This window comes from Hydrogenophaga palleronii NBRC 102513 (assembly GCF_001571225.1).
In the GTDB taxonomy this organism is placed as follows: domain Bacteria; phylum Pseudomonadota; class Gammaproteobacteria; order Burkholderiales; family Burkholderiaceae_C; genus Hydrogenophaga; species Hydrogenophaga palleronii.
The window spans coordinates 1-52,271 of sequence record NZ_BCTJ01000028.1 but is presented as its reverse complement, the minus strand read 5'-3'; the positions used below and the strand labels follow the sequence as shown (position 1 = coordinate 52,271).

Annotated in this window: 53 protein-coding genes and 1 tRNA gene; 32 read left to right on the top strand and 22 right to left on the bottom strand. The window is 67.9% G+C overall.

The features are described from left to right. Positions 1-132: 132 nt before the first annotated feature. Positions 133-1,113, bottom strand: a complete 981-nt coding sequence (locus tag HPA01S_RS17280) for a Bug family tripartite tricarboxylate transporter substrate binding protein (protein WP_169801549.1) — start codon at positions 1,111-1,113, stop codon at positions 133-135. A 59-nt stretch (positions 1,114-1,172) separates the two neighbouring features. After that, complete coding sequence (locus tag HPA01S_RS17275) at positions 1,173-3,185, bottom strand: acetoacetate--CoA ligase (protein ID WP_066272006.1); 2,013 nt, start codon at positions 3,183-3,185, stop codon at positions 1,173-1,175. A gap of 120 nt (positions 3,186-3,305) precedes the next feature. Here HPA01S_RS17275 and HPA01S_RS17270 point away from each other — a divergent pair, with 120 nt between their 5' ends. After that, positions 3,306-4,223 (top strand): LysR family transcriptional regulator, encoded by a 918-nt coding sequence (locus HPA01S_RS17270; RefSeq protein ID WP_066272019.1) that lies wholly within the window; start codon positions 3,306-3,308, stop codon positions 4,221-4,223. A gap of 86 nt (positions 4,224-4,309) precedes the next feature. Further along, positions 4,310-4,819 (top strand): hypothetical protein, encoded by a 510-nt coding sequence (locus HPA01S_RS17265; protein WP_245638686.1) that lies wholly within the window; start codon positions 4,310-4,312, stop codon positions 4,817-4,819. A gap of 53 nt (positions 4,820-4,872) precedes the next feature. Here HPA01S_RS17265 and HPA01S_RS17260 read toward each other — a convergent pair whose 3' ends face one another. Continuing rightward, complete coding sequence (locus HPA01S_RS17260) at positions 4,873-5,307, bottom strand: VOC family protein (protein ID WP_066272005.1); 435 nt, start codon at positions 5,305-5,307, stop codon at positions 4,873-4,875. Between the two features lie 189 nt (positions 5,308-5,496). On the opposite strand from HPA01S_RS17260, the gene HPA01S_RS17255 reads away from it, so the two are divergent. After that, entirely contained in the window at positions 5,497-6,750 is a 1,254-nt protein-coding gene (locus tag HPA01S_RS17255) for a spore maturation protein (RefSeq protein ID WP_066272017.1), read from the top strand. Positions 6,751-6,760: 10 nt separating this feature from the next. Here HPA01S_RS17255 and HPA01S_RS17250 read toward each other — a convergent pair whose 3' ends face one another. Genes HPA01S_RS17250 through HPA01S_RS17230 form a run of 5 tightly spaced genes read right to left on the bottom strand, consistent with a single transcriptional unit; the run spans position 6,761 to position 11,487 of the window. Continuing rightward, positions 6,761-7,444 carry an EthD family reductase gene (locus HPA01S_RS17250; RefSeq protein ID WP_066272004.1) on the bottom strand — a complete coding sequence of 228 codons (684 nt, stop codon included), beginning with the start codon at positions 7,442-7,444 and terminating at the stop codon, positions 6,761-6,763. 22 nt (positions 7,445-7,466) lie between these two features. After that, positions 7,467-8,477 carry a Bug family tripartite tricarboxylate transporter substrate binding protein gene (locus HPA01S_RS17245; protein WP_066272003.1) on the bottom strand — a complete coding sequence of 337 codons (1,011 nt, stop codon included), beginning with the start codon at positions 8,475-8,477 and terminating at the stop codon, positions 7,467-7,469. A gap of 30 nt (positions 8,478-8,507) precedes the next feature. Beyond that, entirely contained in the window at positions 8,508-8,843 is a 336-nt protein-coding gene (locus HPA01S_RS17240) for an NIPSNAP family protein (RefSeq protein WP_066272002.1), read from the bottom strand. After that, positions 8,833-10,614, bottom strand: coding sequence for an FAD-dependent oxidoreductase (locus HPA01S_RS17235; RefSeq protein WP_066272001.1), 1,782 nt, complete (start codon positions 10,612-10,614; stop codon positions 8,833-8,835). Before HPA01S_RS17235 ends, HPA01S_RS17240 begins: the two co-directional genes overlap by 11 nt. A 30-nt stretch (positions 10,615-10,644) precedes the next feature. After that, positions 10,645-11,487, bottom strand: coding sequence for an SDR family NAD(P)-dependent oxidoreductase (locus tag HPA01S_RS17230; RefSeq protein ID WP_245638685.1), 843 nt, complete (start codon positions 11,485-11,487; stop codon positions 10,645-10,647). Positions 11,488-11,624: 137 nt separating this feature from the next. On the opposite strand from HPA01S_RS17230, the gene HPA01S_RS17225 reads away from it, so the two are divergent. Beyond that, entirely contained in the window at positions 11,625-12,536 is a 912-nt protein-coding gene (locus HPA01S_RS17225) for a helix-turn-helix domain-containing protein (protein WP_066272000.1), read from the top strand. A 34-nt stretch (positions 12,537-12,570) separates the two neighbouring features. On the opposite strand, the gene HPA01S_RS17220 is transcribed toward HPA01S_RS17225, so the two are convergent. After that, positions 12,571-12,645 (bottom strand) — tRNA-Arg (locus HPA01S_RS17220). 194 nt (positions 12,646-12,839) lie between these two features. Here HPA01S_RS17220 and HPA01S_RS17215 point away from each other — a divergent pair. Continuing rightward, positions 12,840-14,819 (top strand): acyltransferase family protein, encoded by a 1,980-nt coding sequence (locus HPA01S_RS17215; RefSeq protein ID WP_169801548.1) that lies wholly within the window; start codon positions 12,840-12,842, stop codon positions 14,817-14,819. 4 nt (positions 14,820-14,823) lie between these two features. On the opposite strand, the gene HPA01S_RS17210 is transcribed toward HPA01S_RS17215, so the two are convergent. Then, positions 14,824-15,783, bottom strand: a complete 960-nt coding sequence (locus HPA01S_RS17210) for a LysR substrate-binding domain-containing protein (protein WP_066271998.1) — start codon at positions 15,781-15,783, stop codon at positions 14,824-14,826. A gap of 132 nt (positions 15,784-15,915) precedes the next feature. Between HPA01S_RS17210 and HPA01S_RS17205 the strand changes: the two genes are divergently transcribed. Continuing rightward, positions 15,916-16,560 (top strand): FMN-dependent NADH-azoreductase, encoded by a 645-nt coding sequence (locus tag HPA01S_RS17205; protein ID WP_066271997.1) that lies wholly within the window; start codon positions 15,916-15,918, stop codon positions 16,558-16,560. A gap of 213 nt (positions 16,561-16,773) precedes the next feature. Here HPA01S_RS17205 and HPA01S_RS17200 read toward each other — a convergent pair whose 3' ends face one another. The 6 genes from HPA01S_RS17200 to HPA01S_RS17175 are packed head-to-tail and all read right to left on the bottom strand — an operon-like array spanning position 16,774 to position 25,881. Then, positions 16,774-20,937, bottom strand: coding sequence for a translocation/assembly module TamB domain-containing protein (locus tag HPA01S_RS17200; RefSeq protein WP_066271996.1), 4,164 nt, complete (start codon positions 20,935-20,937; stop codon positions 16,774-16,776). 7 nt (positions 20,938-20,944) lie between these two features. Then, positions 20,945-22,984 (bottom strand): autotransporter assembly complex protein TamA, encoded by a 2,040-nt coding sequence (locus HPA01S_RS17195; protein WP_084360772.1) that lies wholly within the window; start codon positions 22,982-22,984, stop codon positions 20,945-20,947. Positions 22,985-22,991: 7 nt separating this feature from the next. Then, complete coding sequence (locus tag HPA01S_RS17190; RefSeq protein WP_066271994.1) at positions 22,992-24,179, bottom strand: vWA domain-containing protein; 1,188 nt, start codon at positions 24,177-24,179, stop codon at positions 22,992-22,994. 15 nt (positions 24,180-24,194) lie between these two features. Next, a complete protein-coding gene (locus HPA01S_RS17185) occupies positions 24,195-24,794 on the bottom strand; it encodes a GNAT family N-acetyltransferase (protein ID WP_066271993.1) in 600 nt (199 codons plus the stop codon). Between the two features lie 9 nt (positions 24,795-24,803). Next, a complete protein-coding gene (locus tag HPA01S_RS17180) occupies positions 24,804-25,034 on the bottom strand; it encodes a hypothetical protein (protein WP_066271992.1) in 231 nt (76 codons plus the stop codon). Between the two features lie 4 nt (positions 25,035-25,038). Beyond that, positions 25,039-25,881 carry an AAA family ATPase gene (locus HPA01S_RS17175; RefSeq protein ID WP_066271991.1) on the bottom strand — a complete coding sequence of 281 codons (843 nt, stop codon included), beginning with the start codon at positions 25,879-25,881 and terminating at the stop codon, positions 25,039-25,041. Between the two features lie 169 nt (positions 25,882-26,050). Here HPA01S_RS17175 and HPA01S_RS17170 point away from each other — a divergent pair, with 169 nt between their 5' ends. Continuing rightward, positions 26,051-26,707 (top strand): c-type cytochrome, encoded by a 657-nt coding sequence (locus HPA01S_RS17170; RefSeq protein WP_066272015.1) that lies wholly within the window; start codon positions 26,051-26,053, stop codon positions 26,705-26,707. A 98-nt stretch (positions 26,708-26,805) separates the two neighbouring features. Here HPA01S_RS17170 and HPA01S_RS17165 read toward each other — a convergent pair whose 3' ends face one another. Next, positions 26,806-27,240, bottom strand: coding sequence for a DUF1841 family protein (locus HPA01S_RS17165; RefSeq protein ID WP_066271990.1), 435 nt, complete (start codon positions 27,238-27,240; stop codon positions 26,806-26,808). 88 nt (positions 27,241-27,328) lie between these two features. Here HPA01S_RS17165 and pcaF point away from each other — a divergent pair, with 88 nt between their 5' ends. Further along, entirely contained in the window at positions 27,329-28,531 is a 1,203-nt protein-coding gene (gene pcaF, locus HPA01S_RS17160; RefSeq protein ID WP_066271989.1) for a 3-oxoadipyl-CoA thiolase, read from the top strand. 29 nt (positions 28,532-28,560) lie between these two features. Here pcaF and HPA01S_RS17155 read toward each other — a convergent pair whose 3' ends face one another. Continuing rightward, on the bottom strand, positions 28,561-29,199 hold the full coding sequence (locus HPA01S_RS17155) for a trimeric intracellular cation channel family protein (protein ID WP_066271988.1): 639 nt from the start codon (positions 29,197-29,199) through the stop codon (positions 28,561-28,563). A gap of 40 nt (positions 29,200-29,239) precedes the next feature. Between HPA01S_RS17155 and HPA01S_RS17150 the strand changes: the two genes are divergently transcribed. From HPA01S_RS17150 to HPA01S_RS17140, 3 genes are all read left to right on the top strand, one after another. Beyond that, positions 29,240-30,001 (top strand): sulfite exporter TauE/SafE family protein, encoded by a 762-nt coding sequence (locus tag HPA01S_RS17150; RefSeq protein WP_066271987.1) that lies wholly within the window; start codon positions 29,240-29,242, stop codon positions 29,999-30,001. An 80-nt stretch (positions 30,002-30,081) separates the two neighbouring features. Beyond that, a complete protein-coding gene (locus tag HPA01S_RS17145; protein ID WP_066271986.1) occupies positions 30,082-30,699 on the top strand; it encodes a ParA family protein in 618 nt (205 codons plus the stop codon). A gap of 63 nt (positions 30,700-30,762) precedes the next feature. Further along, positions 30,763-31,218: a MaoC family dehydratase gene (locus HPA01S_RS17140; RefSeq protein WP_066272014.1), complete on the top strand. Its 456-nt coding sequence runs from the start codon at positions 30,763-30,765 to the stop codon at positions 31,216-31,218. An 18-nt stretch (positions 31,219-31,236) separates the two neighbouring features. On the opposite strand, the gene HPA01S_RS17135 is transcribed toward HPA01S_RS17140, so the two are convergent. The 3 genes from HPA01S_RS17135 to HPA01S_RS17125 all read right to left on the bottom strand — a co-directional run bounded on the left by HPA01S_RS17135 (position 31,237) and on the right by HPA01S_RS17125 (position 32,935). Further along, a complete protein-coding gene (locus HPA01S_RS17135) occupies positions 31,237-31,557 on the bottom strand; it encodes a hypothetical protein (protein WP_066271985.1) in 321 nt (106 codons plus the stop codon). 144 nt (positions 31,558-31,701) lie between these two features. Continuing rightward, a complete protein-coding gene (gene trmL / locus HPA01S_RS17130; protein WP_066271984.1) occupies positions 31,702-32,175 on the bottom strand; it encodes a tRNA (uridine(34)/cytosine(34)/5-carboxymethylaminomethyluridine(34)-2'-O)-methyltransferase TrmL in 474 nt (157 codons plus the stop codon). 37 nt (positions 32,176-32,212) lie between these two features. Beyond that, the gene (locus HPA01S_RS17125; RefSeq protein WP_066271983.1) at positions 32,213-32,935 is read right to left on the bottom strand and encodes a ComF family protein; all 723 of its coding nucleotides are present in this window, start codon (positions 32,933-32,935) and stop codon (positions 32,213-32,215) included. A 125-nt stretch (positions 32,936-33,060) separates the two neighbouring features. Here HPA01S_RS17125 and HPA01S_RS17120 point away from each other — a divergent pair, with 125 nt between their 5' ends. The 8 genes from HPA01S_RS17120 to HPA01S_RS17090 all read left to right on the top strand — a co-directional run bounded on the left by HPA01S_RS17120 (position 33,061) and on the right by HPA01S_RS17090 (position 39,502). Further along, positions 33,061-33,930: a methyltransferase domain-containing protein gene (locus tag HPA01S_RS17120; protein ID WP_066271982.1), complete on the top strand. Its 870-nt coding sequence runs from the start codon at positions 33,061-33,063 to the stop codon at positions 33,928-33,930. A 238-nt stretch (positions 33,931-34,168) separates the two neighbouring features. After that, on the top strand, positions 34,169-34,600 hold the full coding sequence (locus HPA01S_RS17115; RefSeq protein ID WP_066272013.1) for a DUF2244 domain-containing protein: 432 nt from the start codon (positions 34,169-34,171) through the stop codon (positions 34,598-34,600). Between the two features lie 131 nt (positions 34,601-34,731). Beyond that, positions 34,732-35,886 (top strand): cytochrome c oxidase subunit II, encoded by a 1,155-nt coding sequence (coxB, locus tag HPA01S_RS17110; protein ID WP_066272012.1) that lies wholly within the window; start codon positions 34,732-34,734, stop codon positions 35,884-35,886. 41 nt (positions 35,887-35,927) lie between these two features. Next, positions 35,928-37,547: a cytochrome c oxidase subunit I gene (gene ctaD, locus HPA01S_RS17105; RefSeq protein WP_066271981.1), complete on the top strand. Its 1,620-nt coding sequence runs from the start codon at positions 35,928-35,930 to the stop codon at positions 37,545-37,547. Between the two features lie 28 nt (positions 37,548-37,575). Beyond that, the gene (locus tag HPA01S_RS23470; RefSeq protein ID WP_218005357.1) at positions 37,576-37,686 is read left to right on the top strand and encodes a cytochrome oxidase small assembly protein; all 111 of its coding nucleotides are present in this window, start codon (positions 37,576-37,578) and stop codon (positions 37,684-37,686) included. Between the two features lie 39 nt (positions 37,687-37,725). Further along, complete coding sequence (locus HPA01S_RS17100) at positions 37,726-38,337, top strand: cytochrome c oxidase assembly protein (protein WP_157085078.1); 612 nt, start codon at positions 37,726-37,728, stop codon at positions 38,335-38,337. Beyond that, complete coding sequence (locus HPA01S_RS17095; protein WP_306307129.1) at positions 38,334-38,546, top strand: DUF2970 domain-containing protein; 213 nt, start codon at positions 38,334-38,336, stop codon at positions 38,544-38,546. Before HPA01S_RS17100 ends, HPA01S_RS17095 begins: the two co-directional genes overlap by 4 nt. 74 nt (positions 38,547-38,620) lie before the next feature. Next, positions 38,621-39,502, top strand: a complete 882-nt coding sequence (locus HPA01S_RS17090; protein ID WP_066271980.1) for a cytochrome c oxidase subunit 3 — start codon at positions 38,621-38,623, stop codon at positions 39,500-39,502. 79 nt (positions 39,503-39,581) lie between these two features. Here the strand turns inward: HPA01S_RS17090 and HPA01S_RS17085 are convergent, their stop codons facing one another. Further along, entirely contained in the window at positions 39,582-39,815 is a 234-nt protein-coding gene (locus tag HPA01S_RS17085; RefSeq protein ID WP_066271979.1) for a twin transmembrane helix small protein, read from the bottom strand. Between the two features lie 81 nt (positions 39,816-39,896). Between HPA01S_RS17085 and HPA01S_RS17080 the strand changes: the two genes are divergently transcribed. The 13 genes from HPA01S_RS17080 to HPA01S_RS17020 all read left to right on the top strand — a co-directional run bounded on the left by HPA01S_RS17080 (position 39,897) and on the right by HPA01S_RS17020 (position 52,168). Then, entirely contained in the window at positions 39,897-40,640 is a 744-nt protein-coding gene (locus HPA01S_RS17080) for an SURF1 family protein (protein ID WP_174525303.1), read from the top strand. After that, positions 40,618-41,298, top strand: a complete 681-nt coding sequence (locus tag HPA01S_RS17075) for an SCO family protein (protein ID WP_066271977.1) — start codon at positions 40,618-40,620, stop codon at positions 41,296-41,298. Before HPA01S_RS17080 ends, HPA01S_RS17075 begins: the two co-directional genes overlap by 23 nt. Before the next feature lies 1 nt (position 41,299). Continuing rightward, positions 41,300-42,466: a COX15/CtaA family protein gene (locus HPA01S_RS17070; protein ID WP_066271976.1), complete on the top strand. Its 1,167-nt coding sequence runs from the start codon at positions 41,300-41,302 to the stop codon at positions 42,464-42,466. After that, entirely contained in the window at positions 42,463-43,368 is a 906-nt protein-coding gene (cyoE, locus tag HPA01S_RS17065) for a heme o synthase (RefSeq protein ID WP_066271975.1), read from the top strand. The genes HPA01S_RS17070 and cyoE overlap by 4 nt, the downstream gene beginning before the upstream one ends. Positions 43,369-43,381: 13 nt before the next feature. Next, positions 43,382-44,005 carry an SCO family protein gene (locus tag HPA01S_RS17060; RefSeq protein ID WP_066271974.1) on the top strand — a complete coding sequence of 208 codons (624 nt, stop codon included), beginning with the start codon at positions 43,382-43,384 and terminating at the stop codon, positions 44,003-44,005. A gap of 113 nt (positions 44,006-44,118) precedes the next feature. Further along, complete coding sequence (locus HPA01S_RS17055) at positions 44,119-44,778, top strand: response regulator transcription factor (protein WP_066271973.1); 660 nt, start codon at positions 44,119-44,121, stop codon at positions 44,776-44,778. A 138-nt stretch (positions 44,779-44,916) separates the two neighbouring features. Further along, positions 44,917-46,236, top strand: coding sequence for an ATP-binding protein (locus HPA01S_RS17050; RefSeq protein ID WP_066272009.1), 1,320 nt, complete (start codon positions 44,917-44,919; stop codon positions 46,234-46,236). 81 nt (positions 46,237-46,317) lie between these two features. Further along, on the top strand, positions 46,318-47,808 hold the full coding sequence (locus HPA01S_RS17045; protein ID WP_066271972.1) for a Do family serine endopeptidase: 1,491 nt from the start codon (positions 46,318-46,320) through the stop codon (positions 47,806-47,808). Positions 47,809-47,993: 185 nt separating this feature from the next. Further along, positions 47,994-48,542 carry a TRAP transporter small permease gene (locus HPA01S_RS17040; RefSeq protein WP_066272008.1) on the top strand — a complete coding sequence of 183 codons (549 nt, stop codon included), beginning with the start codon at positions 47,994-47,996 and terminating at the stop codon, positions 48,540-48,542. Next, positions 48,539-49,837, top strand: a complete 1,299-nt coding sequence (locus tag HPA01S_RS17035; RefSeq protein ID WP_066271971.1) for a TRAP transporter large permease — start codon at positions 48,539-48,541, stop codon at positions 49,835-49,837. Before HPA01S_RS17040 ends, HPA01S_RS17035 begins: the two co-directional genes overlap by 4 nt. 30 nt (positions 49,838-49,867) lie before the next feature. Continuing rightward, entirely contained in the window at positions 49,868-50,902 is a 1,035-nt protein-coding gene (locus HPA01S_RS17030) for a DctP family TRAP transporter solute-binding subunit (RefSeq protein ID WP_066271970.1), read from the top strand. Positions 50,903-51,065: 163 nt separating this feature from the next. After that, positions 51,066-51,545 carry a DUF3617 domain-containing protein gene (locus HPA01S_RS17025; protein ID WP_066271969.1) on the top strand — a complete coding sequence of 160 codons (480 nt, stop codon included), beginning with the start codon at positions 51,066-51,068 and terminating at the stop codon, positions 51,543-51,545. A gap of 158 nt (positions 51,546-51,703) precedes the next feature. Beyond that, positions 51,704-52,168 (top strand): VOC family protein, encoded by a 465-nt coding sequence (locus HPA01S_RS17020; RefSeq protein ID WP_066271968.1) that lies wholly within the window; start codon positions 51,704-51,706, stop codon positions 52,166-52,168. Positions 52,169-52,271: the final 103 nt, after the last annotated feature.

Genomic DNA, 52,271 nt, shown 5'->3' with positions numbered 1-52,271 from the left:
GGCGAAGCCGGACCCTGGATGCCCCTCGTGGGCGTAGCCTCTCTCGTTGCGGGTCTTGCTGTGTCGCTGAACCCCTGAAATGAAAACAGCCCGCGCGGCGGGCTGTTGGTTGGTTGGCTGGGTGTGTGCTGCTCAGTCGAGGCGCACGCCCGAGGCTTTGACGATCTGGCCCCACTTCACGCGGTCTTGTTGTGCCAGCGTGGCGAGGGCGGCGGGGGTGCTGCCCATGGGGCGGATGGAGAGGCGGTCGAAGCGTGCTTTCACCTCGTCGGTCTTGAGCGCGGCCACGGTTTCCTGGTTGAGCTTGTTGATGATGGCGGCCGGTGTGCCGGCCGGGGCGACCAGGCCGAACCAGCTCACGATCTGCAGGCCGGGCAGGCCAGCTTCGGTGGTGGTGGGCACGTCGGGCAGGCTGTCCAGGCGCTCCGGGCCGGCGATGGCGAGCGCGCGCATCTTGCCGGCGCGGATGTGCGGCAGCACGGCCGGTGGCGACTCGATGCCGCCGGTGACCTGGTTGGACAGGATGGCGGTGGCCGACTCGGCACCGCCCTTGTAGGGCACGTGCACCAGGGTCACACCAGCTTCGCGCTTGAGCAGTTCGGTGGCCAGGTGCGGCGTGGTGCCGTTGCCGGGCGAGCTCAGCAGCAGGCTGTCGGGTTTGGCTTTCGCCTGCGCCACCAGCTCGGCCACGCTCTTCGCCGGCACCGAGGTGTTGACGGTGAAGATCAGCGGCATGTCGCCCACCAGCGAGACCGGCGCGAAGTCCTTGGCGGGGTTGAAGGCCAGCTTGGGGTAGAGCGCTTCGTTGATGCTCAGGATGCTGCCGGTGGCCATCAGCAGGGTGTAGCCGTCGGCCGGTGCGCGCACCACGTACTGGCTGCCGACGTTGCCGCCTGCGCCGGCGCGGTTGTCCACCACCACCGCCACGTTGAGCGACTTGGACAGCGCATCACCCAGGGTGCGCGCCATCACGTCCACCGGGCCGCCGGGCACGAAGGGCACGACGATGGTGATGGGCTTGGCCGGGTAGGCCGGTTGCGCGAGCGCGGGGGCGGTGCCCAGCAGGGCGGCGCCCAGGGCGAGGACCAGGCGGGTGAGTTGGCGGCGTTGCATCATGCGGTTTGTCTCTGTTGTGGGTGTCGTGAAAGAGCGGACGGGGAAAACGAAACGGCTCAGGCCGGGGTGTTGAGGTCCACCGCGAGGCGGACGAAAAAGTCCAGGCTCTGCGGGTTGACCATGGCGTCGGGGCTGGCGACCTTGTCCACCGGCATGCCGAGCAGCAGCTTGCGCACCGGCACTTCCATCTTCTTGCCGGTGAGCGTTCGCGGGATCTCGTCCACCGCGTACACCGCGTTGGGCACGTGGCGCGCCGAGGCCTTGGTGCGGATCTGGTCGGCGATGGCGGCCTTGAGCGCGTCGTCCAGCACGTCGCCGGGCTGCAGCACCACGAACAGCGGCAGGAAGGACGGCCGGCCCAGGTACTCCAGGTCCACCACCAGGCTGTCGCGCACCTGCGGCATCTCTTCCACCACGCGGTAGATCTCGGCCGTGCCCATGCGGATGCCGAAGCGGTTGATGGTGCTGTCCGAACGGCCGTAGATCACCGCGCTGCCGCTGGGCGTGAAGCGGACCCAGTCGCCGTGGCGCCAGACGCCGGGGAAGGTGTCGAAGTAACTCTCGTGGTACCGCTGGCCGTTGGCGTCGTTCCAGAAGTACAGCGGCATCGAGGGCATGGGCTGGGTGATGACCAGCTCGCCCACTTCGTCCTGCACCGGCTGGCCGGCGTCGTTGTAGGCGTAGGCCGCCACGCCGAGTTCGGGGCACTGGATCTCGCCGGCCACCACCGGCAGCGTGGGCGCGCAGGCGACGAAGCCGGAGGCGATGTCGGTGCCGCCGCTGATGGAGGCCAGCCAGAGGTCGCTCTTCACCGCTTCGTAGACCCAGTGGTAGGCGTCGATGGACAGTGGCGAGCCGGTGGAGTTGATGGCGCGCAGCGCGGGCATGGCGGCGAAGTCGCGCGGGCGCAGGCCGCGCTTCATGCAGTTCATGAGGAAGGCCGCGCCGCAGCCGAACAGCGTGATCTTCTGTTCGTCCAGGAAGCGCCACAGCGCCTCGTCGTCGGGCCAGGCCGGGTTGCCGTCGTAGAGCACGGTGGTGGCGCCGGTCAGCAGGGCGCCGATCTGCAGGTTCCAGACGATCCAGCCGGTGCCGCCCAGGAACAGCATGCGGTCGCCCACGCGCAGGTCGTGCTGCAGGCCCAGCGTCTTAAGGTGGGTCAGCACCACACCACCGTGGCCGTGCACCATGGCCTTGGGCAGGCCGGTGGTGCCGGACGAATACACGATCCACAACGGGTGGTCGAACGGCAGGCGCTCGAAGCGCAGCGCGGCGTCTTCCTGCGTGGCGGCCTGCCAGGTGATGCGGTTGCGCCAGCCGAGCGCTTGTTCGTCGGCCAGCGGCCCGGGCACGTGCACCACGGTGGCCACGCTGGGCAGACGGTCGAGCAGCTGCTGCACCGTGTCGCGCCGGTCGTGCACCTTGCCGTTGTAGCGGTAGCTGTCGGTGACCAGCAGCAGCTTGGGTTCGATCTGGCTCAGGCGGTCGAACACCACCGAGGGGCCCATGTCGGGCGCGCAGCTCGACCAGATGGCACCGATGCTGGCGCAGGCCAGGAAGGCGGCCACGGTTTCGGGCTGGTTCGGCAGGTAGGAGGCCACGCGGTCACCCGCCTGCACGCCATGCGCGCGCAGTGTGGCGGCAAACGCGCCGGTGAGCCGTTGCAGCTCGGCCCAGGGCACCTCGCGCACGGCAGTGCCTTCGGTGCGCACGATGAGTGCCGGCCGCTCGCTGCTGGCATGGCGGAACACGTGCTCGGCGTAGTTGAGGCGGGTCTCGGGGAACCAGCGTGCGCCGGGCATGGCGCGGCTGGCCAGCACCGGCTCGGGCGTGCCGTCGGCCTGCACCTCGAAGTAGTCCCAGATGCCGCGCCAGAACAGATCGAGGTTGTCCACCGACCACTGCCACAGGGCCTGGTAATCGTCGAAACGCTGGCCGTGGCGCTGTTCGAGCCACTGCTGGTAGTGCGCGATGCGGCTGGCCGCCTGATCGGCCACGCTGGGCGACCAGAGCGTGGCGGGCGCGCTGGATGTGTCGGCGGTGTTGGCGTCGTGGGGGGCGGTGCTCAAGCGCGGTCTCCTGGTGCGGTGTGAATCCGGTGCGTGCCGGTCGGGGAAAAGCGCCACGGTACGCAAACTCGCCATGGCTTGCTAGACGCATAGGCGATGGAGGTGATATACACCGTGCGCATGAAGACCACTTACGACCGGCTGGAACTGCTCGACACTTTCCTGCGCATCAGCGAAGCGCGCTCGCTCAGCAAGGCTGCGCGCCAGATGGGCAGCACGCAGCCCACCGTGAGCCGGCGCCTGGTGGAACTCGAATCGCTGCTGGGCAGCAAGCTGGTGAACCGCACCACCTCCACCTTCTCGCTCACCGACGAAGGCCAGACCCTGCTGGTGGAAGCGCGTGAACTGGGTGAACGCTGGGCCGGCCTGTCCGACCGGCTCAAGGGCCGCCAGAGCCGGCCCGAGGGCACGCTGCGCGTGATCGGCCCGGTGGGCTACGGCGCCAGTTTCCTCACCGATGCGCTCACCAAGCTGATGGCCGAGCACCCGCGGCTGCGCGTGGAGCTGGAACTGGCCGAGGGTTATGCCGACCTGGCCGCCTCGGGCGCGGAGTGCTGCGTGTTCGTCGGCCGGGTGCCCGACCAGGACATCGTCTGCCGCACCCTGGGCACGGTGGCGCGTGTGCTGGTGGCCACGCCCGAGCTGCTCGAACGCATCGGCCCGGTGACGCTGGCGCGCCTGCCCAGGCTGCCCTTCGTGGGGCTGGACGCGCATGTGGTGGGCACGGTGCAACTGGTGCGGCGCGACGGCACCACGCGGCTGGTGACGCTGAACACGCCGTTTCGCACGCCCAGCCTGCCGGCCAGTTACCGCGCCACGCTCAACGGCGCGGGCATCGGGTCGGCCGCGCCCTGGATGTGCCGCGACGACCTCGCCTCGGGCCGGCTGGTGCGGGTGCTGCCGCAATGGTCACTGGCGCCGGTGGGCATTCACGTGGCGCTGCTGCCGGGCCGCCACCGCCCGGCGCGCGTGACGGCCTTCATCGAGGCCATGCGCGAGCAGCTGACCCTGCACCACGGTTTCGTGCCGAGCGCCTGAGGGCGATCCTGAGCCCTGGCTGCCACAGCGGTAAGCGGGTGTTGCGGCGGCTTGTGCCGGCCCGGGCGGGCTGTTGTAATGCCCCGATGTCTGTACACCTCCATGCCCCTCACACCGATTCCCCCGCGCTGAATGCCCCTGGCGCCGCGCTCTCCCACACCGCATTCGAACAGCGCCGCCGGCTGCTGGCCTGGGCCGCCGCCGCGGGTGCCGGCGTGCTGGCCGCCGGTTGCGGCAGCCGCCCCTTGCCGGGCCGCGCACCCGCCAGCGCGGCCTACCGGCGCGAAGCCGCCACGCACATCTACCGCAAGTACCCGGACCGCATCTTCAAGGGCCAACTGCCGCCCATGCTGTACGCCATCGGCGTGCTGGAGGTGGAGGTGCGCGTTGGTGGGCGCGTGGGTTCCACGCGCTGGTTGCGTGGCCCCAGCCACGCGCCCGAGGTGATGGCCGAGATCGAGCGCCTGGTGCGCCAGGCATCGCCGTTCCCGTCGCCGCCCGGCTTCGGCACGGTGCAGTACGTGGACACCTGGCTGTGGGACCGCAGCGGCCGCTTCCAGCTCGACACGCTGACCGAAGGCCAGATACAGGGCTGAGCGAGGGCTGAGCGCGGCCGCGCGCCGCGCGCCTGGCCGACGCTCTGGCTTTCTTACTTCTTCTCCATTTCCTTGGCGCCGCCGTTGATGCTCCAGGCGGTGCCGTAGCGGTCGGTCACCATGCCGAAGGTCTCGGCCCAGAAGGTCTCGCCCAGCGGCATGGTCACCTTGCCGTCCTTGGCCAGCGCCTTGAAAACCCGCTCGGCCTCGGCCACGGTGGGGAAGGTGATGGCCAGCATCACGCCCTGCATGCCGCTGAAGGGCTGGCCGGGCGGTGTGTCGCCCGCCATCAGCACGAAGTCGGGGTGCACCAGGTAGGCGTGCATGATGCGGCCGGCGTGTGCGGCTGGCACCGGTTCGTCGCAGGCCGGCATCTCGCCGTAGGTGATGAGCACCTCCAGTTTGGCGTTGAGCAGCCTGGCGTAGAACTGCATGGCCTCGGCACAGGTGCCGTCGAAAGACAGGTAGGCGGCGAGCTGGATCGACATGGTGGGTTCTCCTGAGAACAGTGGAGGAGGGCGCGAGCGCCACGCCGGGTGGATGCACCCGGTGGCTGGCTTGCCTCTCCACGACGAACATGATGGGCCGGTATCGACACGGCCGCGCCGCGCACGACGAACGGCACGATGCCCGCCACCGCGTTGGTGGCGCCGCGCCACCCGCTACCATCGCTCTCCATGGCACTCAACTGGGTCTGGGTCGGCTTCTTCACCGTGGCGTTCGCCACCGCCGTGGTGCGTTGGCTGCTTGGCGAACACGCCATCCTGCAGGCGTTGATGACCGCCATGTTCGACGGCGCGCGCACCGGCTTCGAGATCTCGCTCGGCCTGGCCGGCGTGATGGCGCTGTGGCTCGGGCTGATGCGCGTGGGCGAACGCGCCGGCATGATCGAGCTGCTCGCGCGCCTGGCCGGGCCGCTGCTGCGGCGCCTGTTCCCGGCCGTGCCGCAGGGCCACCCTGCGCAGGGCGCGATGACCATGAACATCTCGGCCAACCTGCTCGGCCTGGACAACGCCGCCACGCCGCTGGGCCTGAAGGCCATGCGCGAGCTGCAGACGCTCAACACCGAAGCGCCCGGCACGGCGAGCAACGCGCAGATCATGTTCGTGGTGATGAACACGGCAGGGCTCACGCTGATCCCGACCTCGGTGATCGCCATTCGCCAGAGCATGGCGATCAAGCAGGGCCTGGGGGCCGGCTTCAACGCCGCCGACATCTTTCTGCCGGTGCTGCTGGTCACCTTCATCTCGTTGCTGGCCGGCGTGCTGGCGGTGGCGGTGTGCCAGCGCCTGCCGCTGTGGCGCGCGCGTTTCCTGCTGCCGGTGCTGGCGGTGGGTGGGCTGCTGGCGGCGGCGGTGACGGCGCTGGCCCGCCTGCCGGCGGAAGAGGCCGCGCGCGTGGCCGGCGCCACCGGGGCGGGCGTGATCCTGAGCGTGGTGATGCTGTTCGTGCTGGCCGGCGCGTTCAAGCGTGTGAACGTTTACGACGCCTTCATCGACGGCGCCAAGGAAGGCTTTGGCGTGGCGATCCAGATCGTGCCGTACCTCATCGCCATCCTGATCGCCATCGGCGTGTTCCGCGCCGCCGGCTGCATGGACTACCTGATGTCGGGCATCGGCCTGGCGGTGGCGGCGCTGGGCTTCAACACCGACTTCCTGCCGGCGCTGCCGGTGGGGCTGATGAAGGTGCTGTCGGGCGCGGGTGCGCGCGGGCTGATGATCGACGTGATGCAGGTGCACGGCGTGGATTCGTTCGCCGCCCGCCTGGCGGCCATCGTGCAGGGTTCGACCGAAACCACCTTTTACGTGCTGGCGGTGTACTTCGGCAGCGTCGGCGTGCAGCACGCGCGCCACGCGCTGGCCTGTGCCCTGTTTGCCGACGCGGTGGGCCTGGTGGCGGCCATCGGCGTGGGTTACGCCATGCTGCGCTGAGCCGGCCCCATCAGACGATGGTGATGTCTTCCACCGCGTAAACGCCGAGGGTGTCCAGCAGCGCCGGGCCGTGCAGGAAGGCCTGCCCGCTGCGCGACGTGGCCCAGGCGCGCAGGGCGGCGCGGTCCGCAAACCACATCTCGGCCATGGCGTCCACCGGCACCTGGCCTTGCGGCACGCCGGCGGCCACGGGGTGGGCGCGGTCGATCACCAGGTTCTGCACATAACGCAGCGGTGCCGGACCGTCCGCACGCAACGCGGCAACGCGCAGTTGCGGCAGGAGGATGCTGTCGTCCGGCGTGGTGGCCTGGCGGCGCGCCAGCACCAGCAGCTTCGCCGCATGGGCTGCGTGTGTCGCAGGCGACGGGGCCAGCAACTCGGTGGCCTGCAGCACGAGGATGGTGATCGCGCCCTGGAAGTTCGGAATGTCGCGCTTGACCGCCGCGTAGGCGTCGGAGCGCTCGCAGCGCTCCATGGCCGCCACGTCGTCGAACCACTGCTGCGAGATGCCGCCCACCTCATGGCAGGGGAAGGGCTGCAGCTCGTACAGGCGCTCGACGATGTGGTTCTGCCGGTAGCGGTGCACGCCCGGCATGTGGCGCGCCAGCTCGCCGTGGACCGTCAGCCAGTGGTGGCCGAACCCGGCCTCGCTGAGGCCCGGGCGGCGGCTGAAGATGGCCGAGCGGAAGATCATGCCGGCACCGCTGTTGCTGGCCTCACTCCACGGTGAGGTTGCGTTCCTTGATGAGCCTGGACAGCAGCTTGGTTTCGGCGTCGATGATGGCGCGGAAGGCGGTGGCGTTCTGGCCATCGGGCTCGGTGCCGAGCTCGGCGTAGCGGCGCTTGGTTTCGGGCAGGGCCAGGGCCTTGCCGATTTCGCGCGACATGCGCTCCACGATTTCCTGCGGCACGCCGGCCGGGGCGAACACGCCAAACCAGTTGCCCAGCTCGACGCCCTTGATGCCGAGTTCGGTCAGGGTGGGCGTCTCGGGGAAGAACTGCGAACGTTTGGCGCCGGTCACGGCGAGCAGCTTGGCGCGGCCTTCGCGCACCACGCCGAAGGCGATGGCGGGGTCGAAGTAGTAGGCCACCTGGCCGCCCAGCACGTCCTGCATGGCGGGCGCGGCGCCGCGGTAGGGCACGTGCACGGTGTCGATGCCGGCCTGCTGTTTGAAGAGCTCACCGACCAGGTGCATCTGCGTGCCGGCGCCGCCGGAGGCGTAGCTCAGCTGGCCCGGCTGTGCCTTGGCCAGTTGCACCAGATCGGCTGCGGTCTTCACCGGCAGGTCTTTGTTGGTCACCAGGTAGAGCTGCGAGAAGCCCAGGCTGATCACCGGCTGCAGGTCACGCTGCGGGTTCAGCGCGGGCTTGAACAGGTACGGGTTGGCGGTCTGCATGGAGATGGGCGCGACCATGAAGGTGTAGCCGTCGGCCGCGGCGCGCGCGGTTTCGTTCACCGCGATGTTGCTGCTGGCGCCGGGCTTGTTGTCGACCACGATGGGCTGGCCCAGGGCCTGGCCCAGGGGCTGCGCAATGACGCGGGCCATGATGTCGGTGGTGCCGCCGGCGGCGAAGCCCACCACGAAGCGGACCGGCTTGGAGGGCCAGGCGGCCTGTGCCGCCGCGGGCGCGGCGGCGCCCAGTGCGAGGGCGGCCACTGCGGCACCGATCAGGTGCCGGCGCGAGGACGCCGCAAAGGACGAGAGGGACGAGAGGGATGTGCGCATGAATTGTCTCCTTGGGATGGTTGTTGGCCTTCAGGCCTTTGGTTTCAGAACGGCGAGATCGACGGCACGGATCAGCCGGGTTTCCTGCGACAGGATCAGGTGCTCGGACGCAGCGAGGTACGCCGGGAAGGCGGGGTGCGCGTCGCGTGCTTGGGAACGCCGCTCGTAGTCGGCGAGGTCGTCGTACCCCCAGAGGTGCACGAACTGGTTTTGCGGTCCGACCCAGGAGGTCCAGAAGCCGATGGGGTGGCCGAGCGTCTCTTGCAGCACCGGCATGGCGAGGCGGTTGAAGACCTCAAGGAACTCGCCCATCTTGCGCAGGCGGATCGTGTAGATGCGGTGGTCGACCAGGGCCTTATGCGACATGGGCCACCTCCTGCGTGTTCTGTGCCGCGGGCGCCGGGGCGGCCTGCGATGCCAGCGGAATGCCCGCAAGGAAACGGCCCGTGATGTAGCCGAAGGTCATGTTGGGGCCGAGGGTGATGCCCGCGCCCGGGTAGTTGCCACCCATGATGCTGGCCCGGTCGTTGCCGACCGCGAACAGGCCCGGGACCACCGCGTCCTGGGCGTCGAGCACCTGGCCTTCCAGGGTGGTGCGGATGCCGTCGAAGGTGCCGAGGTCGCCCATGAAGACCTTGACCGCGTAGTACGGGCCGTCACCCACCGGCGCCACGCAGGGGTTGGGTTTGTGCGCCGGGTCGGCCAGGTAGCGGTTGAAGGCCGTGGTGCCGCGGCCGAACTGCCGGTCCGCACCGTGCTCGGCGCCCTGGTTGTATTCGCGCACGGTGGCCACCAGGCCCTGCGGGTCGATGCCGGCGCGGGTCGCCAGCTCTTCCAGCGTCTTGCCCTTGATGAGGTAACCGCTGCGGATCAGGCCGCCCAGCGGCAGCGGTGCCGGCTTGGCGTAGCCCAGGCCGTACTTGCGGATGGTGGCGGTATCGCACACCAGCCACATCGCGGTTTCCTTCAGCCCTTCGCAGGCGGTGATCATGGCGGCGCCAACGTCGTGGTACGAGTTCGATTCGTTGGTGAAGCGCCGGCCGGTGCTGAGCACGCCGATGATGCCGGGCTTGTAGCGGTCCAGCAGGTGCGGGAAGATGCCGAAGCGGCCGTTGCCCACGGGCACGCGGGACACCGGCATCCATGCCGCGGCACCCACGCCGGGGAAGCGCATGTCGATGCGGGCGCCGGTGGTGGCGGCCAGCTTCAGGCCGTCGCCGGTGTTGGCCTCGGGGGTCGGGGAGTGGTGCTCACCGCCGCGCTGCAGGTGGGGGTAACTCTGGCGGGTGCGTTCAAGGTCGTGCGGGTAACCGCCGCAGGCCAGCACCACGCCACGGCGCGCGGTGATGCGCATGGAGGTGCCTCGCTCGCCCTGCACCAGCGCACCGGTCACGCCGGCGTCGTCGCGCAGCAGCTTGCGTGCGGCCGTGCCGGTGTGGATCGGAATGCCCAGGTCAAAGCAGCTCTTGGCCAGCCGTGCGGCCAGCGCGTTGCCGCTGGTGATCTGCACGCCGCGGCGGTACAGCGCCAGGTCCTTCAGGTGGCTCAGCAACCGCTTGCCCACGTACCAGGCCGACGACACGGACTTGGTGACGTTGAAGAAGTGCTTCAGGTCGGCGTTGGACGAGTTGAACATCATGCCGATGAAGGTGATGGTCTTGAGCGGTGCGCGCAGGCGCCGCATCTCCTTGCCCAGCCCGCGCGCGTCGTAGGCAGCGGCCAGGATGGAGCGCCCCACCGGCACGGCGCCGGGCGCGTCGGAGTGGTAGTCGGGGTACAGCGTGGGCACGAACTTGACTTCGGTTTCGCGCTCGAACCACTCGACCATTTCCGGGCCGGTGTCGAGGAACGCCTGGATGGCGGCCTCGTCGTAGAAGCCACCGGTCTGGTCGCGCATGAAGGTCACCGCCGCATCGCGGCTGTCCTTCGGGGTGCCGGCCGGGTTCTTGGCGTGGCCGGGAATCCAGAGCACGCCGCCGGAGAACGCGGTGGTGCCGCCGAAGTGCTCGTGTTTCTCGACCACCACCACGTTCAGGCCGTGCTTGGCCGCGGTGATGGCGGTCGAGAGGCCGCCTGCGCCTGAGCCGATCACCAGCACATCGCATTCGATGGCCTGGGTCAATGGTGTGTTGCTCATCAAAGTCTCCTGGAGGTGCGGGGGGAAGGCTCAGTCGTTGAAGCCGGGCCGGGGAACCATGTCCATCAACATGCAGTCGAGGCCGCCATCGACCACGATCTCCGCGCCGTTGAGGTAGCTGGAGCGCCCGCTGGCGAGGAAGATGGCCGGGTTGGCGATGTCCTCCGGCTCGCCCACGCGGCGGCTGGCGGTGACCGCGGCGCGGCGCGCTTCAAAACCGGGCTCGGCGTAGAAGCTGGCCGACAGCGCGGTGCGGATCATTCCGGGGCACACCGCGTTGCTGCGCACGCCGCGTGGCCCCCATTCCGCCGCCATCTGCCTGGACATCAGCAGCACGCCGGCCTTGCTGGCGCTGTACGCGCCACTCTGGGTTTGCGGGTGCAGCGCGGCGATGGACGCCACGTGCACGATGCTGCCGCGCTGGCGCTCCAGCATGTCGCGGCCGAATTCGCGCGAGCAGAGCAGGTAGCCCGTGAGGTTCACGGCCAGCACCTCGTTCCACTGCGCGACCGTCACGGTTTCGAGGCTGGCCGCGCGCAACATGCCGGCGTTGTTCATCAACACGTCGCAGGCGCCGAGTTCGGCCCGCACGGTCTTCGCCGCGTCCGCCACGGCGGCCTCGTCGGCGATGTCGCATTCGACGGCCAGGGCCACGGCGCCCTTGCCGGTCAGTTGTGCCGCCACGCGCCGCGCGGCGGCGACATCCCGGTCGAGCAGTGCGACCCGGGCGCCGACGGCGGCCAGGCCTTGCGCCATTGCCGCGCCGATGCCGCTGCCCGCGCCGCTGACGACGCAGACCTGGCCGGCCAGGCCAAGCCAGTCGGCCGAGCCGGACATTTTCTCCGTCCCGTCGATCGAGATGTTTGTGTTCATTGAGTCGGTCTCCTCTGTGGGGCTCGAATCTTCGGTTCTGGAGGGGCTGCCAACAATAGACAATCTCGGCAGAGAACCGGACAATTCGTGCATTCTTCGACCGCCCATCCGACACACACCGGCGCCGCCGCCAGCCCATGAAAACCATTCCCCGCTTCGAGCTCTACGGCGCCGACAGCCTGGCCCCGGCGTGGGCGGGCCTGGTGCACCACGAGGTGATTCCGGAGCGCTCCAGCCTGTTTGGTTGGGAAATCGAGCCCCATGTGCACGAGGCCCTGATCCAGGTGCTGTACCTCACCCACGGCGGTGGCACCGCGGTCATGGACGGCGCGCGGTGGGTGCTGCGGCCGCCCTGCGTGGTGCTGTCGCCGGCGCAGTCGGTGCACGGCTTCAGCTTCCATCCCGATGCCGACGGCCCGGTGGTCACCGCCGCGCAGACGCCGCTGGAGTCCATCGCGGCCGTGGCCGCACCCGAGCTGCTGCGCTACATCCGCACGCCCGCCGTGCTGGAAGTCGACCCCCGCAGCCGCCACGCCGAGGCCCTGGCATCGCTGTACGCATCGATCGGGCGCGAGGCCAAGATGCACACCGCCGGCGAGTCGGGTTCGGGCATGCCGCTGTTGCTGGCGCTGATGGTGCAGCTGGCGCGCATCAGCGAAAACGGCGGCTCCCAACGCGAGCACGAGCGCTCGCGCAAAGCGGCGCAGATCGAACGCTTCCGCATGCTGCTGGACGAGCGCTTCAAGCAGCGCTGGCCGGTGGCGAACTACGCGGACGAACTCGGTGTGACACCCGGCCAGCTGGGCCGCCTGTGCCGCGATGTGCTGGGCATGTCACCGCTGGATGTGATCAACGCCCGCGTGGTGCATGAGGCGCAGCGGCAGCTGGTGTACTCGACCCTGAGCATCAAGCAGATCGCCGCCGAACTGGGCTTTGCCGACGAGGCTTACTTCGGCCGCCTGTTCAAGAAGCAGACCGGACACCAACCCACGCTGTTTCGCACGCAGGCCCAGCGCGAGCTGGCGCGCGGGTCGGGCTTGAAGGGTTGAGCCAGGCCACCGTGCTGATGGCGGGCTTTCAAGATGGTGCGGCCAAAGGGAATCGAACCCCTATCTGGCCCTTAGGAGGGGCCCGTTCTATCCATTGAACTATGGCCGCGGCAGCGAGCCCGCATTGTACGGGCCGGTTGAGCACTGTCCGCCTGCTGTCGCCTCGCGCCTTGTGCACTTCATCAACGCGTTTGGACTCGGATGGCCTGGCGGCCGCTGCGGGATGATATGTTCGCGGGCGCAGATCGAAACTCCACTGCCATCCGGCCCGCGCCAGCCGGGCGTTTGTCGGTCCCAATACCAATGACATTGCCGCACCACAACCGCCAGAGCTTGTACTACCGACCGGATGTTGACGGTTTGCGCGCTGTCGCTGTGCTTGCTGTCGTGTGGTTTCATGCCTTTCCAGGCACGCTGGTGGGCGGATTCGTTGGCGTCGATGTGTTCTTCGTCATCTCCGGGTACTTGATCTCGCGCATCGTTTTCAGCGAGCTGGCGCATGGAACGTTCAGCTTCCGGCGCTTCTATGCCAATCGCATCCGGCGGATTTTCCCGGCACTGGCGTTGGTGTTGCTGACCTCCCTGGTGGTCGGCTGGATTGCACTCCTGCCGTTGGAGTTTGAGCAACTTGGCAAGCACGCAGCCGCAAGTGCGGCATTCGTTCAGAACCTGGTGTTGCTGCAAGAGGATGGCTACTTTGATGTGGCCTCAGAGCTCAAGCCGTTGTTGCATCTGTGGTCACTGGCCATTGAAGAGCAGTTCTATCTCGTCTATCCGCTGTTGATCTGGGGGGCATGGCGACTCCGTTTGAATCTCCTGGCCGTGGTTGCCGTCTTGGGATTGGGCTCCTTTGTCGCGAATGTGTTGACCATTCGCACCGACGCGCCACTGGCTTTCTTCTCCCCCCACACCAGGGTTTGGGAATTGCTGGCAGGGGCCGCACTGGCTTATCTTGAGTTGAGCGGGCGATGGCTGCGGTGGTGGCCGTCCGCGGTGGACGGGGACACTCAAGGCAACAACTTGCGTGCCGGGTTCGTGAACCTTCTGGGTTTCGCGGGCGCGCTTCTGATTCTTGTGCCGGTTGCCATGATGGAAAAGTCTGCGGCGTTTCCCGGCTGGCGCGCACTTGCGCCGGTGCTGGGGGCGTGTTTCATCATTGCCGCAGGGCCCCATGCATGGATGAACCGCAGGATTCTGGCGAATCGATGGATGGTGGGTGTTGGGTTGATCAGCTACCCCCTCTATCTCTGGCATTGGCCCATTCTTTCGTTCGCCAGAATCCTGAATCTGTATGGACTGTCCACCGGCATGCGTGTCTTGGCAGTTGCGCTGGCTTTTGTTTTGGCTGCGTTGACCTATCGCCTGGTCGAGCGGCCGCTGCGGTTTGGCCTTCGCAGCAACAAGAAGGTCGCCGGGCTGATGGCGGTTGTCGGCTGCGCGGGCGCAATGGGTTTTTCGACCTTCCTGAACGCAGGCTTTCTTTCCAGACTTCCTCCTGCGGCCCAGCATCTGGTTGGCTTCAAGTACGAAGCGGGGCTGGACGGCAGGGTGGGCGCCTGCTGGTTGTACGACGGCATCGCGGCAGACGGTTTCGCGCCAGAGTGTTTCGGCGCGGGAGATGGGCAGCGTGCGCCATCCCTCGTCTTGTGGGGCGATTCGTACGCGGCACGGCTTTATGCGGGCGTGCGCAAGGAAGTGGCCCAAGTGACCGGTGTGGGACAGTTCACCCGCAACTCCTGCCCGCCCATTCTCGGCTTCGGTACGGAGGTCTGCCAGCGTGGCAACGAACACGTGTTGGGCGTGCTGGCGAAAAATCCGCCCCAAACGGTGGTGCTGTTCGGTGCCTGGAACTACTACGGCACCGATTGGAACGACCGGGCGGAAGTTGGCCAGGGGTTGGTCAAAGCGGTCCGGGCACTCAAGGAGGCCGGTGTCGGGACTGTGTTGGTGATAGGTCCGGCGCCGAGTTGGAAGGCGGACCTTCCCAAGCTGGCGTTTGAGCACTGGCAGCAAGGGCAGCGGTCGGATGTCGTGCCGGAGAGAATGTCGTTCGGGCTCCTGCCGGAACCTTTTGCAGTGGACAAGCAGATGGCAACCTTGTTGGGGTCGGAGCGCGTCACGTACTTCTCCACCTTGCAGACGCTGTGCTCTGCGGATGGCTGCATGGTCAGCGTTCCGGGATCACCACATGGGTTGGTGTCATGGGATCACGGTCATTTCACCGTTGAAGGTGCGAGGTACCTGAGCGGGCGCTTGCTCGCAGCCGGTGTTTTGCACCCTTGAATCGTCAATTGGTGGGCGCTTGCGAAGCCGCTGGCACCGCGGTGCGCGCCGGGCGCTCGTTCAGCTTGCCACCCACCGGCATGTATTCGCCCAGGAAGTCGAGGAAGCTGCGCACCGCGGGTGACATGCCGCGGCGCGACGGGAACACCGCGTGCACCACGCCCACCGGCGTGCTCCATTCGGGCAGCAGGCGCACCAGCTGGCCGCTGCGCAGTTCTTCTTCGCACATGTAGTCGGGCAGCCAGCACATGCCGGTGTCGGCGAGCACCGCCATCTTGAGGGTGAGCAGGTCGTCGGCCACGTAGCGTGGCCGGTACTCCAGCACGGCCTCGCGGCCTTCCGGGCTGATGAGGCGGATGCGGGCGGTGCCGTCGGTGGCGGACATGGCGATGCTGTCGAGCCGGCCCGCCTCGGCGAGCGTGGTCGGCGTGCCCTGGCGCGCCAGCAGTGCGGGGCTGGCCACCAGCAGCGAGCGCGCGTCGTCCAGCCGCTTGATCACCAGGCTGCCGCTTTCCTCCAGTGTCTGGCGCACGCGCAGCGCCACGTCCACGCCTTCCTTCACCAGATCGACCACGCGGTTGTTCACCTCCATCTCCACCCGCACGAGCGGATGCCGCGCCAGGTAGATCGGCATCGCGCCGCCGAGCACGGTCTGCACCAGCGTGACCGGGCAGACCACGCGAACCGTGCCGCGCGGCTCGGTCTGGGCGTTGGCCACGGCGTCGGCGGCGGCCTGGGCGGACTCGCGCAGCGCCTGGCAGTGGCGCAAGTAGGTTTCGCCCACGTCGGTGAGCGAGAGCTTGCGGGTGGTGCGCTGCAGCAGGCGCACGCCGAGCTGCGCCTCCAGCCCGGCCACGCGGCGCGACAGGCGGGATTTGGGCAGGCCCAGCGCGCGTCCGGCGGCGGCGAAACCGCCGCGTTCCACCACCTCGGCAAACAGCAGCATGTCGTTCAGGTCTTGCATGGCGGGCTCCAAAGATCGTTCTGAGTTTGGAACGATGAGTCGCAATTTTGCCAACTTATCGTGGTTTCGACTCGAAATTAAAATCTATCCACGGGCCACGACGCGTGGCTTTCCTTCTTTCTGGAGATCTCCATGCAACTGCTTCACATCGATTCCGCGATCACCGGCGACCAGTCGGTGTCCCGTCAACTCACCGCCAGCACCGTGGCGGCCTGGGTGGCTGCCCACCCCGGCACGCAAGTGCAGCAACTGGATCTGGCCAAGGACGCGCCGCCCCACCTGGGCGCCGACGCGTTGGGCTTTCGCACCGGCCAGGCCGCTGCCACCGAACTGCAACGGCAGGAAAACGCCCTGTCCGAAGCGCTGGTGAGCCAGTTCCTCGCCGCCGACGTGGTGGTGATCGGTGCGCCGCTCTACAACTTCACCATCCCGACCCAGCTCAAGGCCTGGATCGACCGCGTGGCGCAGGCCGGCCGCACCTTCACCTACACCGACAAGGGCCCTCAAGGCCTGGCCGGTGGCAAGACCGTGATCGTGGTGCTCAGCCGCGGCGGCATCTACTCCACCAGCGAAGGCGGCCGTGCCGCGGAACACCAGGAAAGCTACCTGCAGACCATCTTCGGTTTCTTCGGCATCACCGACGTGCGCTTCGTGTACGCCGAAGGCCTGGCCATGGGCCCGGACGCCAAGGCCCAGGGCCTGGCCACGGCCGAGACCCAGATCCGCGCCCACACCGACAAGCCGGCCAACCAGCCAGCCGTCGCCCAGGCCGCCTGAGGCCGCTCCGGCAGGCGCCGGATGAACGAAAAACCGCAGCACCGGCAAACCGGGCTGCGGTTTTTTCATGTGGGATGCCACCTTGCGGATGAAGCGGCCCGCAAGGTGTCCGGCGCGAAGTGTCCGATCCAGAAACACCGCGGAACCGGCTTTGCCGGGCCGCAGGTGTTGCCCCCTGAAAGGGGGTGACGCGCCGACGGCGCGGCGCGGGGGTCAGTCAAATGAAGTGGTGAAGATCAGATCAATCGCATTCTCTTCACCCGCCCGCGCCCGCACCGTCACCCGGCGCGACAGGTCGTAGAAGATCGACACCGTGCCCATGGCGCCCGCGAGGCTGGCCTCGTAGGTCAGGTAGAGCTTGTTGGACAGGCGCTTGCCCAGCGTGAGCGCGGCCGAGGTGGTGCTGCCGTCGGCGTTGGTGGCGCCACCCGCGAACGACAGTTCATCGAGCCCGAAGGCGCTGGCCAGGCCGCCGTCCATGCCGGCGCCGTTGCCGCGCGAGGCCAGCAGCGCAAGCGCGGCCTGTTGCAGCACCGCGGCCTCGGCACCGGCGCCGCTGGCCGGGCGGCCGAGCACCAGCCAGGCGAGCTTTTCGCTGTCGGGCAGTTCGGGGTCGGAGAACAGGCGCACGCGCGGCGCCTGCGCCGAGCCGCTGATGAGCACGCCCACGCGTTGCGAGGTGTTGGGGCGCACGGCGGAGATGTCCAGCGTGGGGTTGTCGTACGGGCCGTTGAAGCGCACCAGGCCGGTCTCGATGTCCAGCCGCTGGCCGTAGGCGCGGTAGGTGCCGCGCACCGTGCGCACCTCGCCGATCACGCGTGGTGTCGGTGAGGCGGGCGTGCTGCGCACGTTGAGCTGGCCGGTCAGGCGCGTCTGCAGGCCGTGGCCCCGCACTTCGGTGTTGTTGCCCAGGTCCAGGTCCACCAGCACGTCGGGTTGCACGCGGAACGCGTTCGGGTCTTCCAGTGGCCGCTCGGTGCCACGCACCACCACGTCGGGCGACAGGCTGGGGGTGGACTCGTCGGGCAATACGAACAGGGCTTCATCCACGCCGAGCTTGCCGCGCAGTTGCAAGGCGGCGCCGGCGAGTTCGGCCTGCAACTGGCCGGACAGCGTGAGCTGGCGGTCGGCGCGGTTGGACACGCGCAGCTTGCTCGCCGTGGCCTGCAGGCTCACATAGGGTTGGCGGCGCTGTGTGCCGTCCACCGTGACGTTGCGCCACTCGGTGCTGCCGGTGGCCAGCAGCGTGCCGCCGTTGTCCGCACCGCCGCGGCCCTGCAGGTAGAAGCGCTCGATGGTGATGCGCTCGCCCGCCAGCGTGGCACGCAACTGCCCGCGCGAGAACGAGATGCCGTTGATGAGCGAGCGCAGCGCCAGGTCGTCGGCGTTGAGCGAGCCGTTGAGCAGGGGCTGGGTGCGTGTGCCGGCCAGGGTGAGGTCGGCGGCGAGCGAGCCGCGCACGCGCCAGCCCGGTGGCGCCAGCGCCGACCACACGCCCATCTGCGGCAGGCTGGCCTTGAGGCTGCCACGCAGCGGCGCCTGCTCCGGCCAGTGCCAGGCGGCCTGTTCGGTGTTGGGCGGGCTGAGCGTGGTGCTCACGTCGGCGCTGGCCTGGCCCAGGCGCTCGCTGTCCCAGCGCAGGCGCGCCAGCAGGTTGTGGCCCTGGGTTTCCAGGTTGAGCTGCGCGGCGCGGATGCCGGTCTGCACACGCTGGGTGGTGCGGCTGTTTTCGTCGAAGGCGCCGTCGGTCTGCACCGAGAAGTCGCCGCTGCGCCGCTGCAGTTGGGCGCTGACGCGGGGTGGCGCGCTGGCGTCGGCCGGCAGCGACACGTCCCAGGCGCCGTCGAACACCACGTCGCCACCCAGGCCGGCTTCGGCCAGCGGGCCATGGCGCGCGCCTTCGGCGGTGGCGAGCGCATCCACCCACGACAGCGGCAGGCTGCTGAGCTGGCCGCGCGTGTCGAGCGCGCCGGCTTTCCAGCGGATGTGGTCCCAGGCCAGGGTCATGGGCGTGGTGACGGTGGGTGTGGCCGCTGCCGCCGCCACGGTGGCGGCGGACACCACGGCGGCGGATGCCGCTTCGGCTGCCGGCGCGGCGCGGCGGCGGAACACCGGTTGCAGGCGCAGCTGGCCGGGGTCAACCTGCAGTTGCAGCGCAGTGCCGCGCGCGCCCTGCCATTGCACGCCCAGCGCGGCCGCGCTCTCCAGCGTCCATTCCACGGTGCGGTCGGGCCGGGCGCTGTCGGTGGCTTGCAGTTTCAGGCGGCTGAGTTCGAGGCGGCCGGTGTCGATGTCGGGCTGGCGTGCCGTGCCCAGTTGCAGCTGGCCGGCGGTGTCGAGCGCAGCGCGCCACGGGGCCTGCTCCACCTGGCCGGCCAGGCTGAGCGCCAGGCGCTCGGGTGGTCCGCTGGCCTGCAGCTTGAGTGCGCTGAGCAGGATGTTCTGCGTGGTGCCGGCTTGCGCCGGGTCTTCGGTGGCGACGTCGCGCGTGATGCGCAGGCGCGGCGCGTCCAGCGCCACGTCCAGGCGCGGCGGTGCGGCGGTGGTGGCGCTGCCCGCGGGTGCCGGGTAACCGAGCGCGCCCAGGCCACCTTGCCAGCCGGCCTTGAGGCGCGCGTTGCCTTCGGCCTGCAGGCCGGGCTGGCCGTCGAGCGCGGTGCGGATCTGCGGGCCCACGAAGGGCAGGGTCTGCAGGCTGCGCACCCAGGCCAGCACGCGGCTGGCGTCGTCCAGGGCCAGGTCAAGATCGCCGTTGCCCGTGGCATGTGCGACCAGGCCTTTCCAGCGCGCCTGTGCGCCGGGCAGTTGCAGCGCCACCTGGCCGTCGAAGCTGAGCGCGCGGGTGTCGAGCAGGCCCTTGCCGTCGAGCGTGGCGTCGGCCACACCCAGGCGCGCTTCGCGCAGCTCCAGCACGCCTTCGGCGGCGTTGTCGGCGCGAGGGCGCCAGCGGCCCTTGATGTCGAGGTCACGCAGGCGCAGGGCGTCGAGCGCACCACCACGCGGTTGTGTGCCCGAGGGTTTGACGAGTGCCGTCAGATCAATGGAGGCGTTGGCGCTGTCGGCGTCCACCGTGCGCGCGGTCAGCGCACCGTCCAGCGCGGCGGGGGCGATGCTGCTCCAGAGTTGCGCCGGGTTGATGCGGCTGAGGGTGATGTCGCCCTGCCACTCGCCCAGCGGCGAGGCCTGCGCGCCGGTGGCGGGCTGCCAGTAGCCCTCGCCCTGCAGGCGGCCGCCGCCGAGCTGGGCGTCGAGCTGCGCCAGAGACCAGCGCGCGCCGCGTTGCTCCAGCGCGGCCTGCAGCCGGTCCAGCGGCAGGCGCTGCTGGTCGGCCGGTCCGCTGCCCTGGTTGCGCAGGTCGAGTTGTGCGCGCCAGGCTTCGCCCTCGGGCCGGGCCTTGAGCGTGCCGCTGAGCAAGGTTTGCGGCGCCTGTGGCCAGAAGGCGGCGAGGTTGATGCGGGCCATGGTGGCGTCGGCGGTTTCCACCGGCTGCGGCCACCAGGGGCGCAGGCGCGCGCTGGCGTCGAGCGTGGGGGCGTCGGCCGGTGCGGCGCTGCCTTCGGCGGCGTTCACGCTGGCGGTGGCGTCCAGCGCGGCGTCGGTGGTGGCGAGGGTGCCGGTGATCCTGGCGATGGCCTGCAGCGTCAGGGCCTGTTCGCTGCCGGGCACGGTGGTCTGCACCCGGCCGCTGGCCTCCACGCGCAGCGGCATCGGTGCCTGGGCACCCAGCACCACCTGGGCCTTGTAGCGGCCACCTTCCACGTCGAGGTTGTCGAGGTCGAACTGGTGGGCGTCGGCCACGCCCAGGTGCCAGGCGCTGTCGGCCGCGCGGTAGCGGTACTGGCCCTTCATGTCGCTGAGCGTGAGCGGGCGTTCACCGGCCAGCACCAGTTCGCCGATGGACCAGGGCAGGGTGACCGGCAAGGGCAGGGTGATGGGTTGCAGCGGTTCGGGCGGTGCCGAAGGCTGCGGCGGGCGTTTGTCGTCGATTTCCAACCGCGCGATGTCCAGCTGCTTCAGGCGCACGCCGCGCAGCAGCAGGGCATCGACCCAGAACCAGCTGCTCAGGCCGATGCGGGTGTCGGTGGCCACCACGTCCAGGCCGTCGCGCTGCCACTGCAGGCGCGCGATCTGGCCGCCGCGCAGCAGGCTGCCCTGCACGCCGTCCACCTTCAGCGTGCCGGCTTCGGGGCCTTGTTTCGCCATGAAGGCCTGGCCCCAGCCGATGGCCTGCGCCAGCGAGCCGGACCACGAGGCCCAGAGGCCGATGCCCAGCAGCACCACCACGACCAGCGTGGCGAGGCCACCGAAGACCCAGCGCACGGCGCGGCCCAGGCGGGAAGGGGGTGGTGCGATGGTGTCGGGCGAGGGTGGGCTCATGCGGCGGTCAGAACGTGAAGCCCACGTTGAGGTGGATGCGGAAGCGTTTCGTCTCCAGGCCGTAGGCCAGGTCCAGCTGCAGCGGGCCGACCGGGCTGTTGTAGCGGATGCCGCTGCCCACGCCCCAGACCGGCTTGAGGTCGCCGGCCTTGTTGGCGATGGCGCCGCCGTCGATGAAGATCACGTTTTCCCAGTTGGAGCGCTGGTCGGCGTTCCAGATCGGGCGTTGCCATTCGAGGCTCACCACCGCCTTGTAGCGGCCCGGGCCGATGCTGCCGTCGGCGCGTGGCACGCCGATGTCGCGCAGGCCGTAGCCGCGCACGGTGTTGTCGCCGCCGGTGATGAAGAGCTGCGGGTCGGGCACCGGCGTGTTGTCGCGAGCAACCACCGCGCCACCTTCCACGCGCAGCGCCAGGCGGCCGAGTTGGGTGCGCCGCGTCGGGGTGCTGACGTCGCGCGCCTGGCCCGGCAGCGGTTCGGCGGCTTGTGCCACCGCGCCCAGCGGCCAGTAGGTGAGCCAGCGCGCCTGCGTGCGGCCGAAGGGTTGGCGGATGGTGCCCAGCGTGTAGCCCACGCCGAGTTCCACCGCCAGGCCGTAGCCGCTGCTGGGGAACACCATGTCGTCAAAGCGGCGGCGCGTCCAGGCGTAGTTGGCGCTCACAGAAGACTTGGCTTCTTCCTGCGCGGCGGCCGGCAGCAGGCTGCTGCTGACGCGCGAGCGGTCGTACTGCAGGTAGAAGCTGCGGTCGAACTCCACGCCCAGCTGGGTCTGGCCGACGCGCAGGCGCTGGCTGTCGGTGGTGGTGAAGTCGTCGAGCTGGCGCGCTGCCTGGCCGCCGACGATCTTGCGCCAGCCGTCGTCGTTCGGCGGGGAACTCCATTCGGTGCTGGCCAGGCGGTCGTCGCGCTCCAGCTGCAGCTTGCTCACCGCGCGCCAGCCGATGCCGGGCACGCTGTTGTGGGTGTGCTCCAGCGACAGGCGCGCGCCGTTGTCGGTGCTGCCGCCGACCCCGATCACCACCTTCTGCCGCTTGCTCTCGCGCAGCTGGACCTGCACCGGCAGGGTGTCGCCGTCGGGCGAGGGCTCGACGTAGACGAACACCGAGTCGTAATAACCGCTTTCGGAGATGCGGCGCTGCGCGTCCTGCAGCTTGTCCACGTCGTAGTCGCTGCCCGGCGTGAGGCCGGACAGGCGGGTCAGCCGTTCGGCGGTGATGGCGTCGTAGCGCTCGGCGCCCCGCACCTGCACCTCGCCCATGCGCATGGCGCGGCCGGAGTCGAGCTCGATGTAGAGCCGGGCCTGGTGGGCCTTGTCGTCGATGTCGGCGAGGCTGTTCTGCACCCGCCCCAGCGGGTAACGCTGGGCGGTCAGGCGGCGCAGGGCGGCGGCCTTGGCGCTGTCCCAGTCGGCCTGCGAGAACGGCAGGCCGGTGATCAGGCCGGCCTCGCGCTGGATGTCGGCGCGCTGGGCCTCGGCTTCGGGCGCGTTGGCGATGTCGCCCACGAAGGACACGTTCAACGACACCACCTGCGTGACCGGGCCGGGTTCGACCTTGACCGTCACCGTGCCCAGCGACGCCGGCGCGGCGCTGCCGCCGCCGCTGTTGTTGTTCTCCGCCACCGCCTCACCCAGGCCGGGGGGCGGGATCACTTCGACGGTGGGCGAGAAATGCCCCAGTGTGGCCAGCAGCTCACGCACGTTGGCCGGCGCCTGCGCGAGCAGGCGGCCGAGTTCGTTGGCGTCGAGGCTGCGCAGCTCGCGGTAGCGCTGCACTTCCATGTGGCGCAGCAGGAACTCGCGCAGGGCTTCGGGGGCCTCGATCTCGAGCGCAAAACGGGGGGCCGCAGGGGCCTGCGTGTTGCGCGGGCGGCGCGGCACGTTGTCGGCATCGGCATCCGCCTCCGTGCTGTCGGCAGCATTGCCCGCCGGGCTGTCGGTGGCCGCCGCGGCCGCTTGCTGCGCGCGCGCGGGGTGTGGCCACAACAGGCTGGCACAAAGCAGGAGGGACCATGCCCAGGGGGCTTGGCCCGGGAGAGAAAGGTTCATGCGGCGGTTATTTCGAGAGCAGGCGCATCGTGTCTTCCAGGCCCTTGAGGGTCAGCGGGTACATGCGCTGGCTCACAAGTTGCTGGATCACGCTGATGCTCTGTCGATACTGCCAGACCCCTTGAGGTTCCGGGTTGATCCACGCGTATTTGGGAAAAGCGTGCGTGAGGCGCTGCAACCACTCGGCGCCGGCCTCCTCGTTGTTGTATTCCACGCTGCCGCCGGGCTGCAGGATTTCGTAAGGGCTCATCGTGGCGTCGCCGACGAAGATCAGCTTGTAGTCCTTGTTGTACTTGCGGATGATGTCCCAGGTCGGGAACTTCTCGGCGTAGCGGCGCTTGTTGTTCTTCCACATGAAGTCGTAGACGCAGTTGTGGAAGTAGTAGAACTCGAGGTGCTTGAACTCGCTCTTGACGGCGGAGAACAGTTCTTCGACGCGCTGGATGTGTTCGTCCATGGTGCCGCCCACGTCCATCAGCAGCAGCACCTTCACGTTGTTGTGCCGCTCCGGGATCATCTTGATGTCCAGGTAACCCGCGTTGGCGGCGGTGGAGCGGATGGTGTCGGGCAAGTCGAGTTCGAGGTCGTTGCCCTCGCGTGCGAACTTGCGCAGGCGGCGCAGCGCCACCTTGATGTTGCGCGTGCCGAGCTCCTGGGTGTCGTCGTAGTCGCGGTAGGCGCGCTGCTCCCACACCTTCACCGCGCTCTTGTTGCCACCCTTTCCGCCGATGCGCACACCGCGCGGGTTCTGCCCGCCGTGGCCGAAGGGCGAGGTGCCGCCGGTGCCGATCCACTTGTTGCCACCTTCGTGGCGCTCCTTCTGTTCTTCCAGGCGCTTCCTCAGCGTCTCCATGAGCTCGTCCCAGTCCATCTTGGGCGCGTTGGCCTTCTGCTCTTCCGAGAGGATGCGCTCCATCTCCTGGCGCAGCCAGTCGGCGGGGATCGGCTTGGTGAAGTCCGCGATCATCTCCACGCCCTTGAAGTAGGCGGCGAAGGCGCGGTCGAACTTGTCGTAGTGCTTCTCGTCCTTCACCAGCGCGGTGCGCGCCAGGAAGTAGAAGTCGTCCATCGAACAGGCCTCGGGGTTGCGCGGCCCGACCACGTCGGCCTGCAAGGCTTCCAGCAAGGTCAGGTACTCCTTGACCGACACCGGCAACTTGGCGGAACGCAGGGTGTAGAAGAAGTCGATCAGCATGGGAGTCTCCCGGGTTCAGGCGTGTCGGGCCCGCAGGTACAGCAGCTGGGCCCTGGCCTCCGGCCATTCGCCTGCACGCATGCTGTACATCACCGTGTCGCGGATGGTGCCGTCTCGGCGCAGGGCGTGGCCGCGGATGACGCCGTCCTTTTTTGCGCCCAGGCGTTCGATCGCTTTTTGCGACGAAAAGTTGTAGTTGTCGGTGCGCCAGCCCACCACATGGCAGCCCAGGCGATCAAAGGCGTGGCCCATCATCAGCAGCTTGCAGGTGGTATTGACGTGGGTGCGCTGCACGCGCCGCGCGTACCAGGTGTAGCCGATCTCGACCCGTTTCACCGCCGGCAGGATGTCGTGAAAGCTGGTGCTGCCCAGCACCTCGCCACTGGCTTCGTCGGTGACGGCGAAGGCGAAGCGGTGGCCCTCGGCGCGCATCTGCAGCGCGGTGTCGATGTAGGCGCGCGTCTGCCCGGGCTCGGGCACCGAGGTGATGCGCAGCTTCCAGAGTTCACCGTCGGCGGCGGCCGCGCGCAGGCCGACCTCGTGGTCGAGCGACAGCGGCACCAGCGCGATGCCGTGGTCGCGCAGCGTGACGGGTTCCACAAAGGCGTTGGCCATGGGGACCGATCAGGCCGGGGGCCTGGGCGCGACGAGGCGGCGCGCCGTCACCTTGCCGACGCCGCAGCCCAGCGCGATCAGCGCCAGGCCGGCCATCTCGCGCCAGCCGAAGGCATCGGGGTTGGCGAAAAAGTCCAGGCCGAGCAGACGGCCCAGGCCCCAACCCGCGAGCGAGCCGATGACAAAGCCCGACGCGTCGGCCAGGCCTTCCTTCAATGCGTGGCGGGTTCGTGCGTCCATGTTGTCACCGGTTCCGTTGGTTCATGAACACCAGCTTCTCGAACAGCGAAGTGTCCTGCTCGTTCTTCAGCAGGGCGCCCACCAGCGGCGGCACGCTGACCTTGCTGTCGGCGCTCTGCAGTGCTTCGAGCGGAATGTCCTCGGCCATCAGCAGCTTGAGCCAGTCCAGCAGCTCGGAGGTGCTGGGCTTCTTTTTCAGGCCGGGCAGGTTGCGCACGTCGTAGAAGGTCTTCATGGCCGCGGCCAGCAGTTCCTTCTTGAGCGTGGGGAAGTGCACGTCCACGATGCGCTGCATGGTCTCGGCTTCGGGGAACTTGATGTAGTGGAAGAAGCAGCGGCGCAGGAACGCGTCGGGCAGTTCCTTCTCGTTGTTCGAGGTGATGAACACCAGCGGGCGGTGCTTGGCACGGATCATCTCGTGCGTCTCGTAGCAATAGAACTCCATGCGGTCGAGTTCGCGCAGCAGGTCGTTCGGAAACTCGATGTCGGCCTTGTCGATCTCGTCGATCAGCAGCGCCACCGGCTCGTCGGCCGTGAAGGCCTGCCAGAGCACGCCCTTGACGATGTAGTTGTGGATGTCCTTCACACGCTCGTCGCCCAGTTGCGAGTCGCGCAGGCGGCTCACGGCGTCGTATTCGTACAGGCCCTGCTGCGCCTTGGTGGTGCTCTTGATGTGCCATTGCAGCAGGGGCAGCTTGAGTGCGCTTGCCACTTCCTCGGCCAGCATCGTCTTGCCGGTGCCGGGCTCGCCCTTGACGAGCAGCGGGCGCTTGAGCGTGATGGCGGCGTTGACCGCCAGCATCAGGTCTTGCGTGGCAACGTAGTTTTCTGAACCTTGGAATTTCATGAAATGCTTTGCAGTAGGGTTGAACGAAAGTGCTGCAGAGGCGGGAGCGGTGGGGGCGTGGTGCGCGCACCATCTCGCGGGGTGGCTGGCTGGGTTGCCCAGTCTATATAATCAGAGGTTGATTTTTCACCCGTCGCCCATTCATTGTGCTTGGAAAATGATTCAAATGATGCCCACGATCGTCCGTAACCTTGTCGCCGCTGCGACGTTTTCTGCGATGGCCGTGGCCGCACATGCCCAGGGGGTGACCGGTGATGTGCAAGCCGGGCAGAAGAAAGCCGAGATGTGCATCGGCTGCCATGGCATCCCTGGCTACCAGAACAGCTTCCCCGAAGTCCACAAGGTGCCGATGATCTCGGGCCAGTCCGACAAGTACATCGTGTCGGCCCTGCACGCCTACAAGAAGGGCGACCGCAAGCACCCGACCATGCGCGGCATCGCCGGTTCGCTGAGCGAGCAGGACATGGCCGACCTCGGCGCGTTCTACGCCTCGCAAGCCGACAAGGAAGCCGCCGCCGCACCGCGCACCGCCAGCACCGCCGCCGCTGCCCTGATCGAGAAGGGCGCCTGCGCCTCCTGCCACGGCGCCAACTTCAGCAAGCCGATCGACCCGAGCTACCCCAAGATCGGCGGCCAGCACGCCGACTACCTGTACGTGGCGCTCAAGGCCTACACGGTCGAAGGCAACGGCATGGTCGGCCGCTCCAACGGCATCATGGCCGGTATCGCCAAGCAATACACCCACGCCGAAATGCGCGAGATGGCCAAGTACCTCTCGACCGTCGACGGCGAGCTGAAGATCGTGCCGCAGTCGCGCTTCCGCTGATCCAGGCGCTTCACGCCCAAACAAAAGGCCGCTCTTGAGCGGCCTTTTGTTTGCCCGCACTTGCCGCGTGCCGCGCGGCGGGTGTGCATCTTTCGTGTTCAGTCTTGCGTCGCGCGCCGCCGCACCGCATCGATGTAGGCCTGGCCATCGGGCGGGCGCCCGGCGCGCTGGCTTTCCCAGAGCATGCTGCCCAGGCACTCCATCACCTCGTGGTGGGCGGCGTGCAGGTCGCCGCGCCGCGCAGCGAGCAGCTCGACGGCCTGGCGGATGCCGGGCGGCTGGTCGATGCTGCACTGCTCGCTGATCGACAGGTGCATGGACAGGTGCAGGAAGGGGTTGTCGCGCGACGCATCGGCCTTGCCCAGGCGCGCCAGCGCGGCGTCTACATCGGCGAGTTCGGCGTGGTACTCGGGGTGTTCGGCGATCCATTCGCCGGCCAGCACCTCGATCGCTTCCATCGGTTGCTGCTGCAGGCGCTTGGTATAGACCGCGCAGAAAAAGCGCCGCACATCGGCTTGGGACGGATTGAACATGGAGCAGGATTGTCCCGCAAGCCGGCGACCCCTGCGCCGGGCTTGGGTACAGTGGAGGGCAGCCCTTAGCACACAGACGGAAAAAACCATGAGCCAAGCCTTCATCTGCGACGCGATTCGCACCCCCTTCGGCCGCTACGGCGGCGCCCTCTCCAGCGTGCGCGCCGACGACCTCGCCGCCGTCCCGCTGCGCGCGCTGATGCAGCGCAACCCCAACGTCGACTGGGCCAGCGTGGTCGACATCATCTTCGGCTGCGCCAACCAGGCCGGTGAAGACAACCGCAACGTCGCGCGCATGGCCGGCCTGCTCGCCGGCCTGCCGCTGGAAGTGCCCGGCGCCACCCTCAACCGCCTCTGCGGCTCCGGCCTGGACGCCGTCGGCACCGCCGCACGCGCCATCAAGGCCGGTGAAGCCGGCCTCATGATCGCCGGCGGTGTGGAAAGCATGAGCCGCGCGCCCTTCGTCATGCCCAAGGCCGAAACCGCCTTCAGCCGCAACAACGCGGTTTACGACACCACCATCGGCTGGCGCTTCGTCAACAAACTCATGAAAGCCCAGTACGGCGTGGACTCCATGCCCGAGACGGCCGAGAACGTCGCCACCGACTACAAGATCGAACGCGAAGCGCAGGACCGCATGGCCCTGTCCAGCCAGCTCAAGGCCGTGGCGGCGCAGAAAGCCGGCCACCTCGCGCGCGAGATCGTCGGCGTGAGCATCCCGCAGAAAAAGGGCGACGCCATCCTGGTCGAGCAGGACGAACACCCGCGCGAGACCAGCCTGGAAGCCCTGGCCAAACTCAAGGGTGTGGTGCGCCCCGACGGCTCGGTGACCGCGGGCAACGCCAGCGGCGTCAACGACGGCGCCTGCGCGCTGCTGCTGGCCGACGAAGCCACCGCGGCAAAGAACGGCCTCACGCCCAAGGCGCGTGTCGTCGGCATGGCCACGGCGGGTGTGGCGCCGCGCGTGATGGGCATCGGCCCGGCACCGGCGACGCAGAAGGTGCTGGCACTGACCGGCCTGACGCTTGCGCAGCTGGACGTGATCGAACTCAACGAAGCTTTTGCGGCGCAAGGCCTCGCGGTGTTGCGTGAGCTCGGCCTGCCGGACGACGACGAGCGCGTGAACGCCTGGGGCGGTGCGATCGCGCTGGGCCACCCGCTGGGTGCCAGCGGTGCGCGGCTGGCGACCACGGCGGTCAACCGCCTGCACGCCACCGGTGGCCGCTACGCGCTGTGCACCATGTGCATCGGCGTTGGCCAGGGCATCGCGCTGATCGTCGAGCGGGTGTAACCGGAGCGGGACGTCCTGGGCGTTGGCGCCTAGAACTTCCAGGCCGGCAACTGCCAGTTGCGCCACAAGGCCAGGCCACGCAGCCCGGCAGTGAAGACCACGCAGGCCACCAGGGCGACCCAGCCCGGTGCCTGCCAGGTCCACAGTCCCACGTACAGCCAGCCACCGGCGAACGCACACACGGCGTAGGGCCGGTGGTCCTTGAAGGCGGTGGGAATCTCGTTGCAGACCACGTCGCGCAGCACGCCGCCGAACACGCCGGTGATCAGGCCCATCAACACGGCCACCAGCGCCGGCATCTCCTGCAGCAGGGCCTGGTGCACGCCGGTGGCGGCGAAGAGGCCGAGGCCGAGCGCGTCGGGCCACTGGATGGCCCGTTCGGTCAGCGGCATGTGCCGCTTGCGCAGGAACAGCATGGCCAGCACGCACAGGGCGAGCACGCCCCACAGCATCTCGACATGGCGCACCCAGAAGAACGGGCGCTGGTCGAGCAGCAGGTCGCGCAGGGTACCGCCGCCGAACGCGGCGAGGAAACCGACCACCGCCACACCGACCGCATCGAGCCGCATGCGCGCGCCCATCAGAATGCCCGACAGTGCAAAGGCCGCGGTGGCCATCAGCTCGACCAGCAGGCGCAGGCTCTCGCCCCAGAATTGAACGTTGTGCATGCGTCGATTGTCGCGTGGTGCAGCAGCGACAATCCCCGGCGTGAACTTCCCACTCATCACCGACCCCTTCTTCTACGCCGTTGCCATTCCCGCCGTGATCCTGCTGGGCATCAGCAAGAGCGGCTTCGGCGCCGGCTTCGGTTCGCTGGCCGTGCCCATGATGGCGCTGGCCGTGACGGTGCCGCAGGCGGCAGCGATCCTGATGCCGGTGTTGCTGCTGATGGACCTGCTGGGCATGGCGGCCTTCCGCAAGAACGTGGACCGCCAGCTGCTCACGTTCCTGCTGCCCTTCGGCCTGATCGGCATCGTGGTGGGCGCGTTGCTGTTCAAGCTGCTGGACGCGCGCGTGGTGGCCGGGATCGTCGGGGTGCTCACGCTGTTGTTTCTGGCGCAGCGCCTGCTGTTTCCGCCGCGGCCCGACAGCGCGCCGCCGCCACGCTGGGTGGGTGTGTTGCTGACCACCGCCTCGGGTTTCACCAGCTTCGTGGCGCACGCCGGTGGCCCGCCGGTCAACGCCTATGTGATCCCGCTGCGGCTCTCGCCGCTGGTGTTCACCGGCACGCTGGCCTTCTTCTTTTTCTTCATCAACCTGTCCAAGTGGATCCCCTACGCCTGGCTCGGCCTGCTGGACTTGCGCAACATGGTGACCTCGTTGGCGCTGCTGCCGTTTGCACCGCTGGGGGTGTGGATCGGCGTGCGCATCGCCCACCGCATCCAACCCAAACTGTTCTATCGGCTGATTTATCTGGGCATGTTCCTCACCGGCTGCAAGCTGGTTTGGGACGCGGTGGCGATAACATAGGGCCCGGTTCGTTCACTCCTCCCTCCATCGCTCCCCACCACGCTTGCCGTGTGGGGCGTCCGCACACAAAGGAGCTTTGCATGCCCATCGTGGTGGTAGCCAATCCCAAAGGAGGCGTGGGCAAGTCCACGCTGTCGACCAACGTCGCCGGCTACTTTGCCCGCCAGGGGCATGCCGTCATGCTGGGCGATGCCGACCGCCAGCAGTCCTCGGCGCTGTGGCTCAAGCTCAGGCCACCGCAAGCGCGCCCGATCCAGAGCTGGGACGTGTCCAAGGACCAGATCGCCCGCCCGCCCAAGGACGTCACCCACGTGGTGCTCGACACCCCGGCCGGCCTGCACGGTGGCCGTTTCAAGGACGTGCTCAAGTTGGCCGACAAGGTGCTGGTGCCGCTGCAGCCCAGCATCTTCGACATCTATGCGACGCGCGACTTTCTCGACGAACTGGCCGAATCGCGCCGCGCCGACAAGCTGCAGATCGGCATCGTCGGCATGCGGGTGGACACGCGCACCATCGCGGCCGATCAGCTGGCCGAATTCGTGGCCGGCCTGGGCCTGCCGGTGCTCGGGGGCCTGCGCGACACGCAGAACTACGTGCACCTCGCAGCGCGCGGCCTGACCCTGTTCGACGTCGCGCCGGGCCGGATCGAGAAAGACCTGCGCCAGTGGCAGGACATCTGCGACTGGCTCGACCGCTGAAGCCGGCCCGCGCTGTCGCGGGTCCGACATGTGCGCACCGACGCCGCGGCTACAGTGGGCCGCATGAAAACCTTTGATTCCCTGGCCGATCTCGCGGCCTGCGTGGGCCAGGAAGTGGCCGTGAGCGACTGGGTGCAGATCACCCAGGAGCAGGTCAACCGCTTTGCCGAGGCCACCGGCGACCACCAGTGGATTCACGTCGACGTGGAGCGCGCCAAGGCCGGCCCGTTCGGCGCGCCGATTGCGCACGGTTTTCTCACCCTGTCGCTGCTGCCGGTGTTTCTGGAATCGTCGTTCGAGGTGCGCAACACCCGCATGGGCGTGAACTACGGCCTGAACCGCGTGCGCTTCACCGCACCGGTGCCGGTGGGCAGCCGCGTGCGCGGGCGGCTCACGCTGCAGTCGACCGAGCCCATCGAGCAGGGGGGCCTGCAGATGACCTGGGCCGTGGTGATCGAACGCGAAGGCGCCGACAAGCCGGTGTGTTTCGCGGAATCGCTGGTGCGCCAATACCCCTGAGGGAAGGGTGCCCCCGGCCTACCTGATGCGCACGAGCAGGCGGGGGTTGATGAAGCTTTTGAAGCTGGGCCGCAGCTCGTTGATGCGCCGGGCCGCGGTGGCCTGGTCGAATTGCTGGGAGATCAGCTGGTAGGCGTCGTTGCGCAGCAGCCAGAGCTCCTGCGGTGTGCCGGTGCGCAGGATCTGCCGGCGCAGGCGCCGCGCCGCCGGATGGGTGCAGTCCACGATGCAGAACTCCATCTGGCAGCGGATCGCGGCCAGGTCCTCGGCGTCGGCGCGATGGTGCTGCCCGTGGATATGCCCCAGGCTTTCGTTGAACAAACGTGCAATGGAAAACATCAACACCCCCTCCTTGCAGCCAGTCGTTGTCGGGCACTTTCGGCCTGCCCCTTGGTGGGGTCTGTCGCCTTTGTGGCTGCTGCCTGATCTTCCGCGATCACCGCGTGAAGTGGGAGGTGCTGTTGCCGGCTCACGTGACCTGTGTCACGAAAGTGCCTTGCCGAATTGCAACTGGCGCCAGGCCTCGAAAACACTGACCGCCACCGCGTTGGACAGGTTGAGGCTGCGCTGCCCTTCCACCATGGGCAAACGCAGGCGTTGGGCGGCGGGAAACCCCTCGCGCACATCCTCGGGCAGTCCACGCGTCTCGGAGCCGAACACCAACCAGTCACCGGCCTGGAAACGGTTGTCGAACAAGCTGTGGCTGCCGCGTGTGGTGAAGGCAAACAGGCGCTGCGGGTCGGGCGCCTCGCTGCGCAGAAAGCTCTGCCAGTCCGCGTGGCGGCGCAGCTCGGCGTACTCGTGGTAGTCCAGTCCGGCGCGGCGCATGTGCTTGTCGTCCATCGAGAAACCCAGCGGCTCGATCAGGTGCAGCGTACAGCCGGTGTTGGCGCTGAGCCGGATCACGTTGCCGGTGTTGGGCGGGATCTCGGGGGCGACAAGGACGATGTGGAACATGGGGCAGGGGCGAAGGTGAAAGGCGTGGCGCGCGAGCTTACCCCGGCGGCGTGTGGGCGAACACCAGCGCGTTCACGCCCGCGGCGCCGGCCTGCCGCAAGGCCTGCGCCGCCGCCTGCAGCGTCGCGCCGGTGGTGCTCACATCGTCCACCAGCAGCACCTGCCGTCCCTGGACCCGTGGCACATGCAACGGGTGTACCGCGAACACGCCCCGCAGGTTGCGCAGGCGTTGCTCGCGCGGCAGGCTGTGCTGGTCGGGCCGGTCGAGCAGGCGCAGCAGTGCGTCCGGCACGGCTGCCGCGGCCGGTCGGCCCTGCCGCCGCAAGGCCTTGGTGAGTTCCCAGGCCTGGTTGTAGCCGCGCTCGGCCAGGCGCGTGGCATTCAGTGGCACCGGCACCAGCAGTTCGCATTGCGACAGCAGCTCGGCCACGCGTGGCGTGCGCAGCATCAGGCGCGCAAAGGGGCCGGCCCAGCCGGGCTCGGCGCGGAACTTGAAGCGCGCGATCAGGCCGTCCCAGGGATAGGCGTAGTCCACCGCCGCGGTGCGGGCCTGCAGCGCGGCGGGGGAGGGCTGCGCGAGGCAGGTGCCGCACAGGTGGTGGGCGTCGGAGGACAGCGGTGCCGCGCAAGCGTGGCAACGGTGGGGCGGTCCCTGAAAGCGGGTGCTGCAGTTCTCGCAGACCGGCTCGCCCGGCCAGCCGCCGCACACCTGGCAAGTGCCGGGCAGGGAATTGAACAAGGTGCGCCAGCCGCTGGACATGCGGCCAATATACTGGGGCGCCACGCGCGTGCAAGGTCCTGCACGGTGGCACGTCCCCCCGTTTTTCCGCTCCGCGGCCCCACCGCTTGAACCCATCCACCCCCACCGAAACCGCCGTGCCCGGCATGGACCCCACGGCCGCGCAACGCTGGCAGCAGCGCGCCGCAAGCACCAGTCCGTGGCTGCACGAAGAAGTGGCCTCGCGCATGGCCGAGCGCCTGAAATGGTTTCGCGAGCCACCGGCCAGCTGGTTGCACTGGGAGCCGGTGGGCGGCGGCCTGCTGGCGCACCGGCAATTGCGCACCCAGTTGCCCGAGGCCCGCTGCCACGTGGCAGCCGTGCGCCTGCCGCAGGCGCTGGAGGCCACGCGCGAAAGCGGTGGCACGGCCTGGAACCCCTTGAACTGGGGCCGTGACAAGGGACCGCTGGCGGCCGACGAGGCCACCCGGGTGCGCATGCTCTGGGCCAACATGGCCCTGCACATGGAGCCGCGGCCGCAGACCTTGCTCAAACGCTGGAACCAGCACATCGAGACCGATGGCTTCCTGATGTTCTCCTGCCTGGGCCCGGACAGCCTGCGCGAGTTGCGTGCGGTCTACGAGCAGCAGGGCTGGCCAGCGCCGGCGCACGCCTTCACCGACATGCACGACTGGGGTGACATGCTGGTGCACGGCGGTTTTGCCGAGCCGGTGATGGACATGGAGCGCATCGTGCTGTCGTACAGCAGCGCCGAGACCTTGCTGGCCGAGCTGCGTGGCCTGGGACGCAACCTGAACCTGGCGCGTTTTGCCGCCTGCCGCTCGCGCCACTGGCGCACGCGCCTGTGCGAGGCGATCGAAGCCGGCCTGCCGCGAGACGCCGACGGGCGCCTGTTGCTGACCTTCGAGATCATCTACGGCCACGCCTTCAAACCCGTGCCGCGGATGCCGATGGCGGCCTCCACCGCGGTGCCCGTGGAAGACATGCGCGCCATGCTCAAGGGCCGCAAGGGCTGAAACGCGCCGCTGACGGCCGCTAGGTGCATGGCCGAAGCCACCTTGTGGCAGTCGGATGTGGTTGTTTTGTGAGGGGAAAGCCGGCTTCTCGCCGCTACAATCGCAGGCTATCCAAGTTCCTGGGGAAATTTCCCCGCGTCTGCGCACGGGCCTTCGGGCCCGGTGCGACCTGAACCGGTGGTGGGTGGTGAGCCTTGCCTGCGATGTTTACCGTTTCGCGACCCTGTCGGATGACGGCATGGTGTGGTCGCTGAAACGCAACTGCTCGGTCACACCCGCGCAACTGGGTTGGCTTTATGCCTCCATGTGTGTCGTGTCTCTGGGTGTGGCCGGATTCTTCTGGTCCCTGGGCGCCACGCTGGTGTTGCCTTTTGCCGCGCTGGAACTGGTGGTCGTGGCGGCGGCGTTTTTGGCGTATGCGCGCCACGCCACGGACGGTGAACGCATCCGCCTGCTGCAAAAGCAGCTGGTGGTGGAGCTGGAAACGGCGGGACAGGTGAAGCGGTGCGAATTCGCCCGCGAGTGGGTGCAGGTGGAAGCGCCAACGGACAGCGATCAGATGATCGAGGTGCGCGGCGGAGGTCAATCGGTGCAGGTGGGGCGCTTTTTGAGGGCCGATCTGAGACCGCTGTTGGCCCGGGAAATACGCCAGGCTTTGCGTGGCGCGTGAAGGTGTTTTGGGTGGGTGACCCCGAAGTTTGTTCTAATCGGCATTGATATAAATCAATACTTATATTTGAGGCGCTTAAAGTGAGTACGACAAATAAAAAGGTGCATTCCCTGCGAACCCGGTGGCAAAACATCTGCGCTGTGGGCACCACGCTGGCGCTGGGTGCGGGCGCCTGGACCTCGGTCGCCGCTCAAACGGTGAACAGCCTGCCTGGTGGCCCTGCCGTCAACCAGCTGAACTTCCACCCCCCCGTGACCCGCATCGCCGAGGAGCAGCACTGGCTGCACTGGTTCATGATGGGCATCTGCGCCGTGATCTTCCTGATCGTCTTCGGCGTGATGTTCTATTCCATCGTGAAGCACCGCAAGTCGGTGGGCCACAAGTCGCAGGCGCTGCCGGAGCCGATCTGGGTCGAACTCGGCTGGACCATCGTGCCGCTGCTCATCGTCATCGGCATGGCGCTGCCCGCCACCAAGGTGCTGGTGGCCCAGAAGGACACCACCAACAGCGACGTGACCATCAAGGCCACGGGCATGCAATGGAAGTGGGGCTACGACTACATCAAGGGCGAAGGCGAGGGCATCGGCTTCCTCTCCACGCTGGACAACAACCACCGCCTGATGTCCAACAGCGGCAAGCCCGAAGCCACCGACGACTACCTGCTCAAGGTCGACAACCCGATGGTGGTGCCGGTCAACAAGAAGGTGCGCATCATCACCACGGCCAACGACGTCATCCACGCCTGGATGGTGCCGGCCTTCGGCGTCAAGCAGGATGCCATCCCCGGTTTCGTGCGCGACACCTGGTTCCGCGCCGAGAAGACCGGTGACTTCTACGGCCAGTGCGCCGAACTCTGCGGCAAGGAACACGCCTACATGCCGATCCACGTGAAGGTGGTGTCGGCCGAGGAATACACCGCCTGGGTTAACGAACAGCACAAGGCCATGGCCGCCGCCGCGGACGACCCGAACAAGGTCTGGACCCTGGCCGACCTGGTCAAGCGTGGCGAGTCCGTCTACGCCGCCAACTGCGTGGCCTGCCACCAGGCCAACGGCAAGGGCGCCGGCCCGATCAAGCCGCTCGATGGCTCGGCCATCGTGAACGACACCGACCACGCCAAGATGATCAACGTGGTGCTGCACGGCGCTGCCGGCGGCTCCATGCCGTCCTGGAAGCAGCTCTCGGACACCGAGCTGGCCGCGGTCATGACCTTCAGCAAGAACAACTGGTCGAACAAGACCGAGCAGATCGTGCAGCCTTCGGAAGTGCTGGCCGCGCGCAATTGATCCGGTTGTCAGAAAAATATTGAGTCTCAAAGGAATCGATCATGAGTGCAGTTCTTGACCACCACGATGCGCATGGCCACGACCACGACCATCACGCGCCCACGGGCTGGCGTCGCTGGGTCTTTGCCACCAACCACAAGGACATCGGCACGCTGTACCTGCTGTTCTCCTTCACGATGCTGATGGTGGGCGGCGTGCTCGCGCTGCTGATCCGCCTGGAGCTGTTCCAGCCGGGCCTGCAGTTCGTGAACCCGGGCCTGTTCAACCAGCTCACCACCATGCACGGCCTGATCATGGTGTTCGGCGCCATCATGCCGGCCTTCGTGGGCTTCGCGAACTGGATGATCCCGCTGCAGATCGGCGCGTCGGACATGGCGTTCGCGCGCATGAACAACTTCAGCTTCTGGCTGATGATCCCGGCCGCCATCATGCTGATCGCGTCGTTCTTCATGCCTGGCGGCGCACCCGCTGCCGGCTGGACGCTGTACGCGCCGCTGACGCTGCAGATGGGCCCCTCGATGGACGCCGGCATCTTCGCGATGCACATCCTGGGCGCTTCGTCGATCATGGGTTCGATCAACATCATCGTGACCGTCCTCAACATGCGCGCGCCCGGCATGACGCTGATGAAGATGCCGATGTTCTGCTGGACCTGGCTCATCACCGCCTACCTGCTGATCGCGGTGATGCCCGTGCTGGCTGGCGCGATCACCATGACGCTGACCGACCGCCACTTCGGCACCAGCTTCTTCAACCCCGCCGGCGGCGGCGACCCGGTGATGTACCAGCACATCTTCTGGTTCTTCGGCCACCCCGAGGTCTACATCATGATCCTGCCGGCCTTCGGCATCGTGAGCCAGGTCGTGCCCGCCTTCGCGCGCAAGAAGCTGTTCGGTTACGCCTCCATGGTGTACGCCACCGGCTCCATCGCCATCCTGTCCTTCGTCGTGTGGGCTCACCACATGTTCACCACCGGCATGCCGGTGACGGGCCAGCTGTTCTTCATGTACTCGACCATGCTGATCGCCGTGCCCACGGGCGTGAAGATCTTCAACTGGGTCGCGACCATGTGGAAGGGTTCGATGACCTTCGAGACCCCCATGCTGTGGGCCGTCGGCTTCATCTTCGTGTTCACCATCGGTGGCTTCACCGGCCTGATCCTGTCGGTCGCGCCGATCGACATCCAGATGCAGGACACCTACTACGTCGTGGCCCACTTCCACTATGTGCTGGTGGCCGGTTCGCTGTTCGCCATGTTCTCCGGCATCTACTACTGGCTGCCCAAGTGGACCGGCGTGATGTACAGCGAAACGCGCGGCAAGCTCCACTTCTGGTGGTCGATGATCTCGTTCAACATCACCTTCTTCCCGATGCACTTCCTGGGCCTGGCCGGCATGCCCCGCCGCTACGCCGACTACCCGATGCAGTTCGCCGACTTCAACGCCATCGCGTCGATCGGTGCCTTCGGCTTCGGTCTGGCCCAGGTGTACTTCTTCATCGCCGTGATCATCCCCGCCATGCGTGGCAAGGGTGAAAAGGCCGTGCAGAAGCCTTGGGAAGGTGCCGAGGGCCTGGAGTGGGAAGTGCCGTCGCCGGCGCCCTTCCACACCTTCGAGAACCCACCCAAGCTCGACATCACCGCCACCAAGGTGATCGGCTGATCCACCCTTTGCGAACGGAGCCCTGTACATGACACCCGAACAAAAGAAGCACAACCGCCGCCTGGGCCTGATCCTGGCGTCGGTGGCTGTGGTGTTTTTCTTCGGCTTCGTGGGCAAACGTTTCCTGCTCGGTCTCTGACCGGGCAGCGGGCATTCGACATACAACAGGAGACAGGCCGTGGTACCGCAGCGCGAAAACATCAAGATGGTTGGCAAGCTGGGCGTGATCGCGTTCAGCATGTTCGCCTTCGGTTACGCGCTGGTGCCGATCTACCGCCACATCTGCGACGCCCTGGGCATCAACGTGCTGGCGGTGTCCGAACTGCGGGTGCCGGGTGCCGCGCCGACCAGCATGCCGGCCAACTCGCAGGTCGACACCTCGCGCACCATCACGGTGGAGTTCGACGTCAACACGCGTGGCCCCTGGCACTTCAAACCTGAAGTGCGTTCGCTGCAGGTGCATCCGGGCGAACTCACCACGGTGATGTACGAATTCCAGAACATCCAGAACCGCACCATGGCGGCCCAGGCCGTGCCGAGCTACGCGCCCAAGCAGGCCTCGGCGCATTTCAACAAGCTGGAGTGCTTCTGCTTCACGCAGTACACCTTGCAGCCGGGTGAGAAGAAAGAATGGCCCGTGGCCTTCGTGATCGATCCCAAGCTGTCCAAGGACGTGAGCACCATCACCCTGTCCTACACCTTCTTCGAGGTGGGTGGCAGGGTGCCCGCAGCGCCGAAGGACGAACCACCGCAGGCCAAAACGCCGACCCAAACCCAGGAGGCCGTGTGAACAAACCAACCACCATGCCGAAACGCAAGGGCACCTTGCTGGGCACCGTCAAGGCGGTGCTGTGGGGCTTCATGGGTTTGCGCCGCAACGCGGACTACCAGAACGACATCGCCAAGCTCAACCCGCTGCACCTGATTGCGGTGGGCCTGACGATGGGCATCCTGTTCGTGCTGGCGCTGATCCTGCTGGTGAACTGGGTGGCCGGCTGAGCGCAGGCCGCCGGCTGACCGACCGAATTTGATTTCAGACAATTGATACAAGCGAAAGCACAACAGGAGTGAGCATGTCAGCAGCATCCCACGGAACGACGCCCTACTACTACGTCCCTGGTCCGTCGCGTCATCCGGTGATGGCCGCCATCGGCCTTTTCTTCGTCATCCTGGGTGCCGGTCAATGGATCAACGGCCACGGCTGGGGTGCCTACTCGCTGGCCTTCGGCCTGGCGTTCTGGCTCTTCGTGTTGTTCCAGTGGTTCAGCGATTCGGTGCGTGAGAGCGAAGCCGGCCTGTACGGCCGCAAGATCGACCTCTCCTACCGCTGGAGCATGAGCTGGTTCATCTTCTCCGAAGTGATGTTCTTCGGCGCCTTCTTCACCGCCCTGTGGTGGGCCCGCGTGCACTCGGTGCCGGCGCTGGGCAACCTGGAGAACTCGCTGATCTGGCCCGACTTCACCGCCGTGTGGCCGAGCCTGCAGGCCGGTGCCACCGCATCGCCCGCCGGCATCGTGGATCCGTTCCAGACCATGGGCCCGTTCTGGCTGCCCACCATCAACACCGCGCTGCTGCTCACCTCGGGTGTCACGCTGACCATTGCCCACCATGCGCTGCAGGTCGGCAACCGTTCCAAGACCATCCTCTTCATGTGGGCCACGGTCCTGCTGGGCATCGTCTTCCTGTTCGTGCAGGGTTATGAATACGCCCACGCCTACGCCGACCTGAACCTCAAGCTCTCCTCGGGCGTGTTCGGCTCCACCTTCTTCCTGCTGACCGGCTTCCACGGCTTCCACGTGTTCGTGGGCATGCTGATGCTGCTGTTCATCACGCTGCGCCTGCAGAAGGGCCACTTCACCAAGGAGCGTCACTTCGGTTTCGAAGGCGCGGCCTGGTACTGGCACTTCGTGGACGTGGTCTGGCTCGGCCTGTACATCCTGGTTTACTGGATGTAATGGCCCATGGTGGTTGATCCACCTTCGCCGGGTTCTCGCCACAAAAAAGCGCCTCCCGGCGCTTTTTTGCCGATGGGGCTCAGCCGCGCAGTGGCAAACCCGTCGGCTGAATCCAGCCCATCAGGTAACTGACCAGCACGACGATGAAAAGCAGGATGGAAAAGCCGACCCGAAACGCCAGCGCGCGTGCCATGTGGTTCTTGCGTGGCGCGCCGTCCTTTTCCACGTCGTTGCCGCCGCGCATCATGTACACCAGCGCAGTGGCCAGGCTTCCGAGAATGGCGATGAACGCCACGATGACCAGATACTTCATGGCGCCGATTATCGACCTGCGGCCCCACCCGCGCACGCGCGCCACCGCGGCCAGCGGGGCCGCCCCCGTCCGGTGAGCAGCATGGCCCGCCCGACCCTGCGTTTCTGGATCGTCACCGCCGCCACCGTGCTCACCATGGCAGTGACCGCCTCGCTCGGCCTGTGGCAGCTCGACCGTGCCGGCCAGAAGCTGGCCCTGCAGGCGCAAATCCAGGAGCGCAGCGCACTTGCACCCTGGCGCAATGCCGAGCTGCTGGGCGCTGCCGATGCCACCCACGGCGTGCACCGCCCGGTGCGCCTGACGGGCCAGTGGCTGCCCGAGGCCAGCGTGTTCCTCGACAACCGCCAGATGAACGCCCGTGTCGGCCTGTTCCTGGTCACGCCGCTGCGGCTGGAGGGCAGCCAGCGCGTGGTGCTGGTGCAGCGTGGCTGGGTGCCGCGCGACTTCACCGACCGCAGCCGCCTGCCGGACATCGATACGCCGACGGGCACGGTGTCGATCGAGGGCCGATTGGCCGCCGCGCCGAGCAAGCTCTATGACCTCGGTGGAGCAGGCGTAGGGCCGATCCGGCAAAATGTCGACCTTGTCGCCTTCGCGCAGGAAACCGGGCTGGACCTGCTCGGCGTGTCGGTGTTGCAGACCGGCGGCGCCAGCGAAGGCCTGCTACGCGACTGGCCGCCGATTGCCGTGGATGTGAACAAGCACCACGGCTACGCCTTCCAGTGGTTCTCCCTGTGCCTGCTTGCCGGCATCCTGTATGTCTGGTTCCAATTGATCTCCCCCCGCCGAAAGCGCAGACCCCATGGCTCAGACGACGCCCGATGAACCCTTGACCCTCACCGTGCACAGCCTGCCGCAGCTGGACCAGTCCAGCGCGGACCAGGTGGCCAGCACGCGCACCGGGCGCTGGAAGATGCTCGGCCTGATGCTGGTGTGCGCCGCGCCGGTGATCGCCTCCTACTTCATGTACTACGTGGTGCGGCCCGAAGGCCGGCGCAACTATGGCGAGCTGATCAATCCGCAGCGCCCCTTGCCCGCTTTCGACGGCACCGACGTGCAAGGCCGCAGCGTGCCGCTGAGCTCGTTGAAAAATCAGTGGCTGCTGATCAGCGTGGCCGACAGCGCCTGCAACGAACTCTGCCAGGAGCACCTGCTGATGCAGCGCCAGTTGCGCGAGACCCTGGGGCGCGAGAAAACACGGCTGGACTGGGTCTGGCTGCGCACCGGCGACAGCGCCCTGTCCGAACCCTTGCAGAAGGCCACGGCCGCGGCCCAGGTGCTGCACGTGGACGCGCAGGCCCTGGCCGGCTGGCTGGAGCCGGCGCCCGGCCAGAAGATCGAAGACCATCTGTACGTGGTCGATCCCATGGGCCACTGGATGATGCGTTTCCCGGCCAACTTCGATCCCAAGCAGGCCAAGAGCGACCTCGATCGCCTGCTGCGCGCCTCGGCGTTCTGGGACAAAGAGGGGCGACCGAGCTGAGATGGACGCGCAACCCTTGTACGACCTCGCACCCATCGCCCGGATCATGTTCCTGGGCGTGGTGATCGCGCTCGGGCCGCTGGCCTGGATCTGGCTGCGCAACCGCCACGCGCCGCCGGCGCAGCGCCTGCGCGTGTTGACCCTGGTCACGCTGTTCCTCACCTTCGACCTGGTGCTGTTCGGCGCCTTCACCCGCCTGACCGACTCCGGCCTGGGCTGCCCCGACTGGCCGGGCTGCTACGGCAGCGTGAGCCCGGTGGGCGCGAGCAGCTCCATCGCCGCCGCGCAGGAGGCCATGCCGCACGGCCCGGTGAGCTTCTCCAAGGCCTGGATCGAAATGATCCACCGTTACCTGGCCACCGCCGTCGGCGTGCTGATCATGGTGCTGGCGCTGGTGAGCTGGGTCGAACGCAAGCGGCTGAGCGTGTCCTACGTGTGGCCGCTGGTGACGCTGGTGTGGGTCTGCCTGCAGGGTGCGTTCGGCGCGCTCACCGTCACCATGAAACTGTTCCCCGCCATCGTCACCCTGCACCTGCTCGGTGGCCTGGGCATGCTGGCCCTGCTGCGGGCGCAGTCCGTGGCCTATGCGCTGGCGGCCCCCGACAGCCCCGGGCCGGTGCCGCTGCACCGCCGCTGGCGCCTGGCGCTGGTGGTCACCACCGTGCTGCTGTGGCTGCAGATCGCGCTCGGCGGCTGGGTCAGCACCAACTACGCGGTGCTGGTCTGCGGCGATTTCCCGACCTGCCAGGGCAGCTGGTGGCCGGCCATGAACTTCCGCGAAGGCTTCACGCTCTGGCGCGAGCTCGGCCAGAACCACGCCGGTGACGCCATCACCTTCCCCGCGCTCACCGCCATCCACTACGTGCACCGCCTCATGGCCTATGCCGTGCTGGCCCTGATGCTCTGGCTCGGCTGGCGCCTGTGGTCGGTCGAGCGCATGCGGCCGACCGCGCGCGCCCTGCTGCTGCTCGCCGCCTGGCAGTTCGCCAGCGGCCTGACCAATGTGGTGCTCGACTGGCCCCTGCTGGCCGCCGTCGGCCACACCGGCGGCGCCGCCGCGCTGGTGATCGTGCTCACCGGTGCGCTGCGCAGCACGCGCCGTGCGCGCCAGACCGATACCGCCGCGTCCACCGCTTCTTCCCTGCACCTGTCCACACCGATCCGATGAGCACCGCGCCCACCCCTCCTGTTGCTGTTGCGCTGCCCTCGGTCTGGCGCCAGTACCACGCGCTGACCAAACCGCGCGTGATCCAGCTCATCGTGTTCTGCGCGTTGATCGGCATGGTGCTGGCCGTGCCCGGCCTGCCCACCTGGTCGCAGGTGCGGCTGGCGGCCATCGCCTGTTTCGGCATCTGGCTGGTGGCCGGCGCCGCCGCCGCCTTCAACTGCGTGGTCGAACAGCACATCGACGCCAAGATGAAGCGCACCGCCTGGCGGCCCACCGCCAAGGGCGAACTCACCAACGGCAAGACGCTGAGCTTCTCGGCGCTGCTGTGCGCCGCCGGTTCGGCCGTCTTGTACTTCTGGGTCAACCCGCTCACGATGTGGCTGACCTTCGCCACCTTCGTCGGTTACGCGGTGGTCTACACCGTGATCCTCAAGCCGCTCACGCCGCAGAACATCGTGATCGGTGGCGCCTCCGGTGCCATGCCGCCGGTGCTGGGCTGGGCCGCCATGACCGGCGTGGTCGCGCCCGAGGCGCTGATCCTGTTCCTCATCATCTTCCTCTGGACCCCGCCGCACTTCTGGGCCCTGGCCCTGTACCGCGTGGAGGACTATCGCAAGTCCGGCCTGCCCATGCTGCCGGTCACGCACGGTTCCGAGTTCACGCGGCTGCAGATCCTGCTCTACACCTTCGTGCTGTTCGCCGCCTGCCTCATGCCCTTCGTGATGCGCATGAGCGGCTGGTTCTACCTTGCGGTGGCCGTGCTGCTGAGCATCGGCTTCTGCGGCTACGCGTTTGCGCTCTGGCGCAATTACTCCGATGCGCTGGCGCGCAAGACCTTCCGTTTTTCCCTGATCCACCTCGCCGTGCTGTTCGCCGCGCTGCTGGTGGACCACTACATCTGAGGCTTTGAAATTCATGAAGACGCCTGCCCTGAACCGCCGCACCCTGATCGCCGCCGCCGGCAGCGCCGCCCTGCTGGGCCTGGCCGCCTGTGGCGACAAGGCCGAGACGGCCAAACCGGCAGCCTTCGCCGGCATCGACATCACCGGCGCCGACTACGCCAAGGGTTTTTCGCTTGTCGACCACAACGGCCAGCCGCGCACGCTGGACGACTTCAAGGGCAAGGTGGTGGTGGTGTTCTTCGGCTTCACCCAGTGCCCCGACGTGTGCCCGACCTCGATGAGCGAGCTGGCCGAGGTCAAGCAGATCCTTGGCGCCGATGGTGACCGCTTCCAGGGCATCTTCATCAGCATCGACCCCGAGCGCGACACGCCCGAGATCATGAAGCAGTACATGGCGGCCTTCGACCCGAGCTTCCTCGCCCTGTACGCCGCGCCCGACGCATTGCCCGAGCTGGCCAAGAGCTACAAGATCTACTACAAGAAGGTCAACGGCCCGACGCCCACCAGCTACAGCATGGACCACTCGGCCGGCAGCTACGTGTACGACCCGCAAGGCCGCATCCGCCTCTACAACCGCTACGGCACCGGCGCCGGCCCGCTGGCCGCCGACGTGAAGAAGCTGCTCGACGGCGCATGAACCCCCAGGGGCCGGGCGCCTAAGCCCGGCCTAAGCGCCACGGCGCAACATCGGGCCAGAACGGCCCCGCCGGGGCCGGCACCCACCACCCACAGACCGGGAGAGCGTTTGCCATGAGGCTGTTGCTGGTCGAAGACGACACCATGATCGGCGAGGCGGTGCTGGACCTGCTGCGCGCCGAACACTACGCCGTGGACTGGGTGCGCGACGGCGAGATGGCGGCCACCGCCGCACACACCCAGAGTTACGACCTGATCCTGCTCGACCTCGGCCTGCCGCGGCGCGACGGCCTGGAGGTGTTGCGCGAACTGCGCGCGCGCAAGAACCGCACGCCGGTGCTGGTCGCCACCGCCCGCGATTCGGTGCAGCAGCGCGTGCAGGGCCTGGACGCCGGCGCCGACGACTACATCCTCAAGCCCTACGACATGGACGAGCTGCTGGCGCGCATCCGCGCGCTGCTGCGCCGCGCCGCCGGCCGCGCCGAACCGGTCTACGAACACCTGGGCGTGAGCATCAACACCGCCACGCGCGAGGTGACGGCCCAGGGTGAGCCGGTGGTGCTGTCGGCACGCGAATGGGCGGTGCTCGAACCGCTGCTCGCGCGTCCCGGCCGGGTGCTCTCTCGCGCCCAGCTGGAAGAAAAACTCTACGGCTGGAAAGACGACGTGAGCAGCAACGCGGTCGAGGTCTACATCCACGGCGTGCGCAAGAAACTCGGCGCCGGCCTGATCCAGAACGTGCGCGGTGTCGGCTACATGGTGCCCAAACAATGAAACACGCCCTGCGCGCCTGCGGCGCTCCCGCCTGGACGGGGGGCGACACCTGGGGCCGGCAGAGCCGGACCCTCGGTGTCTCTGGGTTGGTCGAGCCGCACGCCGGCGACACGGGGCGTTGACGTGTTGGGCCTGTCCATGCACTCGCTGCGCGCGCGCCTGATCGGCCTGTTGTTGCTGGCCATCGTGCTGGCGGCCGGGCTGCAGGTGGCGGTGGTCTACCGCCAGGCACGCGCCGAGGCCGACGGCATCTTCGACTACCACATGGAACAGATGGCCCAGGCCTTGCGCGCCGGCGTGGGCGCACCCGGCCTGCAGGCCGATGGCCGCGAAGCCGCCTCGGCCGACGGCTTTGATTTCTTCGTCCAGGTCTGGACCGCCGAAGGGCTGCGCGTGTTCCAGTCCGGCACCGGGGCCGACCTGCCGCAACGCGCGGTGCTGGGCTTCTCCAATGTGAACGTGGACGGCACGCCTTACCGCGTCTACTCCATGCAGTCGCGTTCGCAGGTGATCCAGGTGGCGCAGGACATGCGGCCGCGCGAGGCCATGGCGCGGGCGCTGGCCTGGCGCACCGTGCTGCCCATCGCCTGGATGGCGCCGCTGCTGATGCTGGTGGCCTGGGGCGTGGTGAGCACTTCGCTGGCGCCGGTGGCGCGGGTGCGCCGGCAGGTGGCGGCACGCGAGGCAGACGAACTCAGGGAAGTCAACGAAGAAGGCCTGCCCGACGAGGTGCGCCCGCTGGTGCACGAGCTCAACCTGCTGTTCGGCCGCGTGCGCCAGGCCTTTGATGCGCAGAAGAACTTTGTGGCGGAAGCGGCGCACGAACTGCGCTCGCCGCTGGCCGCGTTGCGCCTGCAGGCGCAGGGCCTGCAGCGCGCGCGCGACGACACCACACGCGAGCTGGCCGTGCAGCGCCTGCTGGCCGGCATCGACCGCGCCACGCGCCTGGTCGAGCAGTTGCTGATGCTGGCGCGCCAGCAGGCCCAGCCCTCCAGTGGCGAGCCGGCGCAAGCGCTGTCGCTGGCCGCGCTGGCGGCACAGGTGGTGGCCGAGGCCGCGCCGCAGGCACAGGCGCGGCGCATCGACCTCGGCCTGCACGAAGCCGCCGCGGGTGAGGTGCGAGGCCACGCCGAGCCGCTGCGCATCCTGCTCGGCAACCTGGTCGACAACGCGCTCAAGTACACGCCCGAAGGCGGCACGGTGGACGTGACGGTGCGGCGCGAAGGCGCGGCGCTGGTGCTGGCGGTGGACGACAGCGGCCCCGGCATTGCGGAGGCCGACCGCGCGCGAGTGCTCGACCGCTTCTACCGCGTGCCGGGCTCGGCGGCCAATGGCAGCGGGCTCGGGCTGGCGATTGCCAACGCCATCGCGCAGCTGCACGGTGCCAGCCTGCAACTGGAGCCGTCGCCGCGGCTCGGCGGCCTGCGCATCGGCCTGCGGCTGCCTGCACTGTCTTGAGGGCGGGTTTCTTAAGCGCCGTCTAACTCTGGCGGCGCACAGTGCGGACATGTTCAATCCGTCCTCGCTGAAGGAGCTCTCATGAAAACCTTGTCTCTCACCGCATCCCGCCTGGTGTTGTCGCTGGCGGCTGCGGGCATCGTCGGTGGCGCCAGCGTGGGCCTGGTCACCGGCACGCACGCCAGCGCGGCCGCTCCCGTGGCCAGCCAGCAGGCGCCGGTGGCCACCACCAACACCGGCCTGCCCGACTTCTCGCAGATCGCGCAGCTGCACGGCGCGGCGGTGGTCAACATCAGCGTCATCGGCAAGGCCGGTGCCGACGAAGACCAGCAGCAGGCGCAGAACCGCCAGCCGCCCGGCATCGACCCGAACGACCCGTTCTTCGAATTCTTCAAACGTTTCCAGCAAGGCCCGGGCGGGCAGGGCGGTGGTGGACATGAAGCGCCTTCGCGTGGCCAGGGCTCGGGCTTCATCATCAGCCCCGACGGCCTGGTGCTCACCAACGCCCACGTGGTGCGCAATGCGCAGCGCGTCACCGTCAAGCTCACCGACCGGCGCGAGTTCGTCGCCAAGGTGCTGGGCTCGGATGCCAAGACCGACGTGGCGGTGCTGCGCATCGACGCGAAGAACCTGCCGGTGGTGCCGCTGGGCAATACCAAGGACCTGAAGGTGGGTGAATGGGTGCTGGCCATCGGCGCACCGTTCGGCTTCGAGAACAGCGTGACCGCGGGCGTGGTCAGCGCCAAGGGCCGCTCATTGCCGGACGACAGCTTCGTGCCCTTCATCCAGACCGACGTGGCGGTGAACCCCGGCAACTCCGGTGGCCCGCTGTTCAATGCGCGGGGTGAGGTGGTGGGCATCAACTCGCAGATCTACAGCCACACCGGCGGATACCAGGGCCTGTCGTTCGCGATCCCGATGGAGACCGCGCTGCGCGTGAAAGACCAGATCGTGGCGCACGGCAAGGCCAGCCATGCGCGCCTGGGCGTGGCGGTGCAGGAGGTCAACCAGACCCTGGCCGAGTCCTTCAAGCTGGACAAGCCCGAGGGCGCGCTGGTCTCCAGCATCGACCCCGGCGGCCCGGCCGCCAAGGCCGGCCTGCAGGTGGGTGATGTGATCCGCCGCGTGCAGGGGGCGCCCATCGTCGGCTCGGGCGACCTGCCGGCGCTGATCGGCCAGGCGCTGCCGGGCGACAAGGTGACGCTGGACGTGTGGCGCCAGGGCAAGCCGGTGGAGCTCAAGGCCGAACTGGGCGACGCCGCCGCCAAGCCGGTGAAGACCGCGGCGGCCGAGAAGACGGCCGACCAGGGCCGCCTGGGTCTGGCGTTGCGCCCGCTGGCACCGCAGGAGCAACGCGCCGTGGGCGTGCAGGGTGGTCTGCTGGTGGAAGATGCACAAGGCCCGGCGGCACTGGCCGGCGTGCAGCAGGGCGACGTGCTGCTGGCGGTGAACGGCGCGCCGATCAAGAGCGTGGAGCAGCTGCGCGGCATGCTGGACAAATCCACCAAGTCGCTGGCGCTGCTGATCCAGCGCGACGGTGACCAGATCTTCGTGCCCGTGCCCCTGGGCTGACACCTCGGCCACGGCCGCAACCGCAACAACGGCACCTTCGGGTGCCGTTTTTTTGCCGCTCCGGCATGCGGGCAAACCCGCATGTGGCACCTGCGGCACAGGGTGGAAAAGGGCAATACGTCTATGATCCCTGGCTCTTGCGCCGGGGCTTTCGTTCGCCGGCCTGCTGCCTGCCGATCCTTCCCATGCCCTCCCAGACCGACACCTCCCGCGACCCCAGCGTCGACCCCGACGCGGCCACGCCCGAAAACCCGATCGACGAAGACACGCGCGTGTCGCTGCGCGTCGAAGACTGGCTCACCGTCATCTCGATGGCGCTGCTGGCGCTGATCACCTTCGGCAACGTGATCGTGCGTTACTTCACCAACCAGTCCTTCGCCTGGACCGAAGAGCTGTCGATCTTCCTGATGATCGTGATGACCCTGGTGGCCAGTTCGGCCGCGGTCGCGCGGCACCGCCACATCCGCATCGAGTTCTTTGCCGACGCCGGCTCCTCGCGCCGCCGCCACCTGCTGGCCCTGTGGGGCGCGATGGCGATGGTGCTGCTGTTCGTGCTGATGGCCGGCCTGAGCGCGCGCATGGTCTGGGACCACTACATCTACGAAGAGATCTCGCCCGGCCTCGGTGTGCCCCAGTGGTGGTACTCGGTCTGGTTGCCGCTGCTGTCGCTGGCGATCGCGCTGCGTGCGCTGGGTCGCTTCAACCGGCTGCGCCGCGCGGGAGCCCAAGCATGATCGCCACGCTGCTGTTCCTGATCTTCATCATCGCCATGCTGGCCGGCGTGCCGATTGCCGCCGCGCTCGGCCTGGCCGGCGCCGCCGCCATCGCCATGGCCGACTTCAACACCCAGTGGTACGGCCTGCTGGCGGTGCCGCAGAACTTCTACGCCGGCCTGGGCAAGTACCCGCTGCTGGCGATCCCGATGTTCGTGCTGGTGGGTTCGATCTTCGACCGCTCCGGTGTGGCCCTGCGGCTGGTGAACTTTGCCGTTGCCATCGTCGGCCGCGGCCCCGGCATGTTGCCGCTGGTGGCCATCGTGGTGGCCATGTTCCTCGGCGGCATCTCTGGCTCGGGCCCGGCCAACGCCGCGGCGGTGGGTGCGGTGATGATCGCCGCCATGTCGCGCGCCGGTTACCCGGGTTCGTTCTCGGCCAGCGTGGTCGGCGCCGCCGCCGCCACCGACATCCTGATCCCGCCCTCGGTGGCCTTCATCATCTATTCCATGCTGGTGCCCGGCGCCTCGGTGCCGGCGCTGTTCGCCGCCGGCATGGTGCCCGGCGTGCTGGCCGGCATCGCGCTGATCGTGCCGGCCGTCTGGCTGGCGCGCAAGCACCGCATGGGCGCGCTCGAAGTGCACATGCCACGCCCGCCGTTCTGGAAGAGCCTGCGCGAAGCGCTCTGGGGCCTGGCCGCGCCGGTGCTGATCCTGGGCGGCATGCGCGCGGGCTGGTTCACGCCCACCGAAGCCGCCGTGGTGGCGGTGTTCTACGGCCTGTTCGTCGGTATGGTGGTGCACCGCACGATTGGTGTGCGCGACCTGTTCCCCATCCTGCGCGAAGCGGGCGAGCTCTCCGGCATCATCCTGCTGGTGGTCTCGCTGGCCGGCATCTTCGCCTTCTCGCTCTCCACGCTGGGCGTGATCGACCCGGTGGCCAACGCCATCGTGAACTCGGGCCTGGGCGAGTACGGCGTGCTGTCGCTGCTGATCCTGCTGCTCATCACCGTCGGCATGTTCCTCGACGGCATCTCGATCTTCCTGATCTTCGTGCCGCTGCTGCTGCCCATCATGGAGCACTACAACTGGGACCCGGTGTGGTTCGGCGTCATCCTCACGCTGAAGGTGGCGCTGGGCCAGTTCACGCCGCCGCTGGCGGTGAACCTCATGGTGTCGTGCCGCATCGCCGGTGTGCGCATGGAGTCCACCATCCGCTGGGTCGGGCCGATGCTGCTGGCCATGTTCGTGGTCATGGTGCTGGTCATCATGTTCCCGCAACTGGCCCTGTGGCTGCCCGCCAAGCTGGGCTACTGATTCTCGATTTCAACCAAGGAGACAGACCGCATGAAACTTCGCACCTTCCTCACCACCGCCCTGGCCGCCGCTGCGCTGGCCGTCACCACCAATGGCTTCGCGCAGAGCACCGCCGCCTACAAGGCCGAGTACCGCATGTCGCTGGTGCTGGGCACGGCCTTCCCCTGGGGCAAGAGCGGCGAGATCTGGGCCAACCTGGTGCGCGAGCGCACGCAGGGCCGCATCAACATCAAGCTGTACCCCGGCGTGTCGCTGCTGCAGGGTGACCAGACGCGCGAGTTCAGCGGGCTGCGCCAGGGCGTGATCGACCTCGCCGTGGGTTCGACCATCAACTGGTCGCCCCAGGTGCGTTCGCTCAACCTGTTCTCCATGCCCTTCCTGATGCCCGACTTCGCGGCCATCGACGCGCTCACCTCGGGTGAAGTCGGTACCCAGCTGTTCAAGGACATCGAGCGCCTGGGCGCCGTGCCGCTGGCCTGGGGCGAAAACGGCTACCGCGAAATCTCCAACTCCAAACACGCCATCAAGACCCCGGCCGACCTCAAGGGCCTGAAGATCCGCGTGGTGGGTTCGCCGCTGTTCCTCGACACCTTCGCCGCCCTGGGCGCCAACCCGACGCAGATGAGCTGGGCCGACGCCCAGCCCGCCATGGCCAGCCGCGCGGTGGACGGCCAGGAGAACCCGCTGTCGGTGTTCCTCGCCGCCAAGCTGCCGTCGGTGGAGCAGAAGCACCTGACGTTGTGGGGCTACGTGGCCGACCCGCTGATCTTCGTGGCGAACAAGGACGTGTGGGCCAGCTGGACCGAGGCCGACCGCGCCATCGTCAAGCAGGCCGCCATCGACGCCGGCAAGGAAGGCAAGGCGCTGGCGCGCAAGGGCCTGGTGGAGCCGGGCAAGCCGCTGGTCAAGCAACTGACCGACATGGGCGTGACCGTGACCGAGCTGACGCCCGCCGAACGCGCCGAGTTCGTCAAGGTGACGCGCCCGGTGTACGACAAGTGGAAGAACCAGATTGGCGCCGACCTGGTGAACAAAGCCGAGAAGGCCGTGGCAGCACGCAAGTAAACACGAGCCCCTGCGCTGCACAAAGCCGCCTCCAACGAGGCGGCTTTTTTTTGCTTCACGCGGCCTGCGCCCATGTCATGACAGCGACACGTCGCCTGATCACGATGCCCTCGAAGTGCGCTTCATTGCGCTGCGTTTTTTCCCGTCGATGACAAGGTTGCCCATGTTCGTTCGTGCCGTTTCGCTGTCGCTGCTTTCCTTTCTCGTCCTGCCGGTTCACGCTGCCGGCAATGCTGCAGGCGCTGGCCTGGCGCCGCGGCCTGGCCTGTGGGCGCAGACGATCACCGGCGACCGGGCACCGGCGCCCATCCAGATGAAGATCTGCGTCGGTGTGGCCGAACCGGGTGATAACCCGTTCGGACCGCAGAGCGAAGAAGACGGCGAGGAGTGCCCGACGAACGAGATCAAGCGCACTGCGGGTGGCCTGAGTTACGTCCGGGTGTGCCGCTTGAACCCGGGCACGATGACCAGCAAGGGCACGGTCACCGGCGATCTGAACACCAGCTACCGCGTGGCGGGCACGGTGGAAGTGGCGGGCGTGAAGCTGGCACCCGGCGAATCGAAACTCAGCCGCTACCAGGCTTCGGCGCGGTACCTGGGCGCCTGCCCGGCGGGCATGGAGCCGGGCGACACGGCGCCATAAGCCGTGTTCACGATGGCTGGGGCTGCGTTGGCGTGGGAGGCGCACCGTATCCGCTTGTGAGAAAGGGTGTCGAACGGGTGATGGTGGCGACTAGCAGGACTAGCATGGTCGGCCGCGAGCGGTGACGCTGGTGCCGCCCACACCCAGGAGAGGCACCCATGGCCCCGAAGAACACCATTTGCCTGTGGTTCGACGGCACCGCACTGGACGCGGCGCGGTTTTACGCCACCACCTTTCCCGACAGCCAAGTCGGCACCATCTTCCACGCCCCGGGCGACGACCCCGGCGGCAAGAAGGGCGATGCGCTGACGGTGGAGTTCACCGTCTGCGGCATGCCCTGCATCGGCCTCAATGGCGGGCCGGTGTTTCCGCAGACCGAAGCGTTTTCGTTCCAGATCGCCACCGACGACCAGGCCGAGACCGACCGGCTGTGGAACGCCATCGTCGGCCATGGCGGGCAGGAAAGTGAATGCGGCTGGTGCAAGGACCGCTGGGGGCTGTCGTGGCAGATCACGCCACGCGCACTCACCGACGGCATCACCGACCCCGACCCTGTGGTGGCGAAGCGCGTGTTCGACGCCATGATGACCATGCGCAAGATCGACGTGGCAAGGCGGGGTTAGCGCGAGGCCTGGGTGCAGCGCAAGGGACGCGTCTGGCCGGAAGCGCAACCCAGTACGAGCGCGGTGAAGCCCAAGCCAGGGGCACGGAGGGTCCGGCTCTGCC

Bases quoted from the DNA above. Each gene is read 5' to 3' on its own strand.
- HPA01S_RS17280 (WP_169801549.1), bottom strand. From the start codon at position 1,113: ATGCAACGCCGCCAACTCACCCGCCTGGTCCTCGCCCTGGGCGCCGCC.
- HPA01S_RS17270 (WP_066272019.1), top strand. From the start codon at position 3,306: ATGAAGACCACTTACGACCGGCTGGAACTGCTCGACACTTTCCTGCGC.
- HPA01S_RS17265 (WP_245638686.1), top strand. From the start codon at position 4,310: ATGTCTGTACACCTCCATGCCCCTCACACCGATTCCCCCGCGCTGAAT.
- HPA01S_RS17260 (WP_066272005.1), bottom strand. From the start codon at position 5,307: ATGTCGATCCAGCTCGCCGCCTACCTGTCTTTCGACGGCACCTGTGCC.
- HPA01S_RS17255 (WP_066272017.1), top strand. From the start codon at position 5,497: ATGGCACTCAACTGGGTCTGGGTCGGCTTCTTCACCGTGGCGTTCGCC.
- HPA01S_RS17250 (WP_066272004.1), bottom strand. From the start codon at position 7,444: ATGATCTTCCGCTCGGCCATCTTCAGCCGCCGCCCGGGCCTCAGCGAG.
- HPA01S_RS17245 (WP_066272003.1), bottom strand. From the start codon at position 8,477: ATGCGCACATCCCTCTCGTCCCTCTCGTCCTTTGCGGCGTCCTCGCGC.
- HPA01S_RS17240 (WP_066272002.1), bottom strand. From the start codon at position 8,843: ATGTCGCATAAGGCCCTGGTCGACCACCGCATCTACACGATCCGCCTG.
- HPA01S_RS17235 (WP_066272001.1), bottom strand. From the start codon at position 10,614: ATGAGCAACACACCATTGACCCAGGCCATCGAATGCGATGTGCTGGTG.
- HPA01S_RS17230 (WP_245638685.1), bottom strand. From the start codon at position 11,487: ATGAACACAAACATCTCGATCGACGGGACGGAGAAAATGTCCGGCTCG.
- HPA01S_RS17225 (WP_066272000.1), top strand. From the start codon at position 11,625: ATGAAAACCATTCCCCGCTTCGAGCTCTACGGCGCCGACAGCCTGGCC.
- HPA01S_RS17215 (WP_169801548.1), top strand. From the start codon at position 12,840: ATGACATTGCCGCACCACAACCGCCAGAGCTTGTACTACCGACCGGAT.
- HPA01S_RS17210 (WP_066271998.1), bottom strand. From the start codon at position 15,783: ATGCAAGACCTGAACGACATGCTGCTGTTTGCCGAGGTGGTGGAACGC.
- HPA01S_RS17205 (WP_066271997.1), top strand. From the start codon at position 15,916: ATGCAACTGCTTCACATCGATTCCGCGATCACCGGCGACCAGTCGGTG.
- HPA01S_RS17200 (WP_066271996.1), bottom strand. From the start codon at position 20,937: ATGAGCCCACCCTCGCCCGACACCATCGCACCACCCCCTTCCCGCCTG.
- HPA01S_RS17195 (WP_084360772.1), bottom strand. From the start codon at position 22,984: ATGAACCTTTCTCTCCCGGGCCAAGCCCCCTGGGCATGGTCCCTCCTG.
- HPA01S_RS17190 (WP_066271994.1), bottom strand. From the start codon at position 24,179: ATGCTGATCGACTTCTTCTACACCCTGCGTTCCGCCAAGTTGCCGGTG.
- HPA01S_RS17185 (WP_066271993.1), bottom strand. From the start codon at position 24,794: ATGGCCAACGCCTTTGTGGAACCCGTCACGCTGCGCGACCACGGCATC.
- HPA01S_RS17180 (WP_066271992.1), bottom strand. From the start codon at position 25,034: ATGGACGCACGAACCCGCCACGCATTGAAGGAAGGCCTGGCCGACGCG.
- HPA01S_RS17175 (WP_066271991.1), bottom strand. From the start codon at position 25,881: ATGAAATTCCAAGGTTCAGAAAACTACGTTGCCACGCAAGACCTGATG.
- HPA01S_RS17170 (WP_066272015.1), top strand. From the start codon at position 26,051: ATGCCCACGATCGTCCGTAACCTTGTCGCCGCTGCGACGTTTTCTGCG.
- HPA01S_RS17165 (WP_066271990.1), bottom strand. From the start codon at position 27,240: ATGTTCAATCCGTCCCAAGCCGATGTGCGGCGCTTTTTCTGCGCGGTC.
- pcaF (WP_066271989.1), top strand. From the start codon at position 27,329: ATGAGCCAAGCCTTCATCTGCGACGCGATTCGCACCCCCTTCGGCCGC.
- HPA01S_RS17155 (WP_066271988.1), bottom strand. From the start codon at position 29,199: ATGCACAACGTTCAATTCTGGGGCGAGAGCCTGCGCCTGCTGGTCGAG.
- HPA01S_RS17145 (WP_066271986.1), top strand. From the start codon at position 30,082: ATGCCCATCGTGGTGGTAGCCAATCCCAAAGGAGGCGTGGGCAAGTCC.
- HPA01S_RS17140 (WP_066272014.1), top strand. From the start codon at position 30,763: ATGAAAACCTTTGATTCCCTGGCCGATCTCGCGGCCTGCGTGGGCCAG.
- HPA01S_RS17135 (WP_066271985.1), bottom strand. From the start codon at position 31,557: ATGTTTTCCATTGCACGTTTGTTCAACGAAAGCCTGGGGCATATCCAC.
- trmL (WP_066271984.1), bottom strand. From the start codon at position 32,175: ATGTTCCACATCGTCCTTGTCGCCCCCGAGATCCCGCCCAACACCGGC.
- HPA01S_RS17125 (WP_066271983.1), bottom strand. From the start codon at position 32,935: ATGTCCAGCGGCTGGCGCACCTTGTTCAATTCCCTGCCCGGCACTTGC.
- HPA01S_RS17120 (WP_066271982.1), top strand. From the start codon at position 33,061: ATGGACCCCACGGCCGCGCAACGCTGGCAGCAGCGCGCCGCAAGCACC.
- HPA01S_RS17115 (WP_066272013.1), top strand. From the start codon at position 34,169: ATGGTGTGGTCGCTGAAACGCAACTGCTCGGTCACACCCGCGCAACTG.
- ctaD (WP_066271981.1), top strand. From the start codon at position 35,928: ATGAGTGCAGTTCTTGACCACCACGATGCGCATGGCCACGACCACGAC.
- HPA01S_RS23470 (WP_218005357.1), top strand. From the start codon at position 37,576: ATGACACCCGAACAAAAGAAGCACAACCGCCGCCTGGGCCTGATCCTG.
- HPA01S_RS17090 (WP_066271980.1), top strand. From the start codon at position 38,621: ATGTCAGCAGCATCCCACGGAACGACGCCCTACTACTACGTCCCTGGT.
- HPA01S_RS17085 (WP_066271979.1), bottom strand. From the start codon at position 39,815: ATGAAGTATCTGGTCATCGTGGCGTTCATCGCCATTCTCGGAAGCCTG.
- HPA01S_RS17080 (WP_174525303.1), top strand. From the start codon at position 39,897: ATGGCCCGCCCGACCCTGCGTTTCTGGATCGTCACCGCCGCCACCGTG.
- HPA01S_RS17075 (WP_066271977.1), top strand. From the start codon at position 40,618: ATGGCTCAGACGACGCCCGATGAACCCTTGACCCTCACCGTGCACAGC.
- HPA01S_RS17070 (WP_066271976.1), top strand. From the start codon at position 41,300: ATGGACGCGCAACCCTTGTACGACCTCGCACCCATCGCCCGGATCATG.
- cyoE (WP_066271975.1), top strand. From the start codon at position 42,463: ATGAGCACCGCGCCCACCCCTCCTGTTGCTGTTGCGCTGCCCTCGGTC.
- HPA01S_RS17060 (WP_066271974.1), top strand. From the start codon at position 43,382: ATGAAGACGCCTGCCCTGAACCGCCGCACCCTGATCGCCGCCGCCGGC.
- HPA01S_RS17055 (WP_066271973.1), top strand. From the start codon at position 44,119: ATGAGGCTGTTGCTGGTCGAAGACGACACCATGATCGGCGAGGCGGTG.
- HPA01S_RS17050 (WP_066272009.1), top strand. From the start codon at position 44,917: ATGCACTCGCTGCGCGCGCGCCTGATCGGCCTGTTGTTGCTGGCCATC.
- HPA01S_RS17045 (WP_066271972.1), top strand. From the start codon at position 46,318: ATGAAAACCTTGTCTCTCACCGCATCCCGCCTGGTGTTGTCGCTGGCG.
- HPA01S_RS17040 (WP_066272008.1), top strand. From the start codon at position 47,994: ATGCCCTCCCAGACCGACACCTCCCGCGACCCCAGCGTCGACCCCGAC.
- HPA01S_RS17035 (WP_066271971.1), top strand. From the start codon at position 48,539: ATGATCGCCACGCTGCTGTTCCTGATCTTCATCATCGCCATGCTGGCC.
- HPA01S_RS17030 (WP_066271970.1), top strand. From the start codon at position 49,868: ATGAAACTTCGCACCTTCCTCACCACCGCCCTGGCCGCCGCTGCGCTG.
- HPA01S_RS17025 (WP_066271969.1), top strand. From the start codon at position 51,066: ATGTTCGTTCGTGCCGTTTCGCTGTCGCTGCTTTCCTTTCTCGTCCTG.
- HPA01S_RS17020 (WP_066271968.1), top strand. From the start codon at position 51,704: ATGGCCCCGAAGAACACCATTTGCCTGTGGTTCGACGGCACCGCACTG.